Here is a 57,481-nt window from a genome sequence, read left to right on the forward strand (position 1 = left end):
ACTTCGTCGACGCCGACAACGCCACCGGCGTCGTGATGTCGGTGCCGGCGCACTCGCCGGACGACTACGTCGCCCTCGAGGAGGCGAAGGCCGACGACGAGCGGATGGCCGAGTACGGCATCGACCCCGCCGAGGTCGAGGAGATCGAACCGATCCCGATCCTCTCGATCGAGGGCTACGGCGAGGTCCCCGCGAAGACGGCGGTCGAGGAGGCCGGGATCGAATCCAGCACCGACCCCGCGCTCGAAGAGGCCACCAAGGAACTGTACAACAGCGAGTTCCATCGCGGGAGACTGAACGACGAGTACGGCGAGTTCGCCGGCGAGGTCGTCGAGGACGTGCGGGGGAGATTCCGCGACGCCTACCGCGAGGAGGGCGCGTTCGGGACGATGCGGGAGTTCTCCGAGGAGGTCGTCTGCCGCTGCGGCGGCGACGTCGTCGTCGCCGAGCAGGACACGTGGTTCCTCCGCTACAACGACGAGGCGTGGAAGCAGAAGGCCCACGACGTCGTCTCGCGGATGGAGGCGGTCCCGGAGAACACCCGCGGCGAGTACGACCACACGATCGACTGGCTGAACGAGTGGCCCTGCATCCGGAACTACGGGCTGGGCACCCGCCTGCCGTGGGACGACGAGTTCGTCATCGAGCCCCTGTCGGACTCGACGATCTACATGGCGTACTACACGATCGCCCACCGACTGGAGGAGATTCCCCCGGAGGACCTCGATCGGGAGTTCTTCGACGCGCTCTTTTACGGCGCGGACGCCGTCGAAGACCCCGACGAGCGCGCGCTGGAACTCCGCTCGGAGTGGCTCTACTGGTACCCCGTCACCTACCGGTTCTCCGCGAACGACCTCATCTCGAACCACCTGACGTTCTACCTGTTCCACCACGCCGAACTGTTCGACCAGCCGCAGTGGCCCGAGGGGATCGTCATTATGGGGATGGGCCTCTTGGAGGGCGAGAAGATGTCCTCCTCGAAGGGCCACGTCGTCCTCCCCGGGAAGGCCATCGAGGAGTACGGCGCCGACACGGTGCGCTTCTTCCTCCTGAACTCGGCGGAGCCGTGGCAGGACTACGACTGGCGCGCCGAGCAGGTCGCCTCGGTGCGGAATCAGCTCGAACGCTTCTGGAACCGGGCGCAGGACGTCATCGAGAACCCGGGCCCCGAGGAGCGTCCCGAACTCGCGACGGCGGATCGCTGGCTCCTGTCGCGGCTGCAGCGCACCGTCGAGACGGTCACCGAGGCGATGGAGGGCTCGGAGACCAGAACCGCGAGCCAGGCCGCCTTTTACGACTTCGAGGAGGACCTGCGGTGGTATCGCCGCCGGACGGACCGCTCGCGGCCCGCCGCCCGGTGGACGCTGCGGGAGGTCCTCGAGACCCGCCTGCGCCTGCTCGCGCCGTTCGTTCCGTTCCTCACGAACGAACTCCACGAGCGGTTGACGGGCACGCCCGCCGAGGACGCCCCGTGGCCCGAGGTCGACGAGGACCTGCTGGACCGCGGGATCGAGGCCGCCGAGACGCAGGTCGAACGGCTGGTCGACGACATTCAGGGGATCCGGCAGTCGCTGCAGAACGCCGAGGAGGACGTCCCCGAGGCCGACCCCGACCGCATCCGGATCACCGTCGCCGCCGACTGGAAGCGCGACGTCTTCGCGACGGTCGCAGAGCTGGGCGCGGACCAGGGCGCGGTGATGAGCGAGGTGATGCAGGACCCCGACCTCCGCGAGCGCGGGAACGCCGTCAACGACCTCGTGGGCGAACTCGTCGAGTTCGCTCGCGGGCGCGACGACGGCGAACTCTCGGCGCTCGCCGAGGTCGACGAGGGAGACGCCTACGAGCGCGCTGCGGACTTCCTCGCCACGGAGTTCGACGCCGAGATCGTCGTCCAGCGGGAGGGCGACGACGCCGAGGCGCACAAGCAGGCCGTGCCGTTCCGCCCCGCGATCGAACTCGAAGCGGAGTAGGAGGGCAGTTTCTCCCCCGATCGTCGAACAGGCTGCGGCGACCCGATCACAGCGAGATATGCGACGTCGACCCCGGTTCGTCGTCGTCGATCCCGCCCGCGTGCGAGAGCGAGTAGTTGTCGTCGGTCAGGTACACCGAACCGGACTCGACGGCGACCTCCACGCCGGGGAGTTCGGTCCCGGCGGCGGGTCCGTTGTCGCACGCGCCGGAACAGGCGTCGAACATCGAGCCGTGTCGCGGGCAGACGATCTCGCCGTCGCGGATCGCCGCGCCGTCACCCCGGTCGAACCGCTGGCTCTCGTGCGTGCAGGTGTTGCGCCAGGCTTCGACTCCCGGATCGTCCTCGCACCGCACCAGGACGACCTCGGTCTCGTTCGTGAACGCGTCCGCCGCCGTGAAGAGATACGACCCCGATTCGGGGACGTCGGCGACCCCGGTGATCTTCTCGCCGTCCGGCATCGACAGCAGATAGCGGCGATCGCCGCAAAAGCGTGACGTCCGGGGCGGTTACGCGTCCGTAACCCGCTATCAGACCGTTATTCGGCCGTCCGCACCGCCCGGACTCGCGAAGGTTTATGACCGTTCGGCCGCTGGATACGACCTAATGGCAGAGGCAGAACAGGAGAGTCTCGACGACCTCCCGCCGAGCGCGAAACTGGTCTTCAAGGTACTCGAATACAACGGACCGCTGACGCAGAAGGGGATCGTCCAGGAGTCGATGCTGTCGGCTCGGACGGTCCGGTACGCGCTCGAACGGCTCGAAGGCATCGACGTCGTCGACGAGGACGTCTACTTCGCGGACGCGCGGCAGAACCTCTATCAGCTCACCGACGACGCGCCGGAGACCCATCCCGCCGAGGGCGACGCCGACGAGGCCGAAGCCTGCTGCGCGGAGTGACGTTCCGGAACGGGGGATCGCGCGGTCGGTAGTACGGCCGTGTCCGGTTTCGATCCGTGACTGACGGGAACCGTTCGCCGACCGTTCCACGAGAAGTTATCCCGCTCGCGCGCCGAGGACACCTATGTCACTCTCACTCGACTCGACGCAGTTGGACCGGTACTCCAGACACATCATTATGGACGAGGTCGGCCCCGAGGGGCAGTCGAAGCTGCTCGACTCGCGGGTCCTCGTCGTCGGTGCGGGCGGCCTCGGCGCGCCGGTGATCCAGTACCTCGCCGCCGCGGGGGTCGGCAGGCTCGGCGTCGTCGACGACGACGTCGTCGAGCGGAGCAACCTGCAGCGGCAGGTCATCCACGGCGACGACGACGTCGGACGGCCGAAAGTCGAAAGCGCCGCCGCGTTCGTCGAGGATCTGAACCCCGACGTCGACGTCGAGACTTACGAGACACGGCTGACGAAGGAGAACGTCGGAGAGATCGTCCCCGGTCACGACGTCGTCGTCGACGCCTCCGACAACTTCCCGACGCGCTATCTGCTGAACGACTTCTGCCGGCTCCGTGAGATCCCGATCGCCCACGGCGCGATCTACAAGTTCGAGGGGCAGATAACGACGCTCACCCCCGACGGGCCGTGTTACCGGTGTCTGTTCCCCGAAGCGCCCGAGCCGGGGACGGTCCCCGACTGCGCGACGACGGGCGTGCTCGGCGTCCTCCCCGGAACGGTCGGCTGCATCCAGGCGACGGAAGCGGTGAAACTCGTCTTGGACGCCGGCGAGACGCTGACCGGCCGGCTGCTGTTCTACGACGCGATGGAGATGAGCTTCGAGACCGTCCCCTACCAGCGGAACCCCGAGTGCCCGGTCTGCGGCGACGACCCGATCGACTCGGTCGACGAGGTCGAGTACACCGAGGCGTGCACGATCGGTGCGGAGTGAACGGAGGGAACCGTCACGTCCGTCTCCGGGACCGCGTCGACGACCCCCGGGACCGTCACGCCCGACCGTCGGGGGTCGCATCGACGACCCGTCGCAGCACCGTCGCCTCCGCCTTCCTGAGGTGTTCGGCGGCAGTGCCCGCCGAGCAGCCGAGTTCGGCGGCGATGGTATCGACCGTCGTCTCGCGGGTCTCGTTGTAGTAGCCGCACCGGACGGCGACGCGAAGCGCCTCCCGTTGCCGCGGCGTGAGCGCCGCAGTGGGATCCGTGAATCGACCGTCGTACGAGCGGATTCGGCGGACGGTCACCCCGACGTCTGAGGGGAGGCCGTCGATCGCGGTCTCGACCTCGTCGGGGGCCCCGACGATCGAGAGGTCGATGCACCGGTCGTCGCGGTAGACGATCGGAGGCACGACGACGACACCCGTGTTCAGGAACGCCGCGGTCAGTCTGGCGTCGGCGCTGCGCTGGTCCTCGGTGACGACCAGGTGGAACCCGCGGCGCGATTCCTCGGTCGCCACCTCGTACTCCAGAATCGACTCCTGCTCCGCTAAGGCCGCAGCGTACGCGTCGGGGTCGTCGCCGTCGACGAAGAACACGAGGGTGTTTCGCTGGCCGACTGCGGGGTTCCAGTGGCGCAGCCGCGTCGCTCGGAATCCGGACGTCTCCGCGACGAACGCGTGCATCGGGTGAACGTACGGCGACGGCAGATCGAGTCTGAGCTGGACCGATCGCATCGGAACCGGGTGGCACGCGGAAGAATAAATATCCACCTCAGCGGTGAGGCAGTAGTTCCAGGGGTCTCACCGACGAGACGCCACGTATGCAGACGCCGCCCGAGCAGTCGCCGGCGCCCGAGGTCGGCGAGCAGGAACCGTCGACCGTCGACGCTGTGATCGAGTCCCTCGAAGCGCAGTTCCGTATCCGTCGGGAGGCGCACGAGCACGCGCCCGCAGTCGTCGTCCGCCCCGACGAGGTACGGGAAGTCCTCCGGACCCTCCGCGACGAGGCGGGCTTCGACCATCTCTCGTGTGCCACCGCCCAAGAGTATCCGGACCGCTACGAGACGATCTACCACCTGAAACGGTACGACGATCCGACGACGGAAGTGAGCGTGGTCGTTCCGACGCCGGGGACGGAACCGGTCAGCGAGTCCGCAGCGCCCGTCTTTCCGACCGCCGCGTGGCACGAACGCGAGGCCTACGACCTCGTCGGCATCGAGTACGAGGGGCACCCGGACCTCCGTCGGCTGCTCCTCCCGGAGACGTGGCAGGGGCACCCGCTCTCGCGAAACTACGACAAGGACCGGCCGCAGATCGTCACGTACACGGAGAACGTCAACCCGATCGAGGACGACGAGCGCGCCGGCGACACGCTGCTTCTGAACATCGGGCCTCACCATCCGGCGACCCACGGCGTCCTCCACCTGCAGGTCACGCTCGACGGCGAGCAGGTGATCGACGTCGACCCCGACATCGGTTACATCCACCGCTGTGAGGAGCAGATGTGCCAGTCGAAGACATACCGTCACCAGATCATGCCGTATCCCGACCGCTGGGACTGGGGCGGCGCGGGGCTGTTGAACGAGTGGGCCTACGCGCGGACCGCAGAACGGCTCGCGGACATCGACGTGCCGGCGTACGCGCAGGTGATCCGGACGATGGCCGCGGAGCTCTCGCGGATGCTCTCGCACTTTCTCGCGGTCGGCGCGTACGCCCTCGACGTGATCGGCGACTTCACGGCCACGTTCATGTACGCGATCAAGGACCGCGAGCGGGTGCAGAACGTACTCGAGGACCTCACCGGCCAGCGGCTGATGTTCAACTACTTCCGCCTAGGCGGCGTCGTCTGGGACCTCCCCGAGCCCCGCGAGGAGTTCCTCGAGGAGATATACGACCTCGTGGACGACCTGCCCGACCGACTGACCGAGTACCACGATCTGCTCACCGGCAACGAGGTCATCCAGATGCGGACCGTCGACACCGGCGTCCTGCCCGCGGAGACGGCGAAGGCCTACGGCTGCACGGGGCCGGTCGCGCGGGGCTCCAGCGTCGACTACGACCTCCGGCGCGACGACCCCTACGGCTACTACGAGGAACTCGAATGGGACGTCGTCACCGAACCCGACGGGGACAACTTCGCGCGGCTGCTCGTCCGGCTGCGGGAGATCGAACAATCGGCCCGGATCGTCGAGCAGTGCGCGGATCTGCTGGCCGAGTGGCCCGACGACGAGCGGACCGTGCAGTCGAACGTCCCGCGGACGATCAAGCCGGATGCCGATACGGAGGTGTACCGCGCCGTCGAGGCCGCCAAGGGCGAACTCGGCATCTACATCCGCGCCGACGGCACCGACTCGCCCGCGCGGTTCAAGATCCGGGGGCCCTCGTTCTCGCACCTGCAGGCGCTCCCCGAGATGGCCCGCGGCGAGTACATCCCGGACCTGATCGCGACGCTCGGCAGCCTCGACACGATTATGGGGGAGGTCGACCGCTGAGGTCGACGGCGACGCTCTGCGCTCGCCGAAGTCGTCGGCGACGACACCTCTCTCGACCGACAGCGTCGGCATCGCTCTCGGCTGACGTGGCGAACAGCCGGCACCCGCTCGGCGCGGCCGCCAGGCCCTCGCCCGACTGGCGGCCGTGCCCTCGTCCCGCGCCGACGTGCCGGACAACCGCGGCCCGACGCGGGGTCTCGCTTACGTCACGGGGACCCTGGCCGCCCGTTCGTACATAAACCTCCGTCGGGGGAGACGTACGACGTGGGGCAAACGGCCGACGGGCCCCAGACCGCAGCGTTTTATCGCCCAGACGCCCACGTGCGGGTATGACCTCGCAGGGGATCGTCGAGCAGTTTCTCTCTCTGAAGTCCGAGACGGACGCGGACGTGCTGACGATGCAGTGCGGCGACTTCTACGAATTCTTCGCCGACGACGCGGAACTGGTCGCAGCGGAGTTGGACCTGAAGGTCTCACAGAAGTCCTCGCACGGCTCGTCGTACCCGATGGCCGGCGTCCCGGTCGACGACCTCACGCCGTATCTGAAGGCGCTGGTCGAGCGCGGCTACCGCGTCGCCGTCGCCGACCAGTTCGAAGACGAGAGCGGCGACCACTACCGGGAGGTGACGCGCGTCGTCACGCCCGGGACCCTCCTCGAAACCGACGACGCCGACGCGCGCTACATCGCCGCCGTCGTGAGCGGCGGGAGCAGCGGCAGCGGATCGGCCGGTTCGAGCGCCGCAGGCGGGTCGGGCGCCGCAGGCGAGCCGGGCGGGATCGGTCTGGCGTTCGCGGACGCGACGACCGGGCAGTTCCTCGTCACCGTCGCCGACGACGCCGACGACGCGCTCTCGGAGCTGTACCGTTTCTCGCCGGTCGAGATCCTCCCGGGACCGGACGTCCGCGCCGACGACGGACTCACCCGTCGCCTCCGCGAGGAGACCGACGCGTCGGTGTCGCTGTTCGAGGCCGACGCGTTCGCCCCGGGGCGAGCGAAGCACGCGCTCGGGGCGCAGTTCGGGAACGAGACGCTGTCGAGCGTCGGCCTCGACGAGACCCCCGCGATCCGGGCCGCCGGGGCGGTGCTCCGCTACGTCGAGGAGACCGGCGCGGGCGTGCTGCCGTCGATGACGCGGTTGCAGACGTTCGAGACGAGCGAGCACCTCGAACTGGACGCGACGACCCAGCGCAACCTCGAACTCACAGAGACGATGCAGGGCGAGCGGACGGGCACGCTCGTCGACACGATCGACCACACCGTGACGAGCCCCGGGGGTCGGCTCCTCCGGGAGTGGGTGACCCGCCCGCGTCGCGACCGCGAGGAGTTGGACCGACGGCTCGACTGCGTCGACGCGCTCGCGTCGGCCGCGCTCGCCCGCGAACGCGTCCGCGACGCGCTCGACGGCGGTTACGACCTCGAACGCTTGGCCGCGCGCGCGACGTCCGGCAGTGCAGACGCCACGGACCTCCTCGCGGTCCGGGACACGCTCGGGATCCTCCCCGCCGTCGCCGACGCCGTCGAGGGGTCGCCGCTTTCGGAGTCGCCGCTTTCGGACGTCGTGGACCGCCCGGACCGAGAGGCCGCCCGGGAGATCCGCGAGGAACTGGAGTCGGCGCTCGCCGACGACCCGCCGAAGACGGTGACGCAGGGCGGCCTGTTCCGCCGCGGCCACGACGACGAACTCGACGAGTTGCTGACGCGCCACGCCGAGGCGAAAGAGTGGATCGACACGCTCGCCGAGCGCGAGAAGCGACGGCACGGCCTGAGCCACGTCACGGTCGACCGCAACAAGACCGACGGTCACTACATCCAGGTCGGGAAGTCCGTCGCGAGCGAGGTGCCCGAGCACTACAAGGAGATCAAGACGCTGAAGAACTCGAAGCGGTTCGTCACCGACGAACTCGAGGAGCGCGAGCGGGAGATCCTCCGGCTCGAGGAGGCCCGCGGCGACCTGGAGTACGAGCTGTTCTGCGACCTCCGCGATCGGATCGCCGAACGCGCGGCGCTCTTGCAAGACGTCGGCCGCGCGCTCGCGGAGGTGGACGCCCTGGCGTCGCTCGCGACGCACGCCGCCGGCAACGACTGGGTGCGCCCCGGACTGACGGCGTCGGGACCGCTCGACATCGACGCCGGACGACACCCCGTCGTCGAGCAGACGACCGACTTCGTCCCGAACGGGGTCGATATGGGCGGCGATCGGGAGTTCCTGCTCGTCACCGGGCCGAACATGAGCGGCAAGTCGACGTATATGCGCCAGGTCGCGCTCATCACGCTGCTCGCCCAGATCGGAAGCTTCGTGCCGGCGCGCTCTGCGACGGTCGGCATCGTCGACGGGATCTACACGCGCGTCGGCGCGCTCGACGAACTCGCGCAGGGTCGCTCGACCTTCATGGTCGAGATGCAGGAGCTCTCGAACATCCTCCACTCGGCGTCGGAGGAGTCGCTCGTGATCCTCGACGAGGTGGGACGGGGGACGGCGACGTACGACGGCATCTCCATCGCGTGGGCCGCCACGGAGTACCTGCACAACGAGGTGCGCGCGAAGACGCTGTTCGCGACGCACTACCACGAACTCACGTCGCTGGCGGAGCACCTCGAACGCGTGGCGAACGTCCACGTGGCGGTGGACGACGGCGGCGAGAGCGTGACGTTCCTCCGGACGATCGAGGAGGGACCGACCGATCGCTCCTACGGCGTCCACGTCGCGGAGTTGGCCGGCGTCCCCGATCCGGTCGTCTCCCGCGCCGACGAGGTGCTCGCGCGGCTCCGCGCCGACGAGGCGATCGAGGCCCGCGGGAGCGGCGGCGGGGGAAGCGGCGAACCCACCCAGGCGGTGTTCGACCTCTCGGAGGGGAGGTTCGTCGACGGCGAAAGGCCGGGAGAGGTCGCCGCCGGCGACGCGGACGGCACCGACCCGGCCGGCGACGCAGGCGCGACCGACGTCGGCGACTCGAGCGCGGCCGACGGCGGTCGAGCGGACACGGCGGCGACGGCGGACGCGGCAGCCGGTGGCGGGTCGCCGGCGAGCGAGCGCCGACCGGAACTGGAAGCGATCGCCGCCGAGCTCGACGACCTGGATCTGAACGAGACGTCGCCGATCGAGCTGATGGCGACCGTCCAGGAGTGGCAGGAGCAGTTGGACGAGTAGCCGCGAGCGACGCACCCGAAGGCCGCTCGGAGTCGATCGACCCCCAGCCGCCGCACCCGAATTGACGGGTCCACGCTTTTGTACTCGGAGTGTGTTACGTTGGCATATGACGTTCATCGTCGTCGGGTACGGACGAGTCGGCAGGCGGACCGCCCGGATTCTCCACGAAGAGGGGTACCCGGTCGTGGTCGTCGACAACGACCCCGACAGGGCCGACCGCGCCCGCGAGGCCGGCTTCGAGGTCGTCGAGGGCGACGGGAGCAACGAGGCGGTGCTGAAGCGCGCGGGCGTCGAGAACGCCGTCGCGCTCGGCGGGCTCACCGGCGATCCCAACATAAACTTCGCCGCCTGTATGATCGGCAAGGAGTTCGGCTGTCGGGTGGCGATGCGGATCAGCGAGGACTTCCGAGAGGAGATCTACGACCGCTACGAGGAGGACGTCGACGAGGTCATCTACCCCGAGCGACTCGGCGCGGCGGGGGCGAAGACGGCGCTTCTCGGGGGGAGTTTCAACGCGATCGGCGAGCTGACCGAACAGTTGCGGCTCACGACGGTGACGATTCCGGAGGGCGCGCCGGTGATCGGACGGAAGGTCAACGACGTCGACCTCGACGACTTCGGCCGGATCTACGCCCACGGCCGGAAGCGCGAGGCGATGACGATACCCCTGCCCGGGACGGTCATCGAGGCCGGCGATCAGCTCGCGCTCGTCGTCGACGACGAGGACGACGGACTCGAACGGGCGCGGGCGACGCTCCTCGGCGAGTAGTGGCGAGACTCCGATCGAACTCGAACGGGCGAAACCTCTCGGTGCGTCGTCGCGGGGGACGACGACGCGCCGTCGAACCGGGGTGCAACGTCCGCGTGTCGGGCGCGCGGTGGGAGGATGGGAACTGAGGCCGTTATGCGGGACGGGTCGATCGTCCCTGGGAGTGCGCGCCCGCTCGGTTGCTCTCCCGTACCACACTTAAAACCGCGTCAGACGACCGGCAGACTGCGTCCGTGTCAGTCGACGGTTCGGGAAGGAAAAGGCTCAGCTCCGCCAGTAGCCCTGCAGGTACGCGCCGACGAACATCCCGGCGAGCGCCCACAGGATCGTGACGTTACCGATACCGAGGCTGGCGTAGGCCGCACCGGGACAGATGCCCGAGAGCCCCCAGCCGACCCCGAATATCGCGCCGCCGATCAGGACGTTCCTGTCGAACGGTTTCAGCCGCCGTTCGTACCGGTTCCCGGTCAGCGGTGCGCGGTCTCGGAGCCGGGGCAGCACCGCGAAGGCGATCCCGGAGACGATCGCCGCGCCGAACATCACGAACGGCAGTCCGAGGTCCTCGAACTGGAGGAAGTCGAGCACGACCTCCGGCCGCGCCATGTGACTGAATCCGAGTCCGAACCCGAAGATCACCCCGCCGACGAGAATCAGCGGGATGAACAGGGGATGTCGGTCCTCGCTCATCACGGACTCACCCCCAGTGCGGCGACGATCTGCGCGGTCACGATGGCGACGAGCAGGAACGTCCCCACGCCGACGAGCGAGGTCTTCGACGCCGAACCGACGCCGCAGACGCCGTGGCCCGACGTACACCCCTTACCGATCCGGGTTCCGATCCCGACCAGGATGCCGCCGAAGAACAGCCGCCAGGGCTGGACGGCGGTCGTCCAGAACGTCACGCCGGCGACCTCGTACAGTTCGCCGGTCGTGCCGGGTTCGTACAGCGACGTCGTGACGACGCCGGATTGGACCGTCGCCGCGAACGCCATCGCGCCCAGGATGATGCCGAGCGTGAAGACGACGCGCCAGTTCCGCGAGGAGACGTACTTCTGGAACCGCGACTGGTCGGAGACGTACGACAGCGTCGACTCGAGGAACGTGCTCGCGCCGGCGGGAATGCCGGTCCCGATGTAGATGACCGTCACGCCGAGTCCGACGAGGAGGCCCCCGACGGCGTAGCGACTGATCCCGTTGGGGAACAGTTCGGCGACCAACTGCAGTGGAAGTGGATCTGTTACCATTCGTGTGTTGTTGGGTCGTGTGTTGTTGAGTCGTGTGTTTTAGCGTCGTTCGCGTCAGTCACCGGCGAGGGACTCCTGGCTGGCGGCGCAGTTGTTCGGGCCGAGTTCGAGAGTGAACGCCTCCTCGTCGTCGACGGCGTTCTGTCCGAGGTTCGTCGCGATGATCTCCTCGTAGTTCGCCGGCCGCGGCGGCATGTCCGAGAGGATCAACTCCACGAACTCCTCTTCCTCCATCGTCAGCGCGTCCATGTCCGCTTTCAGCTCGCCGATCGGCGCCGTGTACGTCCCGTCTTCGGCGGTCTCTGCCGCGTCGCTGAAGTGCGCGCCGCCGACGAGCGTCTCCTCGGGTAAGGAGAGCACGCGCTCTTGGAGGGACTCATAGAGCATCCGCGCGGCGTCGGGGGCGCCCTCGTCGCCCTCTTCGAGGTCCGGCCGGGCGACGCTCTCGACGAACAGGCCGTCGCCCGTCGCCAGCAGGCTCTCGTCCAGCAGGTACGACGTCATGCCCGTCGTGTGTCCGGGCGTGGCCACGGTCTCGACGGTCGCGTCGCCGACACTGAACGTGTCGCCGTCTTCGGCGGTCGTGAGTTCGTCGGCGTAGGTGACGCCGCGGTCGACGGCCGCAGCGGGGATGACGCCCTCGACGCCTTCGGCGTCGAGATTGCGCACGCCGGAGATGTGGTCGGCGTGGATGTGGGTGTCGAACGCGTAGGTGAGTTCGGCGTCTAACTCGGCAGCGTCGTCGAGGTAGCGGTCGGTGAACGCTCGCAGGGGGTCGACGACGGCGGCCTCGCCGCCGTCGACCAAGAGGTAGCCGAGACAGCCCGAGGAGGGCCGCTGGTACTGATAGAGCGTGCCGGCACCGTCGTAGTCGGTGACCTCGTAGCGCTCGTAGATTTCGGCCCAGCCGTTCATGCCGTTTTCGAGGTGGTCGACGTCGTAGCCGCGGGCTTTGAGGGCGCCGGCGACGAACTCGCTGGCGCCGCCCTTCGCACAGAGGACGGTGACCTCGCGGTCGGCGGGCACTTGCTCGAGGACGTCGTCGTCGATGTCGTCCTCCAGAAAGTGAAAGTACGGGAGGTTGATCGAGGTGACGTTGTCGCCGTCGATGTGCCACTCCTCGTAATCGGACTGCATCCGGGTGTCGAGGAGGGTGACGTCCTCGCCGGCGTCGATCTGCTCTTTCAGCGCTTCGGGGGAGACGGAGTCGACCTCCGCCTCGGGCGTCGGCAGGTCTTCGGGATTCATGTCGTGTACCCGTTCGTACTGGGTGAGCGCACAAAAATATTTGCATAGTAGTTCACTGATTGTACAATACAAGTTCGGTGAGTGCACCCGAGAAAATCGGCTCCGGGCGGATCTGTGAATTGCTACGAGACCCTCGTTGACGGAATCACCCCTCGTTGGTGAAGGTGACGGAAGGGGTGATAGCCGCGCTCGCGTGCGTTCGTTCGCGACTGTCCGACATAGTAGTTCGCTGTCTCCACAAGAATCGACATTCTTTTAATCACCGAACCAATATTGTGCGTTAGCTCCAATACGTAACACGGAGCAGATATCCCATGAGTGTAGAATTCGACATTGCGGAGACGCTCGACGTGAAAGGCGCATCGTGCCCGATGCCGGTTGTCAAGACGAAATCCGCCATCGACGACCTCTCCGAGGGAGAGGTCCTCGAGGTTCTGGCGACCGACCCCGGAAGTATGAGCGACCTCGACGGCTGGGCGGCCGGTACAGACGGCGTCGAGATGCTCGACCAGGAGGAAGGCGACGAGGTGTACAAACACTACGTGCGCAAGACGGAGTGACCACGATGGACAAGATCGGAATAATCGTCGACAGCGACAGTCCGAAGAGCCTCGCGATGGCGATGAACCTCGGACACACCGCCCTCGCCTCCGACACCGAGGTGCTCGTCTACTTCACGTTCGACGGACTGACGCACCTGCTGGAGGGCGAGAAGGACGTCTCGGAGATCCAGGCGCTCCTCGACGAGGGGATGCCGAACCCCTACGACCTGCTCGACGCCTTCGTCGCCGACGGCGGCGACCTCGTCACGACGGTCGCCTGCACGACGACGCTCGATATGCTCGCGTGGGACCAGGAGGCCATCGACGACTCGCTCACCACGAAGTTCGCGGGTGCAGCCACCTTCCTCGAGGCCGTCGAGGACGCGGATCAGGTGTTCAGCTTCTAACGATGAGCACGGACACACCAGACTCGACGGCCGGCGACGCGCCCGACGGCGACGCCGAGGAGGCCCCCTCGCGCGCGGAACTCGCCGCGCGCGTCGAGGAGCTCGAAGCACAGCTCTCGGAGGTCGCCGCCGACGAGGGGACGAAGAAGATGTCCATCGTCGCGACGAAGGGGACCCTCGACATGGCGTATCCCCCGCTCATCCTCGCCAGCACGGCCGCCGCGTTCGGCTACGACGTGACGGTGTTCCACACGTTCTGGGGGCTCGACATCCTCCACGAGGAGCGCTCGAAGAACCTCAAGCTCAGTTCGGTCGGCAACCCCAACATGCCCGTCCCGAACGTCGTCGGCGCGCTCCCCGGGATGGACCGCGTGACGACCTCGATGATGGAAAAGCGGATCGACGACAACGACACCGCGACCATCGAGGAACTCATCGAGACCTCCCTGGACATGGGCGTCGAGTTCCAGGCCTGCCAGATGACGATCGAGCTGATGGACTACGACGAGGACGACTTCTACGACGGCGTCACGACCGGCGTCGGCGCCGCGACGGCCATCCAGGACATGGCCGACGCCGACATCCAGCTCCTCGTTTGAGCCGGAATCGCTGACGCGGAGAGACTTTTCGCTCCGGTGGGCGAAAACCGCGGCAGATCGCAGCTATCGAACCGCCAGGCTTCTTGCGTGCGGCGACGCACGTCGACGTATGCAGTCGTGGAGCGCGCTCTTCGAGCGGGCGGCCGAGTACGACGTCGACGAGACCGCGGTCCGTGAGACGCTCGACGCGGTCAGGGCGTCCGCCGAGCGCGACGGAGACGGATCGGAGTCGACGGCGCCGACGGGCAGCGGAGACGGATCGGACTCGACGGGGTGGGCGGGCGACGAGGCGAACACGGCCGGTGGGGCGGACGCGGCCGGTGCGGAGACGTCGTCGCCCGCCGAGTCCAGCCCCGCGCGGGTCGTCGCCGACGCCGACGTGCTCGCCGCGGACCTGTTCTGTGACGGCGACGCGCGGCGCGCGCTCGATCACCTCAGGAGACACTCCTGGACGACGCTCGTCGCGAGCGGTCCCCTCGTCGACGACGCCGAGACCGCCGTCGCCGAACTCGCCGACGCGGACCTCGCGAGCGCGTGGCGCGAGCGGGTCTCGCAGTGGTGCGAGTTCGTCGCGCACCCGAGCGGCGATCATCCGGCGCTCGCGACCGCCTACCGCGGCGGCGCGATGCATCTGCTCTCCTACGACGAACGCCTGCTCTCGGCGAAGGCGGGAGCGACCCTCGGCAGCCGGCTCTCCGTGAGCGCCCGGCGTCCGGGCGCGTTCGCGACGCTCTTCGACCCCGAGAGCCTATACCGGGAAGTCACGGACGGGGAGTATCCGGGGCCGGATCGGGATCCGCGCGAGTAGACCGAGAACGGGCCAGCGCGGCGGGAGGGGACCGCAACCGATGCGACCGCGGAGCGACCGCGGACCGAAGCGCGTTTCCACGACGCGACGAAGGCACGGTTATGGTGACCGAAACGACGCCCGAGGAGCTGAAGTCGCGCCTCCACGACGGGGACGTCGCAGTCGTCGACATCCGGGACCCCTCGTCGTACGCGGCCGGACACATCGAGGGCGCGGTGAACGTGCCGCCGAACCGCCTGTCGCCGGCGGCGCTCGACGCGCCCTGGGCGGCGGCCGAGGAGGTCGTCGTCTCCTGTTACGTCGGGAAGAGTTCGAAGCGGGTGGCGGCGGTCCTCTCGGAGCGTCTCGACGCCGACGTGTCGAGCCTCCGCGGCGGGTTCGACGCCTGGGACGGCCCCGTCGCCGACGGACACGGAGACGACGGAGGGCCCTCCTCGGAGGGTCCAGGCGGCGTCGGCGACGAGGCCACGTCCGGACACACGGACGCGCCGTTCTGATACGCCACGCGCTGACGTCCGACAGTGTGAACATAGTAGCGTTTGCAACTCATTGCTCATCCGATTGCACGCTGTCGTGCGATCGAGTGAGTGAAGGCTTGCAAGCGCTACTATACCGGCCGACAATCGGGTGAAGGGATCCGACGCCTAGCCCTGCCACCTGAGCCCGCAGTTCTGACACACGTTCGGCCCGTCGGCCTCGGATTCGATGTCTGTGGAGCGGCACTTCGGACACTCGGTTTCGGCTTCGGCTGCCATACGCGGCCAGTCGTGAATCGATCCTAAAAAAGCGTGAGGGTCGTTCTCGCGTTCTTGAATCGACGCGAACAGTCATAGGCACAGTCGAGCGATCTCTCCGGGGCGATCGCTACGGGGTCGAAGAAACGCGAGAACGTGATCCGCGGGGGTTCGTCGGTGCCGTTCCGGTTACTTGCCGCGGCGTCGGTCCGAGGAGATGCTCGGACGGGTGTGCTCGGCGCCCTTCCCGCGGTTCTGGAGACCGCGGTTGGAACGACCGGCGTTGGTCAGACCGCGGAAGGCGCGGCCCTTGTGGTCGTCGCTGCAGATCCAGTTGAGGTCGTCGTCGCTCTGGATCGCGCCGTGCTCGGGATCGACGAGGATCACTTCGTGCCACTTCTGGGAGCCGTCTTCGCCGACCCAGTAGGAGGCCAGGGTGCGGAGGTTCGGGTACTTCCGCGCGGCGCGCTCCTCGGCGATGCGCTGGATGCTCTTGCGGCGGCCGATCCGGTTGACGCCCTGGCGCTTGCTGCGCCGGCCCGCCTTGAACCGCTGCTTGCGGGCGTTGCCCTTGCGGACGGAGACGCGGGCCACGACGATGCCCTGCTTGGCCTTGTAGCCGAGTTCGCGGGCCTTGTCGAGGCGCGTCGGTCGGTCGACGCGGACGATGGCGCCCTGGTCGCGCCACTCCTGTTTTCGCTGCCACTGCAGCTCGGCGAGCTTGCCGTCGCCGGGCTGTTTCCACGCTTCCTTGATGTGAGAGTAGAAGCTTCGTGCCATTGGTTTCACCACGGGCGCTTTCGATTCGGGCGGCGTTCGACGCCGACCCACATTTCGTCCCGATTCCTCGGGTGCCCGCTGGCGTCCCGTTCGACCAGCGAGTTGCCTGCACTTCCCTCGTGGCGTTCTTAACGACTTCGAATGCCGTCGACGGTGGGCGCCGGGAGAGCTTTCCCCCCCGGATCCGTCCGGGTCGCTCCGAGGCGGCGCGGGAACGAACGGCTTTTGACGCCGGGTATCGGAGGCGTACGTATGGCTACGGAAACGCAGAGCGGACTCTCCGATCACCTTCGGGGCGTCACGGTCACCACGCTCGCCTGCCTCGCCGGCGTCGTCGCCGCGCTGGTGTCGGCCAGGTTCGTCGGGACCAGCGTCGCCGCGGCGGCCAGCCAGCAGTCGCTGCTCTACGTCGTGGCGTTCGTGCTCGCCCAGTTCCCGATCCTTCGCGTCGTCGGGATCGACATCTCCGAGTTCGGCGCGAAAGACTACCTCTACGTGGCGTTCATGACGTTCACGCTGTGGTTCATCACGTTCGGCGTGCTCCTGACCGAAGGGGTCGCGCTGTAGACGATGGCGGACGACAGCATCGCGGTCGTGGATCTGGACCGGTGTCAGCCCGACCGCTGCAGTTACGAGTGCGCGAGCTACTGTCCGCCGAACCGAACCGGAAAGGAGTGCATCGTCACCCGCGGGGAGTACTACGAGGAGGACGAGCCCTTCGACGGCGACCCCGACCAGGTCCGGATCTCCGAGGAGGTCTGTCTCGGCGAGTCCTGCGGGATCTGCGTCGAGAAGTGCCCCTTCGACGCGATCGAGATCATCAACCTCCCGACGGAACTCGAAGACGACCCGGTCCACCGCTACGGCGAGAACGCCTTCGCGCTCTACGGGCTCCCGGTCCCCGAATCCGGGAAGGTGACGGGGATTCTCGGGCCGAACGGGATCGGGAAGACGACCGCCGTCCGCGCGCTGGCCGGCGAGATCACGCCGAACCTCGGCACGTACGACGAAGAGCCCTCCTGGGAGGCCGTCCTCGACCGCTTCCGCGGGACCGAGTTACAGACGTACATCGAGCGGGTTCAGGCGGGCGACGTCACCATCGCGCGCAAGCCCCAGTACGTCGATCAGCTCCCCAAGCAGTTCGACGGCACGACGATCGAACTGCTGGAGTCGACCGACGAGCGCGGCGCGCTCGACGACTACATCGATCGGCTGGGCATCCGTCCGGTCGTCGATCAGCCGCTCGACACGCTCTCGGGCGGCGAACTCCAGCGGGTCGCGCTCGCGGCCACGCTCGCCCGCGACCGCGACTTCTACTTCCTCGACGAGATCTCTCCGTACCTGGACATCGGCCAGCGCGTCACGGCGGCGCGGCTGATCCGCGAACTCGCCGAGGAGGAGGACCGCGCGGTGCTCGCGGTCGAACACGACCTCGCCATCCTCGATCTGCTGGCCGACACGCTGCACGTCGCCTACGGTGAACCCGGCGCGTTCGGCGTGATCACCGACCCGAAATCGGTCAGGAACGGCATCAACGAGTACCTCACGGGCTATCTCTCCAACGAGAACATGCGGATCCGCCCCGAGGAGATCGAGTTCCACGAGCACGCCCCGCGTGAGACCTCGAAGGCGACGCCGCTCGTGGAGTACCCCGAACTCTCGAAGTCCTACGGCGAGGGCGAGTTCTCCCTCGACGTCGAGAGCGGCACGATCTACGAGTCGGAGGTGCTGGGCGTCGTCGGCCCCAACGGGATCGGGAAGTCCACCCTCGCGAAACTGTTCACGGGCGCGCTCGAACCCGACGAGGGCGACCTCGACTTCCGACTGGACATCTCGTATAAGCCTCAGTACATCGAGATCGACCAGCCGATGCGCGTCGACGCGTTCCTCTCTTCCATTACGGACGACTTCGGTACCTCCTACTGGAAGACGGAGGTGGCGAACCCGCTCCAGTTGGAGCGGATCATGGAGCGGAACCTCGACGACCTCTCCGGCGGCGAGCGCCAGCGCGTCGCCATCGCGGCGTGTCTCTCCGAGGACGCCGACCTCTACGTGATGGACGAGCCCTCGGCCCACCTGGACGTCGAACAGCGCGTGCAGGCGACGAGCGCGATCCGTAGATACGCGGAGAACCACGACGAGACGGTGCTCGTGATCGATCACGACATCTACATGATCGACCTGCTTGCGGACCGCCTGATGGTGTTCGACGGCGAGCCCTCCGAGTACGGCCACGCCGCGACGCCCCAGGAGATGCGCGCGGGGATGAACGACTTCCTCTCGGACCTCGACATCACGTTCCGACGCGACGAGCGGACCCGACGCCCCCGGATCAACAAGCCGGAGTCCCAACTCGACCGGAAGCAGAAGAAGCAGGGCGAGTACTACTACGCGCCCTGAGCGGGCTTCTCGCCGTTCTCGCCGTTCTGTACGCCGAAAGCGGACTCAGGACGACGGCGTCGGTGCCGACAGCGTCGCTTCCGACCCCTCCGTTCTTCTCTCGATCGACACGTCGTAGCCGAAGGCTCGAACGAGTTCGACGTTCGTACGGACGTGGTCGGTGACCCGGGGGATCCGCACGGTCCCGCCGCCGAGCGCGAGCCACACGACGAGCTGGTCGCCGAGGTGAGCGTCGACCGGCGCGTCCGCCTCGTGCCACCGCTCCAGCGAGTCGACGGCGTCGGCCGCGACGTCCTCGGAGGGGACGCCCCGCTCGCCGTAGGCGGAGAAGCCGGGACGGGGACGCGGCGGCGTGTCGTCCCCCGATCGAGCCGACGCCGTCTCCTCGTCGGCTGCGGGCCCCGCGACGATAGTGACGACCGCGCCGGGCGAGTCGGCCTCGACGTACGCCGTCGTCGCGGACGCGTCGGCGTCGATCCCTCGGTCTCGCAGTTCCTCGACCGCCGTCTCGGCGATCCGGTCTGCGACCTCGGCGTCTTCGAGCGCCTCGGCGGCGACGGCGTGGACGGTGCTTCGAGGCGGTTCGACCGATTCTCGGGAGAGTTCGACCGGCGAGAGCGTCGACGGCCGGATCTCGACGGCGAGTTCGCCGCCGCCGGCGGGGTAGAACCCGCGCCGCTCCACGTCGACCGTCGCGTCGAGGCCGCAGGCTCCGAGCATCGGGAGCTTGACGTATCGGAGGTAATCCGCCGGCGGCGACCACTTCACGTCGGTCCCGCCGACGAGTCGGGCGCTGACAGGGGCGTCCAACCGAACGGCGAGCGGAAGCAGCGTGTCGGCGACGAGCGTGACGCTGCCGGCGGTCCCGACGTCGACCGCGAGGTCCGTCAGATCGGGTGCGGTGTCGTCGGAGGCGTCGAGCGGGACGTCGTCGAACGCCTCGGGCAGGGCGTCGTCGAACGTGTCGCCGGGGTCGAATTCGAGCGTCTCCGATCCGACCTCCGCACCGGAGACGTCGGCGTCGACGAGGGCCGCGAGGAGGTCGACGCAGGCGAGGTGCTGCCGCTTCAGTCCGGGGTTCGGCCGGTCCCCGCGGACGTTCTCCATCCGGAACGGCCGGGCGTCGAGCGCCGAGAGCGTGAGCGCCGTTCGGACGAGTTGTCCCCCGCCGTCCGTGCCGTCGAGTTCGAGCGTCCGGTCGGTCACTTGACGACCGTCACGGGCACGGTCGCGTGCCCGACGAGTCCCTTCGCGACGCTGCCGACCATCCCCTCGACACGACCGGAGAGCCCCCGGTGGCCGACGACGATTCCGTCGACGCCCTCGTCCTCGGCGTAGTCGGCGACGGTGTCGACGGGGTCGCCGTAGAGGAGCGTCGTCTCGACCGCGACGCCCGCTTCTTCGGCCCGGTCGCGGACATCTTCGAGGACCTCCTCGCCGCGCTCCTCGGCGACCTCGATGTCCTCGGTGTAGATCCGCTGTCCGACCTCGGCGTTCGTCGGTGCCTCTTCACCGCCCTCGACGAGGACGCGCGGTTCGACGGCGTACGCGACGACGAGAGACCCACCGGCACGCGTCGCGAGGTCGAGCGCGTACTCGAGTGCCTCGGTGCTCGATTCCGAACCGTCGACGGCGACAAGGTACTTCATCTCCCCTCGGAGTACGTACGGAAGTCGCTTAGTTGTTTGTTCGACTCCTGCGAGTTGAATTGACTGGAAACAAATAGTATCTGAAAGCACTAATAATTCTGTGATGATAATTTTGTATATGTATTTGCTCGTTATTCCCGGTTTACTCATCGAATAATATACTCGTTTATATGAAATTAGACCTTATAAGCCGCTATTAGCGCCTCAAATTCGGGATTTTGATCTCAAGCCGTACTGGACAGGAACGACAGTACAAATAGTAAATATTTTATTTATTTTTTTTCTTAGATAATTTATATTATATTATATTTATGTAGTGTATTGATCAAAAACGCTGCCCCAGTGTCGCGCCGGACGGTCGGGAGTCGCTTGCGGGCGGGTCGCGAGGGAAGGGGCGACCCGGTCTATCGATCGAGTCCCAGTCTGTGTTTCGTCCCCTGCCGGTCGAGTTTCCCGCTCGGCGTCCGATCGATCGCCGTCACGAAGTGATACGCGCGGGGGCGCTCGTGGTCGGCGACGCTCTCGCTGTCCTGCATCCAGGCGTCGAGGATGTCTTCGGTCAGGTCGCCGCTCCCCTCGACGATGGCCGTGACTTTCTGGCCGTACTCCTCGTCGTCGACGCCGACGACGGCCGCGTTCGTGACCTCGGGGTGTCGCTCCAGTTCCTCTTCGATGGGCGCGGGAGTGATCTTCACGCCCCGCGATTTGATCTGGAAGTCGATGCGGCCCTCGATGTAGAGAAAGCCCTCCTCGTCGAGGTAACCCTTGTCGCCGGAGCGCCACCAGCCCTCCTCGAACGCGGCCTCGCCGCGCTCGTCCTCCCACATCCACGCGGGCGCCTGGTAGCTCTTGACGACGATCTCGCCGCTCTCGTTCGGGTCGAGCGTGTCGTCGACCGTCCCGTCCGGATCGACGATTCGCACTTCGGTCCCCGACTGGGGCTTGCCGACGCTCTCGATTCGCTCCTCGGTCAGTTCGTTGTTGTAGAGGACCGTCGAGTGGATCTCCGTCGAGCCGTACGACTGCGTGATGTTCTCACAGATCCGCTCGCGGAGGTCGTTCAGCGTCGTCGGGCTCAGTTTCTCGCCGGTGGAGTTGATCGATCGGAGCGACGCCAGATCGTAGTCCTCGGGACCGCTCTCGAGGATCTCGTTCCACATCGTCGGGACGAGCACGGCCCGCGTGATGTCTCGCTCGTCGACGATCTCCAGCCACCGTTCGGGGTCCCACTCGGGCATATAGTAGGTGCTCTCACACCCGAGCAGCGACCGGGTGAGAAAGCTCGTCCAGATGAGAAAGGAGGGTCGATTGACGACCAGCTGTTTGTCCGAGCGGGTGAAGCCCGAGCGCGTGCCGAGTTCCATCCCCTTGAGGAACATCGTCCGGTTCGTGTGACACCAGCCCTTGGGGTGGCCCGTGCTGCCGGAGGTCCACGCGATCGTCACGACATCGTCCTCCTCGACGAGCACGTCCGGGGCGACCGGTTCCGCGTCGGCGAGTCGCGGCGAGAGCGCCGTCTCGTACGCCTGTTTCGGTTCTCCGGTACTGAACACGGCCGTGAGCCGCTCCAATTGCTCGCTCCCGACCATCGCCGCGAACGACTCGGAGAGCTCGCTGTCGACGACGGCGATCTTCGGTTTCGTCTTGTCGAGACACTGTCGGAACGAGTCGGGCGCGATGCGGTTGTGGAGGTTCGTCGTCACGGCACCGGCCTTCAGCGCCCCGTTGAACAGGATCGCGTGCTCGACCGAGGGCTTCGAGAGGAACGCGATCCGATCGCCCTTGCTCACGTACTCGCCGAAGACGTTCGCCGCCTCGCGACTGCGCTCTTCGAACTCGGCCCAGGTGACCGACTCGTCGGCGTCCTCGAACGCGATCGAGTCGCCGCTCTTGGCCGCGTTGTGCGCCGAGAGGTCCTTCAGCGCCGGGAGTTGGTTGTGAATCCGGTTCATCTCACTGCTCGATGAACTCGGGGAAGAGACGCTTGTGCGGCGGCTCGATGTCGTAGAGATCACAGAAGTTCCCGCCGAGGATCTTGTTCAGTTCGTCCTGCGGGACGTCGTGGTCCATCGCGTACTTGTTGAGCATCCGCAGGGAGGTTCCCCAGTAGTCCGGCTGGTGAGCGGGAACGCCGTCGCTGCTGAACTGCTCCCACCGGATCGACGGGAAGTCCATCGGGCTCTCGGAGTTGTTCGACTTCGCGATCATCGACGCGCCCCAGTCGGTCCCCCAGAGCAGTTGATCGGGGCCGATGTCGGGGTCGTTCATCGGCCGGTTGAGGATGTCGTCCCACCACAGGCCCACTTCGAGGTAGACGTTGTCGTGCTGCTGGGCGACCATACACGCGCGCTCGACGTTGTACCGCCAGTGGCCCTGGATCCCGCCGTGTTCGAAGACGAGGTCGACGTCGGGGTACTCCGCGAGGATGTCGGTCGCGTTGAGCGGGTCGCGCCAGTCCGGGAGCTTGTCCTGCTCTCTGAGCCCGCCCGCCTGATACCCGGAGGCCGCGCCGGGGTGCCAGCGGATCGGCACGTCGTGCTTGGCCGCGACGTCGAAGAACGGCCGGATCCGCTCCTTGCGCTCGCGCCACGTCAGCCGTTCTTCGAGCGTCGGGTCCGAGGGCATGAACTCGCCGATGCCGACCATCCCGTCCCAGGAGAGCACCTCGTCGAGTTCCGCGGCCGCCCGCTCTGCGGTCCACTCCTCCTCGCCACGCATCGCCGCCTTCTTCGTCTGTACGGGGTACGCGCAGGCGACGAACTTCTCGGGGTGCTCGTCGATGATCTGCTTGTTGATCTCGTTCGTCATCCCGAAGGCGGGGAGGAGGAGACACATGTCGACCCCGTAGGAATCCATGTCGTAGACGAGCCGATCGGAGTTGTCGTAGACGATGACGGCGTCGTCGTCGTCCGCCTCGTCGGCCGGCGTCGCCGTGTGCATCAGTTCGCCGAGCCTGGAGTACTCGGCGTCCTCGTCGCTCTGGCTGAACCTGACCGCGTGTCGCTGTCCGTGGACGTGGGTGTCGACGACGAATCGTCCTAATTTCATAGCGCCTGGGTGGAGTGATCGAACGATAATAATCGTTCCGTTGGGACCGGTGTATCGTTCCGTTTCGGTCCGTTCTGTTCCGGTCCGTTCCGTTTCAGTCCGGGGCGTTTCGGTCCGTTTCGTCGGGGCGGAGATCATCTCCCGTCGGCCCGGTGGTGATACCGGAAAGGGTCCGCCCGGTCAGATAGAGAAGTCGGATCGGACGCCTTCGGCCGGACGAGAAAGCCGGACCGGACCGCTCGGGACCGAGCACCGTCCGCGGGTCCTGCTACTCGTCTTCGGTGATCAGGTCCGCCGCCTTCTCCGCGATCGCGAGCGTCGCCGCGTTCGTGTTCCCGCCGACGATCCGCGGCATCACCGAGGCGTCGACGACGCGGAGCCCCGAGACGCCGTGAACCCGGAGCCGTTCGTCCACGACGGCCGTCTCGCCGTCGCCCATCTTGCACGTCCCGACGGGGTGATAGATCGTCTGTGCGTGCTCGCGGACCTGCTCGGCGATCGCCTCGTCGCTCTCGACGTCGCCCCCGGGCCACACCTCCTCGCCGCGGTACTCGTCGAACGGTTCCGCCCGCGCGACCTCCCGGGCGCGTCGGACGCCCTCGACCATCGTGTCCACGTCCTCGCGCTCGGTGAGATACCGCGGGTCGATCGCCGGGTCGTCGAAGGGGTCGTCGGAGGTCAGTTCGATCCGCCCGCGGCTCTCCGGGCGGACCTGCGTCGCCGCGATGTAGAAACCCTGCCCCTCGTCGGGGTTCTCGAACCCGTGCCGCATGAAGTACCCCGGCCCGAAGTGGAACTGGATGTCCGGTCGGTCGAGCGTCGGGTCCGAGCGGACGAACCCGCCGGCCTCGCCGCCGTTGGAGGACAGGCGCCCGGAGCCCTGGACGTGGTACTCGACGACGTCGTCGAGCGTCCCCGTGTCGTCGCGGGTGGTCGTCCCCGTACAGGAGTAGTTGACGGCGACGAGGAGGTGGTCCTGCAGGTTGCGACCCACCCCCGGAAGGTCGACCGCGACGTCGACGCCGTGGGACCGGAGGTGGTCGGCGGGGCCGATCCCCGACAGCAGCAGCAACTGCGGCGTGTTGATCGCGCCCGCCGACAGGATCACCTCCTCCTCGGCACGGACGGTCTGTCGACCGGTACCGTCGTCGTACTCCACGCCGACGACGCGGTCGCCGTCGAACAGGAGCTCTGTGACCTGCGCGCCGGTCCGCGCCGTCAGGTTCGACCGCTCTAAGAGCGCCGGCTTGAGGTACGCGTCGGCGGCGCTGTGGCGCTCGCCGTCCTTCTGCGTCACCTGATACAGCCCCACGCCGGCCTGCTCGCCCCCGTTGAAGTCGTAGTTCCGGGAGTACCCGGCCGCGATTCCGGCGTCGACGAACACCTGCGAGAGGTGGTACGGCGACTCCAGTTCGGTGACGTTCAGCGGGCCGCCGACGCCGTGGTACGCCGTTCTGCGTGCCCGGCAGTTCTCGCTGCGCTTGAAGTACGGGAGCAGTTCCTCGTAGCTCCAGCCGTCGTTGCCCATCTCGGCCCACTCGTCGAAGTCGCCGGGGTGGCCGCGGATATGAATCATCGCGTTGATCGAACTCGACCCGCCGAGGGTCTTCCCGCGCGGCCAGTAGAGTTCGCGGTCGTGCATCTCCGCCTGCGGCTCGGTGTAGTACTCCCAGTCGACGGAACTCTTGAACAGGTTGCCGACCTCCGCGGGGACGTGGATCGAGCGGTCGTGGTCGGGTTCGCCGGCCTCCAAGACGAGGACGCTCCGATCGGAGTCCGCGGATAATCGGGTCGAAACGGCACAGCCTGCGGTTCCAGCGCCCACGACGACGTAGTCGTACGAGTCCGGTTGTCCGGGCATAGCTCAGAGTACTGCCGGACGGTAATCAATCTACGCCCGGGAGGTGATCACTCTACGTCCGGGCGGTAAGCATCCGCACGGCGGCGTAAACAGGGGCGCATCGACCGACGACTGCGACCGGTCAGCGGCGCGCCGAGGAACGCGGCCGCCCTGTCGGGGGCGTCCCCCCGAGGTCAGTTCCCGACTGTGGTCGCCCGTTCGACGACGTCCGCGCCGTACGTCTCTTCGAGGTCTTCGTGCTGGTCGGGACGGTGTTCGTAGACGTCCTGAAACAGCGTGATCGGGGTCTGGGCGGCCTGATACGTCGCCTCGTCCCACATCCGATCCTTGCTGACGTCGACGCTGACGCCGTCGATCACGAGCGTCGTCGCCTGCGTCATCGCGATGGCGCCGCGGCCGGCCTCCTTGGCCGCCTCGAACTCCTCCATCGAGTCGACGATGTCGTCCAGGCTCGGGACGTAGGCGGTCATATCCAGCAGTCTCTCCTCCAGTTCGTCCTCGTCGAGGACGCGCTCGTCGCCGCCGACGCGGAGGGCGTACTCGCCGTCGCCGACCACGTCGAGGCCCACCTCGTCGCCGTCGTAGACCTGCTCGTCGCCGTCGGCGTCGAGGGCGACTTCCTCCCCGCCGACCTCCAGCAGCCACCGGCCGCTCTCGGGGGGGAGCGGCGCCTTGTTCGCCTCGACGACCTGGCCGGGCGTCAGCGACCAGATTCCGGTCATCCCCTTCGCGCGGTTGTCCTCCATCCGCTCGCGGTAGCCCGCGACGTCGCGGATGTCGTCGTAGGGGCCGTCGACCGCGATCAGCCCCGCGGCGCTGGCCCCGCGGGAGGTGTTGTGCCGGAGTTCGGGCCACGGCGGCAGCTCACCCGTCGGCGTCATCGCGCGCATGTCCTTGGTGTAGTCGACCTCGCCGTCGACGAGCAGGAACAGCCGTTCGAGGTTGTTCGAGGGCTTGCCCATCTCCGTGCGGAGGTCGCCCATCGCCAGTTCGGCCTCGCCGGACTCGACGATCACGGACATCGAGAGGCTTCCCACCGCGAGTCCGCACTCCTCTTCGACGATGGTGAAGAACTCGTCGGCCTTCTTCCAGTCGTCGACGTCGCCGACCTCGGGAATGACGAACCCGTCGATATGCTCGATCGCGCCCGTATCGGAGCGCGCGACCCGCAACATCTGTTGGAACCCCTGGTAGCGGGTCGCCGGATCCTCGCGGTGCCAGACGACGCGCGGGTGGATCTCGCCCGGGAAGTCCGCGCCGTGCTCGGCGACGACCTCGATGATGTTCTCGATCCCCTCCTCGCGCATCGACGGCGCGGTGGCGTCCTCGTTGTCCGGCACCCAGACGTCCGGGGCCTGCATCCCCCGCAACTGCGCCGCGCTCCGGAGCATCTTCGCGGAGTCGTCTTCGCCCTGCACGGCCGTCGGCGACGTGAAGAACGTCCGCACGAACTCGCGGGCGTAGTGTCGATCTGTACTCATAGTTACGTTTTCAGACCTCCGTCGGGGCGGTATTAAAATTACCGCGGAAGGCCCCGTTCTCGCGGGTGAGCACGGCGAGCGAGCGGAGCGAACGCGGCAGTCACTGGCGGTTCGGGCGTCCGTGGCGTTCTGCAATGTGAAACAGACTGTACGCCGGTTATGCCGACCAAACGGAGAGAGACAGGGAAGATACCACACTTCGTCGGCGACGGCGCGATCAACGTCGGGTCAGACTCCGGTACCGAATCAGAATCCGGCATAGCGTTATCCGATACTAAACGTTGATGTGGGTCCGGCCCCGAGAGGGAACCGATGACCGCCCCCGCGAACCACCCGATCAAATCCCTGGAGAAGACGGTCGAGATCATCGACCTCCTCAAACGGCGTCGGTCGGCGCACCTCGGGGAGGTGGCCGAGGAACTGGACCTGAACAAGAGCACCGTCCACAACCACCTGAGTACGCTCCGAGAACACGAGTACGTGGTGAAAGACGGCGAGGAGTACCGGCTGAGTCTGCAGTTCCTCCACATCGGCGGCGTGCTCCGGAACGAGATCGACCTCTACGAGGCGGCGAAGCCCAAACTCGATCGGCTCGCCGAGGATACCGGAGCGCTCGTGACGCTGGCGACGCACGAGCGGGGCCTGGGTACCGTGCTCTACCGCGCGAAAGGAGCGGACGCCGTCGAGATCGACACGCACGTCGGCAGTCAGCTCACGCTGCACAACTCGGCGCTCGGGAAAGCGATACTCGGACACCTCCCACGGTCCCGCGTCGAGGAGATCGTCGACGAACGGGGGCTGCCGGCGGCGACGGAGAGCACGATCACCGACGAAGCGGAACTGTACGACGAACTCGACGAGGTCCGAGAGCGCGGGTGGGCGTTCGACGACGAGGAGAACTGGCGCGGACTGCGCTGTGTGGGTGCACCCATACTCACCGACGAGGGCGTCGTGAAGGGCGCAATCAGCATCTCCGTCCCGAAGAGTCAGCTCGCGACGGACGGAGACCGACAGGGGTACGTCGACGAGATCAAGAGCACGGCGAACCTGATCGAACTCCGCCTGGCGTACGCCTGATACTGATTACGCTCGTCTCTCACCGCCGAGCGCCACCACCGTTGCCGGCGCTCGGCGGGAAAAGCGAGAGTAATCAGTATGAGGGCGAACGCGTATCGGTGTACACGGCCCCGTGGCCACCATTACGGGGAAGGGGTGACGGTACTCTCGCGGCCGGGACGGATCGCGTTACGACTCTCTCGGACGAACAATAATCCAATAACATACGTACGTCTGTGATATTTCTGGAGATTCGCCGCCAATGTCCGATATGAGCGGAAGTATCTCGCCTACGGGTCCGCTCTATCGGTCCGGCCCCGGACGGCGTTCGTCTCGGACACGCCACTCGACGACGCCGTTCGGTGCCCGGCGTTTGACAATATGGAATCGGGAGCGGCGCTAGCGGGGCGCGTCGCCGAGTGCGTGGTCGAGCAGTTCGATCGGGTGCGGGGGGTTCTCCGAGACGAGCGCACTGTCGCCGATCTGGCTCCGACAGGAGCCGCCGGGCGCGACCACCCGCGTGGCCTCGCTCGCCCGGATCTTCTCGAACAGGAGTTCGCCGATCGACTTCGAGACGTCGTAGTGTTCGGCCTCGTAGCCGAAGGAGCCCGCCATCCCGCAGCAGCCGGAATCGAGCGGGTCGACGTCGTACCCCACCCGGCGCAGGACGCCGACGGCGTGGTGGTCTTTCCCCGCCGCGTGCTGGTGGCAGTGGCCGTGGTAGGCGATCGACTCACCGAGGGCGTCCTCCGAGACCGGCAGCGACTCGACGAGTCGGTGAACGTCGAGGTACTCGCAGACGCCGTAGGCGTGGTTGGCGACCCGTTCGGCCGCCTCCGTGGCCAGCAGATCCGTGTACTCGTCTTGGAAGACCACGGCGTCGCTGGGTTCGACGGCGACGACCTCCCAGCCGTCGTCGAGGTATTCGGTGAAGGCGTCGACGTTCGTCCGCGCGCGGTCGGCCGCGCGGTCGAGGAGACCGACCGAGTACGCCGCCCGCCCGCTGGGAGCGAGGTCCGTCGGGATGTGCACGTGGACGCCCGCGGCCTCGAGGACCCGGACCGCGGCCTTCCCGGGCTCGGGGTAGCTGTAGTTCGTGTACGTGTCCGGGAACAGGAGGACCTTCCGGTCGGCCTCCGCCGCCGAGACGGCCGGTTCGCGCCGCCGGAACCACTCGACGAGCGACTCCTCGGCGAACGGCGGGAGCGACCGCTCGGGGGCGATCCCGAAGACCTTCTCCATCACGACGTCCGAACCGGGAACCTCCATCGCCCAGTTCGAGAGCGGCGCGAGCCGCGAGCCCCACTTCGACGCCGCGTCGATGTTGCCGAAGAGCTTCGAGCGCAGGCTCGACCCCTCCGCCTCGTGGTACTGGTGTTTGAGTTCGGACTTGAGCTTCGCCATATCGACGCCGGTCGGACAGTCCGACTTACAGCCCTTGCAGCCGACACAGAGGTCCAGGACGTCTTCCTGGAAGTCCGCGGACCGCAGCCGCTCTTCGGGGATCTCGCCGCTTATCGCGGCCCGGAGCATGTTCGCGCGTCCCCGCGTCGTCGCCAGTTCGTCGTCGGTCGCCCGGTACGTCGGACACATCACGTCGGCGTCCTGCTGGCGACACGTCCCGCAGCCGTTGCAGAGTTCGACGAGGTGGGAGAAGCCGCCCTCCTCGGAGAAGTCGAGTTTCGTCTGTGGTTCGATCGAGGCGTACGATGCACCGTAGCGCAGGTGCTCGCGCATGTCCGTCGGGTCGTCCTCGCGGTAGACGACCTTCCCCGGGTTCATCCGCCAGTCGGGATCGAACGCCGTCTTGAGGTCCTGAAAGGCCGTCCAGAGGTCCTCGCCGTACATCTTCGGGTTGAACTCCGTCCGCGCGAGGCCGTCGCCGTGCTCCCCGGAGAACGCACCGTGGTGTTCGACGACGATGTCGGTGACGTCGTCGGCGATCGAGCGCATCTTTTCGATTCCGTCCTCCTCCTTCAGCGAGAGGATCGGCCGGATGTGGAGCGTGCCGCTGCCGGCGTGGGCGAAGTACGCCGCGGAGGTCCCGTGGTCGTCGAGGATGTCCATGAACTTCTGCGTGTACTCGGCGAGCTCTTCGGGCGGGACGGTCGCGTCCTCGATGAACGGGTACGGTTTCGGGTCCCCTTCGAGGCTCATCAGGAGCGGAATCGCCGCCTTCCGGAGCTTCCAGAGGTCCGCCTGCGACTCCTGGGTGTAGGCCTCGATGGCGTCGAAGGCGTCCCCGGCGTCGACGAACCGCTCGTTGACCTCGGCGACGGCCGCCTCGAAGTCGTCGACGAGTTCGGAGTCGAACTCGATCATCAGCGCCGCGGCCGTCCCCTCCGGAATCGGCTCCTCGTAGCGGGCGTACTGCTCGGACTCCCTGGCGAGTCGGAACACCTCCGCGTCCATCAGTTCGACCGCGCTCACCTCGTGTTCGAGCGCCCTGGGCACGGCTTCGAGCGCGTCGATCAGGTCCTCGAAGCAGTACAGCGCCAGCGCCGTCTCTTCGGGCTTCGTAACGAGCGACAGTTCGGCCTCGACGACGACGCCGAGGGTCGACTCCGCCCCGACGAACAGCTTCGAGAGGTTGATGACGTCGTCGCCGGCGTCGTTCTCGTAGATCGCCTTGTTCAGGTTGTACCCCGAGACGTTGCGCTTCAGGTCGGGGTAGCGAGCGTCGATCTCCTCGGCGTTCTCCTCGACGAGCCGTCGAACGGTGCGGTGCAGTTCCGCCTCGCGGGAGTCTCTCGCCATCAGTTCCTCCCACTCCGGACCGTCGAGGACGATCTCTCTCGTTTCGATCAGGCTGCCGTCCGCGAGCACCACTTTCAGGCGCTCGGTGTAGGCGTCCGTGATGCCGTATCTGACCGAGTGCGCGCCCGTGGAGTTGTTGCCGATCCCGCCGCCGACGGTCGCCCGGTTCGAGGAGGCCGGATCGGGCGCGAACTTCAGCCCGTCTTCGGCCAGCCGCGCGTCGAGGTGGTCCTGAACGACGCCGGGCTGGACGGCCGCCCGCTTCTCCTCCGGGCGGATTTCGAGAATGTCGTCCATGTGCGTCGAGACGTCGAGGACGAGACAGCCCGGGCCGACCGCCTGCCCGCCCAGCGAGGAGCCGGTCCCCCGGGCGATGACCGGCACGTCGTGGTCGGCGGCGACGGCGACCGCTGCCCTGACGTCCCCGACGCCTTTCGGCTCGACGACGCCGGCGGGGCGGGCCTGGTAGATGCTGCCGTCGGTGGCGTAGAGGATCTGGGCGTACTCGTCGAACCGCACCGCGCCGTCGACCTCCGTCCGGAGGTCAGCGGCCAACGCCGCGTACTCCGCCGCCTCGTCCCTCGGCGACGCGGGGGAGACTGCTCCCTCCGCTTCCGGGACGGTCTTTTGTGACATACGTGGGGCGTTGCCGATGAAGCGATGTAAATCTGCGGGATGGGGCGACCGGCGCGTCGGCGCGAGCGGACGGTCGATCACGGGTGCCGACGGCGTGAGATCCCAACGGGTCCGACAGCGAGAGGTCCGCGGCGTCGCGGGTCACCCGAAGGCGGTGATGAGCAACACGCCCGCGACGACGACCCCGGCGGCGGTGAAGAGCCCCCACGTGACGCGCTCCAGCCGTTCGGTCATAATCAACGCCGCGAGGACGACGACGAACAGCGTGTTCGTCACGACGATCGGACTCACGACGTTGACCGGTGCGATCGAGAGCGCGACGTAGTACCCGAGCAGAAACGCCGTGTTCAGGAGGCCGGCCAGCACGAACCACCGCGCGTTCGTCCCGCGGAGCACTGATCGGCCGGGGAGGTCGTCGTCCCACCGGAGGTACAGGCCGAACCCGAGGGTCGCGGCGACCGACTTCACGGCGAGGCCGACGAGCGGCGGCGTTCCCTCGGCGAAGCCGACGTTCGCGAAGATCGGTTCCCAGCCGACGGCGACCGCGGCGCCGAACGGGACCAGGAGACCGACGAGCAGTTCGCGCCGCGAGAGGCCCTCGGGGTTGTGGTTGCTCGTCAGCCACGCGATGACGGCGACGCCGACGACGACGAGGACGATCCCGACGCCGTGGACGATAGAGAGCGTCTCGCCGAGGAAGACGACGCCGAGGACGGTCGAGATGAGCGCCCACGAGGCGACGATCGGGGCTGTCCGACTGGCGCCGATCTTTTCGATACTGACGAAGTTCAACGCCCGACCGATCAGCGTCCCGAGGATGCCGGCGACGGCGAACGAGACGAACGAGACTCCCGTCAGACCGTAGTTCGGATAGTATCTGACGGCCGCGACCGGGAGCAGGACGGCGACGTTGACGACAGAGACCACGAAGATGGCGTCCTTGGTCGTGCCGCTGTCGGTACCGCGCCTGACGCACAGGTTCGAGGAGGCCGAGGACAGGGCGGCGCCGGCGGCTAGCCCGACCGCGAGTAGATGTGACGCCTCGACCATTGCCGTACACGTCCCCGCCGGGTATAAATACTCTTTCGCAACGCCGTGACGGATGCGCCGGTACGCGCCGAGCGGACATATATTGTTTTATTAGCCCCCTGCTCCGAATGCTCCCCTATGCAGCAACCACCGGATACCGATCCACTCAATCCGCCGCAACGGACGCTCATGGGCCCCGGGCCGAGCGAGGTCCACCCGCGCGTCCTCCGAATCATGAGCGCGCCGCTCATCGGCCACCTCGACTCGGCGTTCATCGAGATCATGGACGAGGTCCAGGAACTCCTCCGGTACACGTTCCAGACGGACAACCGCTGGACGATCCCGGTGAGCGGAACCGGGTCCGCGTCGATGGAGACCGCGTTCGGGAACCTCGTCGAACCGGGCGACACCGTGCTCGTGCCGACGAACGGCTACTTCGGCGACCGGATGGAGTCGATGGCGGAGCGCGCGGGCGGCGAGGTCGTCCACGTCGACGCGCCGTGGGGCGAGCCGCTCGACCCCGACGACGTGGCCGCGGCGTTCGACGAACACGACCCCGACGTGTTCGGGTTCGTCCACGCAGAGACGAGCACGGGCGTCCTCCAGCCGCAGGTGCCGGAGCTCACGAGCATCGCCCACGAGCACGACGCGTACGTGATCGCCGACTGCGTGACCTCGCTGGGCGGCGTGGAACTCCGCGTCGACGAGTGGGGGATCGACGTCGCCTACTCGGGCGGCCAGAAGTGCCTCTCCTGCCCGCCGGGCGCGAGCCCGCTCACGCTCAACGACCGGGCGATGGAGAAGGTACTGAGCCGCGACACCGACGTCCGCTCGTGGTACCTCGACCTCTCGCTGCTGGAGGGCTACTGGGGCGAGGAGCGCTCGTATCACCACACGGCCCCGATCACGAACGTCTACGCGCTGCGCGAGGCGCTCCAGTTGGTCGCCGAAGAGGGGCTGGAAGCGCGCTGGGAGCGCCACCGGGAGATGGCCACCGAACTCAAGGAGGGGCTCGAAGAGATGGGGTTGGAGATGAACCCCGACGACGAGTTCTGGCTCCCGTCTCTGAACGCGGTTCGCGTCCCCGACGGGGTCGACGACGGGAAACTCCTCGCGGAACTGCAGGAGGAACACGACCTGGAGATCGCGAGCGGTCTGGGCGATCTCGAGGGCGAGATCCTCCGGATCGGCTGTATGGGCTACTCAGCGCGGACGCCGAACATCCAGTTCGTCCTCTCCGCGCTCGAAGAGGCGCTGGCGAACCAGGGCTACGAAGCGTAGCGCGTCAGCGGTGCGGAGTTCCTAACGAAGCGTAACGCGTCAGCGGCGCGGAACGCACTCGCGAAACGAGGCGACGAAACGAAGTTCGATACTGAGTACGCTCACTTTGTGCCGCCGAGCACCACTTCCCTTGCCGGCGCTCGGCGGTGGGAGACGAGAGTAACCATCACGAGACGGCGGCGGCCGCGACTACTCCTGTTCGACCCGCACGTCCAACACGGACGGGGTGCCGCTCTCGACCGCGTCGAGGCCCGCCCGGAGCGCGGGTCCGAGGGAGTCGACCGAGTCGACGACGGCCGTGTGCGCGTCGACCACGTGCGCGGCGTGAGAGAGGTCGAGGGTCGGCTCGAATCGGCTCTCGGGGACGCCCGCCGCCGCGGCGCTCGCGTCGGGGTGTTGATCGAGCGTCGAGGTCCGGACGGCGTTCCACCGCGAGTTGTTGTACACCACCGTCAGCGACGGCGCGTCGTGGGCGGCCGCCATCCACGCCGACGCCGTGGGGTTGCCGAAGACGTAGGAACCGTCGCCGACCAGCGAGATCACGGTGTGGTCCGGTGTGGCCAGTTTGACCCCCGTCGCCGCGCCGGGCGCCCAGCCGAGCCCGGAGCCGTACGGCGAGCGGTAGCTCCCCGGCCGTTCGAGGTCCAGGTGCTCCAGGACGGTGCGCTTGTTCGTCGTCGTCTCGTTGAGGACGACGGTCGACTCGTCGACGACGTCGTCGATCGCGTCCGTCAGCACCTCGGGCGTCAGCAGCCCGTCGCGGTACTGCGCCTCCAGCGACTCGGCACGCGCTCGGAGCCGCGCTTCGTGTTCGCCGCGCCAGGGCTCTCGACCGGGCTCTGCGGCCCGCGATTCGAGCCGGTCGGCGACGGCGGCGAGGGTCGCGCCGGGGTCGGCCCGGACGGCGAGGTCGGTCTCGAAGTCCCAGAGGGGGTACTGCGGCTTCTCCGGGTCGACGTCGAGGTGCACGATCGGCACGTCGTCGTCGACCGGCCGCGACGACGGCGGTTCCCAGGGGACGTCGGCGTCGGCGAGGACGACGAGGTCCGCCCGCGCCATCGCCGCCTTCGGATCGAAACCGACGTGGAGGTCGTGCGTCCGCGGGAAGTTCAGCGCCGTCGGACGTTGTTCGACGACGCCCGCGCCCGCGGCTTCGGCGAAGCGTCGGAGCCGTTCGACCGATTGCTCTCCCTGATTCGCCCCGAGCTTGCTGGTCACGACGAGCGGGGCGTCCGCCTCGCGGACCGTCGACGCGAGCCGATCGACCGACTCGGCGTCCGCGCCGACTGGCCGAGCGTCCGTGAGGGAGTGGGAACCGGGCGTCGAGTCGACGGTCGTTTCGAGGGCCTCGCGGGTCGCCGTGAGGTAGCTCGGCCCCCGCCGCGGCGTCGACGCGAGTTCCAGGCCCCGGGCGACGAACTCGTCGGGGTCGGCGGGCGGGCGGTACTCGCCCGTCCACCGGCAGTACTGTTCGACGACCGCGTCCTGGTCGTAGACGTCCTGAATGTACTGGATGCCGCTGGAGCGCGCGCCCGGTTCGTCGCCGTGGGTGATCGGGGCCAGTCCGGCGAAGATGAACACCGGGACGTCTCCGCGGTGGGCGTTGTGGACCATCGCCCCGAGGTTCTGCGTGCCGACGTCGACGTGGACGAACACCGCCTGCGGCCGGCCGGTCACCGCCGCGTAGCCGTCCGCCGCGCTCAGCGCCCCCGACTCGTGGGGACAGGTCACGAACTCCGGAATCGAATCGGGATCGTCTTCCCGAATTCGCGCCGCCGCCTCCAGGAGCGGCGTGTGATCGGTCCCGAAGTTGCCGAAGACGTACTCGACGCCGTACTCGCGCAGCGACCGAAGTATCACGTCGGCCGCGGTCGATTCGCTCTCGCCCGTGCTCTCCGCTCCGGGATCGTCCATCTCGTCGGGACTGTTCAGGGCGACAGTATATATCGATTCGCTCTGGCCGGGCAGAGTCGGCGGTGGACCGGTCCGTGCTCCGAACCGGGTCCGTGCTCCGAACCGGGTCAATCCTCGAACCGGCGGACGTCCTCGCGGACGGCGTCGTACGCCTCGCGGAGACGCGCCGACTCCCACTCGTCGAGGTCCCACTCGATCGTCCGATCGATTCCGCCCTCGGCCAGGGTCACGGGAACGCTCAGACACGCGTCGGTGAACCCGTACTCGCCGTCGAGCGGCACGGAGAGACAGAGCGGGTCGGTGGCCCCCGGCGAGGAGAGCCCTCGGAGCACCCGGAGCAATCCCGCACCCGACACCCAGCGCGAGGAGTCCGCGATCCCGCGCTTTTCGGCGATCTCGAACGGGATCTCCAGAACTTCGTCGACGATCTCGTCGCGTTCCGCCGGGGTGAACGGGACCGCCTCCCCCGCGACCGTCGCCCGGGAGAACACCGGGACCACGCGCTCGCCGTGTTCGCCCATCGTCGGGCACGAGACGCGCGTCGGGTGGACACCGTGGCGCCGGGCGATGGCGTCGGCGACGCGGGCGGTCTCGGCGAGGGAGAACCCCATCACCTTCGATCGGGGCCAGCCGAGCCGGCTCCAGAGCCGGTAGACGATGCGGTCGACGGGGTTGGTCACGACGACGGTCGGCACCGGATCGATCGCGTCGAGGGAGTCCGCGATGCCGTCGATGAGCGGGAGGTTGGCGTCCAGTTCCCGAGTTCGCGCGCCGCGCGAGCCCCGCTGAGTGTCGTCCGCGCTCGGCGGAACCCGAGCGGTGACGACGACGGCGTCGAGGTCGTACTCGCCGATATCCTCCGTGGGGGCGTACGTCACCTCGCCGGGGGCGGCTTCCGCCGCCGAGCGCGGCCCGCCGGCCAGGTGGTAGCTCGCGTGCCGCAGATCAGTCGCGTGGCCCCACGCGGCGTCCAGCGCCGCCTCGAACAGCGTAACGGAGTTGTGCGGGTCGTCACAGACGAGGCCGTAGGCCAGCGTCGATCCGATCGTGCTCGCGCCGCCGATGATACCGACGTGCATACCCGCACCGACGCCTCTCGACGGTATATTTTTATAGGATGTTTCGGCGGACGGGGCCGGCGGCGACTCGTCGAGACGAGACGGCGGCGGTTCCGACCCCTCGGACGAAACGAGACCCTCGTCGAATCGATCGGACGAAACGCATCGATCCCGACTCCACCGGCCGAAACGGCGTCACGCCGGGACCGGCCGGACGAAACGACCGCCGTCGTCACAGAATCGGTGGGCGAAACGAGCGGCCCCGTCTCGAAACCGCCCGGGGTGAAACAGCCGTTTCTCGTGGGCGCCAGGGTGAAACGGACGCCGTCGTCCCGAGTCCGCAGGCGTCCGAACTTGCCCGGCAGCGGAGCCGAGAGACCCTATCGCACGGCACCGACCGACAAGGTAATATACGAATGTGTTCAACCCGAGGAGTACCTATGCGAATGGGAAGATTCGTTATCGATACCCACGTTCACGGCCAGCGGGTCGCCGTGAACTTCGAGAACAGAGAGGAGAAACCGGACTACGCCACGCTCAGTAAACTGATGTGGCAGGCCGAGGACGCCGACCAGGCGGACGACGACGCCGAGATCGTCACCTACCGCAACACGGACCGGCTCCTGTACGATATGGACCTCTACGGCGTCGACATGGTCTGTCTCCAGCCCGGGTTCGGGTTCAGCGACCGGCTCCACGGGAAGATGGTCGAGGAGCACCCCGACAAGTTCGTCGCGTTCGCGCACCCCTACGAGACGAACCGGAAGGCGGTCGCCGGCGAGGAGGAGTGGGACATCGACCGCGCCTGCGAGGAGATGGACGAGCGACTCAGCCAGGACGGCTTCGTCGGCATCGGCGAGATGCTGCCGTTCGACCCGACGATCACCGAGCGCGCCGAGCGGATCCCGTGGGAGGAGCGCCACGATCAACTGCGGAAGATCTACGACGTGGCCGCGAAACACGACGTGCCGGTGCGCTGGCACCCCGGTTCGGTGAACGGCGGCTACGAGCGCGACCCCGGAACGCTCCTGCCGGATCGCCGCGACATCAAGTACGCGATCGACCTGCACCTGGAGTACCCGGAAGTGCCGATCATCATCGACCACGGCGGCGTCCAGGGCAACTGGCGGAAGAACGTCGAGGAGTCCTGCAACGTCGCGGCGACGTACGACAACGTCTACATCGAGATCGGCAACTACTGGTCGGACCTGATCAAGCGGCCGATGAACGACCCGAACATCGGCCCCGAGCAGCTGATCTGGGGGACCGACTGGGGCGCGTCGTGGATCGCGACGAACAACCCGGCGAACCGGTCGACCGGCGAGTACGACTACCCGCCGCAGCGGTGGACGCAGATCAAGAGCCGCGGCCTGCAGGCCCACCAGGCCGACGCGTGGGGCACCTCGATGCGGCAGATCGACAAGTACGCCCGCGAGGTCGACCTCCCCGCGGACGACCTCAACCTCATTATGGGCGGGAACGTCTGCCGGCTGCTCGACATCGACCCGCCGCACAAGCGACTCTTCCCCGAGTACATCTGACGCAGCCGCCATGCAGGTACCATCCAGAGTGGAGTTGCCCGCGGTCCGGGAGCTATCGAGCATCGCCGCCGAGAACAATCCCGACCGGGTCGCCTACGGGAACGGCGTTTCGGGTCGCGAGATAACGTGGGCGGAGTTCGACGCCGAGAGCAACCGCGCGGCGAACGCCCTCAGATCGCACGTGAGACAGGGCGACCGGATCGCGTACCTCACCGAGGCGAGCGTCGAGCAGACGATACTCTGGAACGCCGGACTGAAAGCGGGCTGTATCGTCTCGAACCTCCACATTCGCGACTCGCCGGAGCGGGTCAGGACCTGCCTGGACGCGCTCCGACCCCGCGTGCTCGTCGTCGACGAGGAGCGCTCTGCGTTCGTCGAGGAGCACGTTTACGACGAGGCCTCGACCGCGATCGACGCGGTCGTCACGACGGGCGAACCGCAGACGGCGTACGAGCGGTCGATGGACTCGTTCGTCGGCGGGCAACCGGCGGTCGAACCGGACGTGAACGTCGATCCCGACGACATCGCCGTGGTGATGTGGACGTCGGGCACGACGGGGGAACCGAAGGGGTGGTCACACACCAACCGCGGGCTGGTCCACCGGGCGATGAAGCTCGCGCACAAGAAGGGGACCACGCGGCTGACCCGCGTGTCGAACTTCTTCACCCCCTCCTTCGCCGCGTGGTACTCGACGACGCTGCCGACGATGCTCGCGAACGGGGCCTCCTACTACGTCAAGCAGTGGAGTCCGGAGGCGTACGTCGAACTCGTCGAGGAGCGGGAGATCACCAGTTCGAACCTGGTTCCGACGATGTGGCGCGAGGTGCTCCGGCTCGACGACCTCGACGACTACGACCTGAGCAGCCTCGTGACGGTCGAATCAGGCGGGGAGACGCTGAACACGACGACGCTCGAAGGGCTGCAGGAGCACGTGTCGCCGTCGGTGTCGCAGTCCTACGCCGCGACCGAGGTCTGCGGGACGTACATCGACGCCGACGAGATGCGCGGCGAGCGTATCGACAGCGTCGGAAAGCCGCTGCTCGGCGTGCAGGTCCGCGTGGTCGAACACGGCGGGTCGCCCGAGGACGTACTGGAACCGGGCGAGGTCGGCGAGATCATCGTCAAGTCCAGCGACGCCGCCGTCTGGGTCTGGGGCGACACCGAAAAGACACGGGAGTCCTTCGAGGACGGCTGGTGGTACTCCGGCGACCTCGGGTACAAGGACGAGGAGGGCTACCTCTTCATCGAGGGCCGCGACGACGACATGATCCTCTCGAAGGGGATCAAGGTCTTCCCCGCGCCGGTCGAGGAACGACTGAACGAGCACCCCGACGTCGTCGAGTCCGCGGTGTTCGGCGTGGAGGACGACGAGTACGGCGAACGGGTGACCGCGGCCGTCCAGACGACGGCCGGGGGCCTCGACGCAGAGGACCTCGACGAGTGGTGTCTGGAGAGCGAGAAGCTCTCGCGGTTCGAGCGCCCGCGGGAGTATCACTTCTACGCGGAGACGCTCCCGCGGACGGCCAGCGACAAACTGGACCGCGCGGCGATCAAGGAGCGCTCGATCGACGAGCGTTAGGACGGTGTTACACTGTTACGGACAGTGTTTACAGGCTCGGACTACCACAGACCGACGAGAAATCGCCGCGTACGGGCGTCTCGCGGTGTTTTTCGAGCCGGGTACCAAAACACTTAAATTGTAATAATTATATCTGACCGAGTATGGCAAACGATACCAGAGGCAACGGTAGCTCTAGCAGCGCACGTCGTCGCGGCTTCCTGAAGAAGGCCGGACTCCTCGGAACGGTCGGTCTCGCAGGGTGTATGGGCGGCGGAGACGGCGGGGGTAGCGGTGACTCCTCCGGCGACGGCGGTGACAACGGCGGCGACTCCGGCGGCGATTCGGGCGGCGACGGCGGCGGCGAAGAGACGACCTCCGGCGGCGGGGGAGGCGGCGAGGAGACGCTGGTTATGGGTACGGCCTCGGAGGTCAGCGCGAACTTCGCGATGATGTCCGGACTCGGCGGCGTCGTGAACGAGAACACCGACGAGGTGTACCTGGACGTCCGTCCGAGCGCCTCGATGGCCGCGAACATCGGCCGAATGGCCAGAGACGAGATCGACATCGGACTGATCGAGAGCACGACGGCACACGACGTGAACGTGGGCAACGAGCCCTTCGGCGACGTCGCCGTCGACCTCCGACAGATCGTCCACGGCTCCACCTCGGACTGGTTCCTCTTCGCGGAGGACGACCAGTACTCGACCATCGACGACATCGGGCCGGACACCTACGTCGCGCCCGGTCCGTCCGGATCGCGCGTGACGGACATGGTCCGGCGGGTCCTCGAACTCGCGGGCGTCGAGTACCAGGAGCGGACGACCGGGTACGGCGATATGGGCGCGGCGGTCGCCGAAGGGCGCATCGACGTCGGTCTCGGCGCGTTCACGAACGTCCAAGTCGGAACCGTCACGCCGGGGTGGGTCCAGGAGATCAAGGGGACGGTCGACGCCCGACTGCTCGGTCTCCCCGCGGAACTCCAGAGCGGGATAAACGAGGAGGGCTGGGGGAACTCCTTCGAGTTCGAGGTCGACCCCGAGGGCTGGGCGCACGTTCCCGACACCCCCCGTTCGATGTCGCAGGTGACGTGGCTCTACGGGACCGCGGAGACGTCGACGGACGCGGTCTACAACGTGCTCGAGGCGATGTACGAGAACCGGGATTCGATGGGCGACTACCACGAGCTGCTCTCGTTCTACACGAACGACGACCACTGGACGCGTGAACCCCACCCGGGCTTTTCCCTCCACCAGGGGACCCAGGACTTCCTCGACGAGTACGGCCTGAACTAGACCCGCACCCTTTAGAACGAAATAATGAGCACGTATCTGAGACGGGAACGGCTCCAACGGCTCGGCGACTGGAGCGTCTACATTTCCGGGCTAGCTCTGGGCCTGCTGTTGCTGTACTACGCCGAGACGTTCTACGGGGCCAGGGTCCGCCACACGAACCTGGTCCTCGGGCTGTGTCTGGCCATCTTCTATCTGGGTCTCTTCCGGGACGCGTTGGGGCCGATCGAGGAGAAGGCGGGAACGTACCTGCGTCACCTCTCCGAGCGGATCGATCGGGGCTACGTCCGGTTCGTCAGGCCGACGATGTTCCTCGGGCTGGCCGCCCTCTCGATGGTCATTATGGTCTACATCGACATCCATCACGTGCGGCTGATGGAGGAGGGGCCGATCGTCGGGTACCGGACTGCGGACTACGTGATCGGGGCGATCATCGTGTATCTCTGTACCGACGTCACGGTTCGCTCCTTCGGGAAGCTCATGGCGTCGATCGTCCCGCTCGGGTTCCTGTACGGGTACCTCGGGCCGTACCTGCCCGGGGCGCTCTACCACAGCGGGATGGGCACCGAGCAGTTGCTCCGCCTGACGGTCCTCGGGATGCAGGGCGTCTACGGTTTCATCCTCCAGGTCGGTGCGACGTGGGTCGCGATATTCCTGCTGCTCGCCGGCCTCACCAAGGCGTACGGTATTCTGGACTACCTGATGGACGTCAGCAAGGAGTTGAGCAAGCTGTTCAGATCCGGCATCGTCCACGCGGCCGTGTTGGCGAGTCTGGCCTTCGGGTCGATCACCGGCGCGTCGGCGGCGAACACGGCGACGACCGGGAGCTTCACCATCCCGCTGATGAAGAATCAGGGCGTCGACAAGGGATACGCGGGCGGGATCGAAACGGTCGCCTCGATCGGGGGCCAACTCGTTCCGCCGATCATGGGCATCGCGGCGTTCATCATGGCCGATCTCCTGGGGCTCTCCTACGTCAGGATCATCCAGGCGGGACTCATTCCGGCGGTGCTGTTTTACTTCAGCGTCGTCGTCTCGGTGCAGCTCCTGATCTACAAGTTCGGCTGGCAGACCACCCGGAACGTGAAGGACATCGAATACGGCGTGTTTCTGGAGATCCTCTGGTACGTCGCTCCGTTCGTCGTGCTGATCTACTACCTGGCCGTGCTGCAGTACACGCCGCTGACGTCGGGCTACTACGCGACGCTGACGCTGATCGGCATCGTCGCGGTGAAGTACGTGGTCGAACAGCGCTCCGTCGGCGTGAAAAGCGCCGTCAAAGACACCGCCGAAGGGCTGAAAGTCGGCTCCGAGGAGATGGCACCGCTGCTCGTGATCCTCGGTGCGATCGGGATCATCATCGCGGTGTTCACCCAGACGGGGTTCGCCCAGCGGCTGAACACGCTGATGATCAGCCTCGCCGGCGGGAGCGTGCTGCTCCTCTTGCTCCTGGCGATGGGCGTGAGCCTCATCTTCGGGCTCGGGATGCCGGCGCCGGCGGCGTACGTGCTCGTCGCCTCGCTCGCGGGCGCGGCGATGGTCCGGTTCGGGCTCCAGGAACTCGTCGCGCACATGTTCGTCTTCTACTTCGCGATGTACTCCTCGCTCACGCCGCCGGTCGGGCCGTCGACGATCGTCGCCGCGAAGATCGCCGACGCGGAGTACATCGACACGGCGATCAAGTCCTCGAAGCTCGCGTTGCCGGGGTTCGTCATCCCCTTCATATTCGTCGCGAACGACGTGCTCATCTACTGGGACTTCCTCTCGACGGTCCTCGTGACGTTCGCGGTGCTGGCGGGCATCGTCGGCCTCTCGATGACCATCTTCGCGTACGACGGGAGCAGCCGACTCTCGACCGTCGGCCGCTCGATCTACGGGACGCTGGCCGTCCTGACGTTCTTCGGAACGTACCTGGGACTCTTCGGGCTCACCACGCAGGTGGCGATCGGCGCAGCGATCATCGTGCTCGTGGTCGCAACGTCCGTGGTGGAGGTGCCCGGCGTCTCGCGGATGTACGCGCAGTACCTCACGAAGCCGTCGCCGGTGGCCGAATCGAGCAACTGATAGATCGTCGTAGCCAACCGGCGATCCACAGATCTTCGGTTGGCCGAACGAACCCGGAGACCGTTTTTCCGTCGGGTTTTTACAGATCGCCGGGGAATCGCGGGTATGCGACTCGCACGGATGCAGACCCCGGAGGGACCGATCGCGGGGCGGTACGAGGACGGCACCGTCGTCGCCGACGACGGGCGGTACGTCGTCGGTCGCGACGGCGTCCTCACGTATCCCTGCTCGCCCTCGGCGCTGTACTGCGTCGGCCGCAACTACGCCGAGACGCTCGATCAGATGGACTACGACCGCCCCGAGGAGCCCGACTTCTTCATCAAGCCGCCGGCGTCCCTCGTCGGCCCGGAGGAACCGATCCGATACCCTCGGTGGACTGACGAACTGACCTACGCGGGCGAACTGGCCGCCGTCGTCGACGAGCGGTGTCGCGACGTCGACCCCGAGGACGTCCCGGACGTGATCCGCGGCTACACGATTCTGAACGACGTCGACGCGCTCGATCAACAGGGACGGACCGCGCGGAAGGCGTTCGATACGTCCGGACCGCTGGGGCCGTGGATCGAGACCGAGGTCACCCCCTACGACCTGGACGTCCGGACCGAGATCAACGGCGAGGTGCGCCAGGACGCCAACACCGAGTTGATGCTGTTCGATCCCTACGAGGTCGTCTCGTTCCTCTCACGGCGGTTCACGTTCCGGCCCGGCGACGTGATCGCGTTCGGCAGTCCGGCGAACCCGGGGACGATCGACCCCGGCGACGAGGTCGAGATCACCTACGAGGGCGTCGGCACCCTGAAAAACACCGTCGTCGGGTGAACTATCAACTGTACGTCTGTGAAGAGTTTCGCGACGGCGGGTCGCGAACGTTCCGGAACGGGTGCGGCCGACAGTTCCGATCGCGCTACTCCGCGTCGGCGGCGTCGGATCCCGAGGGGGCGTCGGTTCCGGAGGGGGCGTCGGCACTCGCTTCCGGGTCGAGATCGCCCCGCCGCTGCAGGTACTCGCGCCCCTCCTCGGTCTCGGAGATCAGGTCGTCGAAGATCGCCGCGTCCGTCTTGAACTTGTGGAGGTTGTGGACGGATGTCGTCTCGAACTCGTCGATGACCTCGCCGTGGTCCTCGAAGAACGACGTCACCCACTCGTCCATCTGCTCGGTGCTCCGGAACTGGGTGATCAGCTGCCAGCGGTACTTGTGATCGGCGTTGAAGAACATCAGCACGTGAGGGTCCTCGACGAGCGCGTCGTAGCAGTCCTCCCAGTGATCCCTGAAGTTCGGATAGTGGAACGCGATTCGGAACACGTAGTGTTTGAACAGCGTCCGTCGGGGGACGACGGTCTTCCGAAAGAGCCCGTCGGTCTCCATCTCGCGCAGGAGCGTGTTCACGTGGTTGTGAGACAGCGAGATCCCGTACTCGTCTTTGAGGATCTCGCTGAGTTCTCGACTCGACGCGGTCGGGTTCGCGATTCGGGCCTGGAGGAGGATGAGATCCCGGGCGCCGATGTCGGCGAGTGTGTCATCGGACATAGTGTTTCTTGAGCCTTTTCGGGGAGCCCTCAAAAGGACTGCGAGAACGGGCTCGGCGGTCTCACGAGCGGTCGCACCGCTGCTCGCGACGCCTGTCGCCGCCTCGCATCGGCGATCGCAGTCGGGGCGTCCGGTCACCGGGACGCGGGCAGCGAGTCCTGATACTGAGTACTCTCGTCTCGTACCGCCGAGCGCCGGCAACGGGGGGACACTCGGCGGTGAAGACCGAGAGTGACCAGTATCAGCGGGCCCTCTCGTCGAATTCGACGACGCTTCGGATCACCTCCCCGGCGTCGAGCGCGGCGAACGCCTCGTCGAGTTCGTCGAGGTCGTACCGACGCGTGAGGACCGCGTCGAGATCCAGATCGCCGTTCAGATACATCCTGGCGTACCGCGGGATGTCGACCCTGGGCTGCGTGAAGCCGACGATGTTACCCACGACGGAGATCCCCTTCGTGAACCGGCCGAGGTCGATCTCCGCGGGCGGCGTGCTGCTCGTGCCAGTGATCGCCGCCGTCCCGCCGGGGGCCAGCGACGCGATCGCCTGCTGGACCGTCTGCGGCGTGCCGATGCACTCGAAGGCGTAGTCGACGCCGCCGGTCAGCGCCTCGATCTCGTCGACGGGATCGGTTTCGCCGGCGTTCACGGTGTGCGTCGCGCCGATCTCGGCCATCGTTTCGAGCGTGTCCGCGTCGAGGTCGACCGCGACGATCGTCCCCGCACTGACGGCCTTCGCCGCGAGGACGGCCCCCGCACCGACGCCGCCGCAGCCGAACACCGCGACCGACTCGCCGCCGTCGACCTCGGTGACGTTCGAGACCGCGCCGAGGCCGGTCGTGACGCCGCAGCCGAGGAGCGCCCCGGTCTCGAAGGGTACCTCGTCGGGGACGGGCACCACCTGGCGCTCGGGGACGACGGCCATGCTCGCGAACGACGACTGCGCGTAGAAGTGATCGATCGGCTCGCCGCCTCGGCTGAGACGGCGCGTCCCGTCCATCATCCGGCCGCGCGTCTCGCGTCGGGCCTGACAGAGATACGGACGACCGCTCCGGCAGCGTTCGCAGTCGCCGCAGGAGGGCAGCACCCAGAGCACGACGCGGTCTCCCGGTTCGACGGTCGCGACGCCGTCGCCGACGGCCTCGACGACGCCGGCGCCCTCGTGGCCGAGAACGATCGGGAAGTCCGTGTCCTCGCTCGTGTAGGCGTGGTAATCGGTGTGACAGACGCCCGTCGCGCGCACGTCCACGAGTACCTCGCCCGGTTCGGGATCCTCGAGCGTGACCGTCTCCACCGCGTGTTCACCGGGACTGCGGACGACGGCCGCTTCGATCTCACGCATCTCGATCACCGTCCGCGTGACCGCACGGGACGACAACAGCGGTGGGCGCGGCTACCGAGTCCCCGTCGCCCGAATTCGGTGTCGGCCGGTTCATTGCCTTCCCATATGAACCGGAGCGTAATATAATTTTGGCCTTCTAGAATACAATAGAGTATTTTGATCCCGATAGAAATTACAAATACATCTATTCGCGGAATATTTAAGTATCTACACACTGAACCAAGAGGCGTAAGTATGGCAGCAGGTGACAAACCCAGCGCGACGGAACGAGCCCTCCAGGACGCTCGCGACTCGCTCGACGAGGGGTTCTTTCCGCTCGAGTTCTTCCACGACGAGGACCTCCACGACCTGGAGATGGAGCGCATCATCGGACAGTCGTGGGTGTTCATCGGTCACGAATCGGAGATCCCGGAGCCGGGCGACTACGCCCGTCGGTACATCGGCGACGACACGTTCATCTTCGTACGCGACGAGAGCGGCGAGGTGAACCTGCTGTTCGATAGCTGTCGTCACCGCGGCGCGCAGGTCTGCCGCGCGGAGCAGGGCAACACGTCGCACTTCCGGTGTCCGTATCACGGCTGGACGTACAAGAACGACGGCGAGGCCGCCGGCATCCCCCAGAAATCGAAGGCCTTCAAGAACCTCGACCGCTCGGAGTACGGGCTGGCGCACGTGCCCCGGTTGGAGAGTTACGAGGGCCTCGTGTTCGCCTCACTCGCCGAGGAGGGCCCGTCGCTCGACGAGTGGCTCGGCGACTTCAAGTGGTACTTCGACGTCCACATGAAGCTCCCCGAGGGCGGGATGGAGGTCATCGGCGAACCGCACCGTTGGGTCATCGACGCGAACTGGAAGACCATCGCGGACAACTTCAACGGCGACAGTTACCACACCGCGTGGGCCCACGGCTCGGTGCTCGACCTCGAACTCGGCGGCGAGGAGACGGTCGGTCACGCGGGCACCGGCGACAGCCTCGACCGGCACATCCACTGCGACGGCCACACGACGAGTATGCGCGGCTTCGAGGGCGAGGACGTCTTCCTCACGTACCCCGACGAGGTCGTCGAGGACCTGTTCACCAGAGAGGGCCTCTCCGATGCGCAGTGGCAACTGGCCCGGCAGGCGCTGTCGTTCACCGGCGCGATCTTCCCGAACTTCGGGTTCCTCCACTTCGGCGACACTACCGACGATCCCGAGAAGGACGTCGCGCCCTTCTTCACCATCCGGAAGTGGCGGCCGCTCGGCCCCGATCAGATGGAGCTGTGGAGCTGGGGGCTGGCCCCGAAGAACGCCCCCGAGGAGTTCAAACAGCGGATGTACAAGATGTACACCGCGAACTTCGGCCCGACGGGGAACTTCGAGCAGGACGACGTGCCCATCTGGAAGGGCATCACCGACTCCGCCAGCGGGCAGTTCGCCAGCAGTCAGAACCTCCAGTTGAACTACCAGATGGGCCTCGAGTGGATGAGCGAGATGGACATCGACGAGGAGTGGCTCGGCCCCGGCTTCGCCTACTCGGAGAACCTCGAGGAGGGCGGGATGCGCCTGTTCCACGAGCAGTGGTACGAGATGCTCGCGGGCAACGACCGGACCGACGCGACCGGGACGCCGATAAACCTCCAGGAGGACCGGTGATGTTGGCCGAACGCGAATCGCAACTGGAAGCCCTGCTCGTCGAGCGCGAGGTCGAGCAGTTCCTCTACGAGGAGGCGGAACTGCTCGACAACCGCGAGCTCCACGAGTGGTTCGACCACGTCGCCGACGACGTCAACTACCGGATGCCGCGGCGGCTGATGCGCGAGAACACCAGCAGCGTGTTCAGCGAACAGGGGTACTACTTCAACGAGGACTACGGCTCGCTGAAGGCCCGCGTCGAGCGCTTCGACTCCGAGTACGCGTGGGCGGAGCGCCCCCCGACGCGAACGCGCCGCTACGTCACCAACGTGCGCGTCACCCGCGAGACGGAGGATCTCACAGAGGACGAACTGTTCGTGGAGAGCAACCTCCTCGTGTACCTCAGCCGCGGCGACAGCGACGAGCACACGTTCTACTCGGCGCGGCGCGAGGACGTCCTCCGGCGGCGCGGGGACACCTTCGAGATCGCAGACCGAGAGATCCGACTGGATCAGACGGTCTTGAGCACCGACAACGTCTCGATATTCCTATGACCGACGGCACCGACGCGGAACACTACATCGAGGTCGCCGAAGAGACCGAGATCGGCGGCGACGACGCGACGGCGACCGTCCGGCGGATCAGGACCCCGAAGGGCGAGCGCCTGGAGGTCCGCGCCGGCGACGACGTCCTCCGAGCGGACGCGCTCGGCCTCGAGAGCCTCTCGTGGCAGGACCTGGAGGTCTTCGAGGACTTCCTCGGCCACGAGTACGACCTCGCGGCCCGCTCGGAGTCGGCGGCCGACGACGAGATCGACTGCGAGTTCACGCTGAGCAACGAGTACGCCGACATCGTCGTCCGCAGCGTGGAGTCGCCGGACGGGGACCGGCTCGTGATCGAGGCGCCGAAGAAACACTTCAGCGTCCGGGTCGACGCCGAGGGGCTCGCCGGCCTCGCCGCGCAGGACACGAGCATCTTCTCGGAGTTCCTCGAGACGCCGCACGGCCCCGGTGGGCACGCACATTGAGCGGACCGGTCCCGGCGGACATCGTCGCGGGCCTCCGGGTCGACGCAGCACGGACAAACACGCGAACGAAAGAGATGCGAACCGAAGAGATGCGAACCGAAGAGACGCGAACCGAAGCGATGCGAACGACTGGCACGCGAACCACACACGGACCACCGACACAATGACAGGGCAGTCATCACGAGCGACGGCGGTAGAGGCGAGGGACTTCTCGATCGACGCGGACTGGAACGGCCTGTACGTCGACGGCGAGTGGCGGTCGGCCGACGGCGGGGAGACGATCCCCGTCGAGAACCCCGCCACGCGCGAGGTCGTGAGCGAGGTTCCCGCGGGCACCGTCGCCGACGTCGACGCGGCGTTCGAGGCGGCCGCGGAGGCCCAAGAGGAGTGGCGGGACGTCCTCCCGCAGGAGCGCGGCGAGATCGTCCGCGAGGTCCAGCACCTCGTGGAGACGTACCACGAGGAGCTGACGGAACTGCTGGCGATCGAGTCCGGGAGCGCCCGGCCGAAGGCGTCCCGGGAGTTCACCTCGACGGGCGAGATGATGCACGACGTCGCCACCTACCCCTTCCGGATGACGGGGAGCCACAGCCGATCGAAGATCGAGGGGAAAGAGAACATCGTCAAGCGCGAACCGGTCGGCGTCGTCAGCGTCATCTCGCCGTGGAACTTCCCGTTTCAGCTCTCGCTGCGTGCGGTCGCGCCGGCGATCGCGCTCGGCAACAGCGTCGTGCTCAAGCCCGCCACCGAGACGCCCATCACCGGCGGCCTCCTCATCGCGCGGCTGTTCGAGGCCGCGGGGTTGCCCGAGGGCGTCCTGAACGTCGTCACCGGTCACGGCTCGGAGATCGGAGATCGGGCCGCCTCCCACCCGGAGATGTCGGCCGTGGCGTTCACCGGCTCCACGTCCGTCGGGCGGCGCGTCGCCCGCAACGCGGCCGGCGCGTTCGCGCTCCCGGCGATGGAACTCGGCGGCAACAACCCCCACGTCGTCCTCGACGACGCGGACGTCGAGCGCGCGGTCGACGCGGGCGTCTTCGGTTCGTTCATGCACCAGGGACAGATCTGCATCTCGATCAACCGCCACCTCGTCCACGAGGACGTCTACGACGAGTACGTCGACCGCCTCGTCGACCGCGCCGCGGAACTGCCGGTCGGTGACCCCCTCGACGAGGAGACGGTCGTCGGCCCGATCATCAGCGAGTCCGAACGCGACGACGTCCTCGCGTACGTCGAGCGGTCCGTCGAACAGGGCGCGACGCTCGAACTCGGCGGCGACGCCGAGGGTCTGCTGGTCGAACCGACGGTTCTCTCGGACATGGAGAACGACATGGCCGCCGCCTGCAACGAGCACTTCGGTCCCGTCGCGCCGGTCGTGCCGTTCGGCGACGACGACGAGGCGGTCGAACTCGCGAACGACACCGAGTACGGCCTGGCCGCGTCGGTCCACTCCGAGCGGATCTCGCGCGCCCGCGACGTCGCCGACCGGATCGACGCCGGGATGGTCCACGTCAACGACCAGCCGATCAACAACGAGCCGCACGTCCCGTTCGGCGGGACGAAGGCCTCGGGGATGGGACGGTACAACGGCGAGTGGATCATCGACGAACTCACCGAGACGAAGTGGACGTCGATCCAGCACCAGCCGCGGGACTACCCGTTCTGAATCCCGTGGCCTGATGGTTTCAGCGCCGTTCGAGAACGGGCGGCGAGTGCGGTAGGGACGCGAGCTATTCTACGGAGTCGGTGACGGAGCGCTTGGCCCGCCCGAACACCAGTTCGCCGTGTTCGAGGCCGTCGATCAGGACCTCCGGGAGGCCGTACTCGTCGATCTTCGCCTGGGTCTCCTCTCTGGGATACTCGACGCGGTGGAGGTCGACGGTTCCCGATTCGACGTCGAGGACGGCGTACCCGGCGCGCCAGTCCCCGTCGCGGGGGAGCCCGACGCTGCCCGGGTTGACGACGGTTCCCTCGTCGAACTCGGATTTCGCCTGGACGTGCGTGTGCCCGACGACGAGCACGGACTCCTCCCCGAGGAGATCCGCGGAGAAGTCCTCCGGGTAGGTGTAGGTGTTCGGCTTGCCGGGCGCGCCGTGGGCGACCTTGACCGCCCCCTCGTACAGGTCGCGCTCGATCGGCAGCGACTCGAGGTACGCGAGTTCGTCTTCGGTCAGGCGCTCGGTGGTCCACTCGGCTGCCGACTTCGGGATCTCGTGGAAGTTGTCGTGGAAGTCGCCCAGCACCCCGCGGTCGTGGTTGCCCTGGATCGAGACGATGTCGTGCTCCCGAAACGTCTCGATGACCGCACTGGGGAACGGGCCGTAGCCGACCACGTCGCCGGCGTGGACGACGGCGTCGACGTCGGGCATCGCGTCGAGGACGGCGTCGAGGGCGGGTCGGTTGGCGTGTACGTCACTGATGAGTCCGACTTGCATAGACGTGTATAGTAATTATAGTGTAATCAATCTACTCCTTTATACAACCGTATTCTCTTCTGAATACCAGATAAAGAATACAATAATTTCTATACTTCGATTAATAGATTACAAATTAAAGACACCTTCGTTAATTATAAATAGTTGAGCCACGCTGTCTATTCACATGGGATCAGACCAGGGGACACCCACGACGGCCGAAGAAGCCCCTCGCGACGCGGGAGCGTCCCGCGAGCGGTTTCCGCACGCCGGTGAACTAGAACTGCCCGCGGAGCTGGACGGCTGGGAGGAGATGTACCCCGAGTACTTCCAGTTCGAACTCACGGACGATCGGACCGACTACGAGCGGGGCCGGTTCTGGTTCTGGGACAAGAAGGACACCACCGAACCGGTGATGCCGTGGGACATGACGATCAGCGCACAGGCGTGGCAGATCGCGATGGCGCAGAACACGAGCCGGGTGTTCGCAATCCCGCCGTCGATGTCGGTCGACATCCGCGTCGTCGCCGGCTACGTGTACTTCACCGGGATCAACGTCGACGACGAGGAACTCTTGCAGGAACGCGCTCAGATCTTCGCCGAGCGCAGCGAGTACTACTACGAGAACTACGACGCGCTGTACAACGGCACCTGGCTCCCGGCCGTCAAGGAGATCGGCAACGAGATCGACTCCCTCGAAGTACCCGAAAAGCTCCCCGAGTACGTCCCCGAGGACGTCATCACCGAGGGGAAGGGTCAGAGCCAGTCGACGCTCGACGTCATCCGGAACTACAACCGGCTCACCGAACTCGCGCTCGAGGGCTGGCAGCGCCACTTCGAGTTCCTGTACCTCGCGTACCTGGCGTATATGCAGTTCACCGAGACGAGCCGAGAACTGTTCCCCGACATCTCCGACGACGCGATCGGGAAGATGGTCTCGGCAGTCGAGGCCGACGTCTTCCGACCGGACCAGGAGCTGAACGGACTGGCCGAACTCGCCGTCGACCTCGGCGACGACGTCACCGACGTCCTGACTTCCGACGCGTCTCCCGAGACGAAGATGGAACGCCTCCGGGAGACCGATGCCGGGCGGGAGTTCATAGATCGGTTCGACGAGATCAAAGATCCGTGGTTCTACATGACCTACGGCGACGGGTTCCACAGCTACAAGGGCTCGTGGATCGAGGACCTCGAAGCGCCGTTCGATCACCTCGAATCCAAGGTCGGACGCCTGCAGGACGGCGAGGAGCTGGGCCGGGACTTCGAGGCGCTGCAGGACGAGCGCGACGAGATCGTCGAGGAGTACCGGCGGTACCTCGACGCGGAGGAGCGCGAGGAGTTCGACCACGCCTACGAGACGTGTATGACGGTGTACGAGTACGCCGAGAACCACCAGTTCTGGATCGAGAACTGGCTGCACACGATCGTCTTCCGCAAGATGCGGGAGTTCGGCCGGCTACTCGTCAACCACGGGCTGCTGGAGGACGCCGAGGACGTCTTCCTCTTCAACCGCTTCGAGGTCGCGGAACTCCTCGAAGAGGCCTGCGAGACGTGGGCGCTCGGAAGGGGCGCGTTCGTCTCCGAGCGCTGGCAGGACCGCGCCGCGGAGCGCCGGCGGACGTTCGAGGCGGCCAAGGAGTGGGACCCCTCGCCCGCGCTCGGCGAGCCGCCGGAGGAGGTCACCGATCCGCTGATGCAGATGCTGTGGGGTATCACCACCGAGAAGGTCAACGACTGGCTCGACGTCGAGTCCGACACGGGCGACGAGTCGCACCTGGAGGGGTTCGGCGCGTCGTCCGGCCGGGTCGAGGGACCGGCACGCGTGATCGAGGACTCCGCCGACATCGACACGCTCGAGGAGGGCGAGGTGCTCGTCGCGCCCCTGACGAACCCCGCGTGGGCGCCGGTGTTCCCGCGGGCCGAGGGGGCCGTGACCGACGACGGCGGCATCACGAGCCACGCGGCGATCGTGTGCCGCGAGTACGGGCTGCCGGCCGTCACCGGCACCGGTCACGCCACGTCGTTCATCGAGACCGGCGACCAGATTCGTCTCGACGGGGAGACGGGCGAAGTCGAGATCCTCGAGAAGACAGAGTAACCCTCAATAGCGATCACTCATTAACGAACTGATATGAACGGGCAAACGTACACGCTACACTTCGACTCACCGGACTGCACCAAAGCGAATATCGACCTCGTCGGCGGGAAGAACGCCTCCCTCGGCGAGTTGATGGAGGTCGGCGAGGACGTTCAGGTCCCGCCGGGCTTCGCGGTCACGACCGACTTCTACGAGGCGTTCCTCGAAGAGGAGTCCCTCGGCGAGTACATCGGAGAGCGGCTGTCGACCGTCGATATGGACGACGACAACGCCGTCGCCGCCGCGAGCGAGGACATCCGCGAACACGTCGAGAGCGCGGAGTTCCCCGACTTCCTCGCCGACGAACTCGAATCCTCGTGGGAGCGCCTCCAGGCCGAGACGGACACCGACGAGTTGCAGGTCGCCGTTCGGTCCTCGGCCACGGCGGAGGACCTCCCCGACGCCAGTTTCGCCGGCCAGCAGGACACCTACCTCAACGTCACCGACTTCGAGACGGTCGCCCAGCGCACCAAGGAGTGTATGGCCAGCCTGTTCACGGCGCGGGCGATCACCTACCGCGAGGAGAACGGCTTCGACCGCGACGAGGTACTCATCAGCGTCGGCATCCAGAAGATGGTCGAGGCGCGGACCTCCGGCGTGATGTTCACGCTCAACCCCTCGAACGGCGACCAATCGAAGGTCCGCATCGAGGCGAACTGGGGGCTCGGCGAGGCGGTCGTCAGCGGCGCGGTCACCCCGGACAGTTTCCTCGTCGACAAGCCCGTCTACAAGATCGTCGACCGCAACGTCCAGGAGAAGAACGTGATGACGGTCCCGACCGACGCCGGGACCGAAGAGGTCGAAGTCGACGACGACAAGCGGGACGTGCCCGCGATCACGGCCGACGAGATCGTCAAGCTGACCGACCTCGCGAAGGCCATCGAGCAGTACTACGACGAACCGCAGGACATCGAGTGGGCGATCGAAGAGGAGGGCGACGACAAACGCTTCTACATCCTCCAGAGCCGTCCGGAAACGACGTGGAACGAGGACGACGAGACAACCACCACCACGACCTCGTCGTCGAGCACGGCCGAGCGGATCCTCGATCGGCTGTAGGCGACGCGGGGGGTTTTCGACGTTCCACGCTCTTCTACCCCGGGATTCTGACTGTTCTATCTGCGCGGAGCCCCGGTTCGCCGGTTCAATCGACAGTCGGATCGGCCGACGCCTCCGTCCGTCCGCCCACGGCCTCGGCGTCCAGCACGCCGCGTTCGTCGAGGTGCGGGACGATCTCGAAGAAGTTCTGTTCGTCGGTGGCGACGTCGGGGACGTCGCGGACGGCGGGCTTCGGATCCATCGCGATCGAGAAGCCGGCGCGCTCGAACAGGGGGACGTCGTGGGGCCCGTCGCCGACGGCGATGACCTGCTCGTGGTCGATGCCGAGCGCCTCGACGAGGTCGTCGAGAACGGGGCCCTTCCCCCGGTCGACGATGTCGCCGCGGAGTTCGCCCGTGAGGACGCCGTCCTCGACGACCGGGTCGTTCGCGCGCTTCCAGTCGAAACCCAGTTCGGTCGCGATCCGATCGGCGAGCGGCGTCAGCGCCGTGAATATCGCGGTCCGGCAGGTGACGTTGCCGGCGACCGCCCGCGCTCCGGGGGCGAACGAAAGCGACCGAACGAGCCGGTCGAGTTCCGCCGCCGAGACCCCCTCGAAGAGCGGGAAGATCTGCTCGGAGAGCGCCTCCATCGCGTCGAGGTCGTGCTCCCAGACGTCGGTCTTCACCCGCTGGAACTCGTCTTCGACGCCGGCGTGCGCGGCGACCGACTCGACGATGTCGCCGTCGATGAGCGTCTCGTCGCCGTCGAAGACGACGAGTTCGTACGTCGTGTCGTGCATCCGTATTCACGTACGCCGGAGGTCGATATAATACGCCGGTATTTCGGCTCGCGTAGACGCTTCGCTCGCTCCGACGCGTCCCACGGCCGTCCGTCCCACGACCGTCCGCCCCGCGTCGTTTCGGAATTTATATTCCGCTCATCGACGCTGGTCTATGCATGGGTATCTCAGACCTGTTCGATCCGTCCGGCATCGCGGTGATCGGCGCGTCGGCGACGCCCGGCAAACTGGGCAACGACGCGATGGCGAACGCCAAGGAGTTCGACGGTCCCGTCTACCCGGTCAATCCGAAGGGGGAGGGCGAGGTCTACGGCTACGAGTTCGTCGACTCCGTCGCGGACACCGACGCGGACCTCGCGCTCTGTTGTGTCCCGGCGCCCGCCACGCCCGGCGTCATCGAGGACTGCGGGGAGGCCGGCGTCGGTGCCGCGGTCGTCTTCGCCGGCGGGTTCGCCGAGGCCGGCGAGGACGGCGAAGAGCGCCAAGAGGAGATCCGTCGGACCGCCGAGGAGTACGACATCGCCGTGCTCGGCCCCAACACGGCCGGGCACATCATCCCGCACAAGAGTATCTTCAGCTCGTTCGTCCCCGGCTTCGACGAGATCGAGACGGGCGAGGTCGCGATCGTCGCCCAGAGCGGCGGGATCGGCGTGACGTCGACGTTCCAGCTCGAACGAGAGGGCTACGGCATCTCGGGGATGTACGGCCTCGGCAACCGCGTGAACACGGACTTCGACGACGTCATCCCGATGCTCGACGACGACCCCCAGACGGAGGCGATCGGCCTCCACATCGAGGGGACCGCCGAGATCGACCAGTTCGAGGCCGTCGTCGAGGATGCCGACACGCCCATCGTCGCGCTCAAGTCGGGCAACCGGATGCACGAGTTCGTCAAGTCGCACACGGCCGCGCCGAACCAGGACTACGAGCGCTACGAGGAGATCCTCACGAACAACGGCGGCGTGATGGCCGACTCCGTGACGGAACTGCTCGACGCGAGCCGCGTCCTCGGGAAGTCGCCCGTCCCCGACGGCCCGAACGTCGGCCTCGTCACGGCGCAGGCCGGCCCCGGCATCATGATGGCGGACTACCTCGCAGACCGCGGCGCCGAATTCCCCGAACTGACCGACGAGACCCACGAGCGCCTCGACGACCTGCTCCTCGGGTTCACCTACGACGAGAACCCCGTCGACACGGGGCGTCCGATGCCCGAGTTCGGCCAGGTCATCGACGCCGTCGCCCGCGACGACAACGTCGACATCGTCCTGGTCTACGAGATCTTCGAGCACTCGCTGGGTTACCCGATCGAGGAACTCGAACAGCTGTCGGAAGATCTCGACAAGCCGATCGTCTTCACGGTCGCCGGGCCGTACGACGCGCTCGAACCGGACCGCGAGCGGATGGAGGAACTCGGAATCTCGACGTTCGACGCCCCCGAGCGCGGCGCGTACGCCACGTCGGCGCTCATCGACTCGATCCGCTAACCCGGCGCGTCGCGTTCTCGCTCGCTCAGGTCTGGCGCCGTTTTCGTCCGCTCAGGTCTGGTTAGCGTTCTCGCCCGATCAGGCGTGGTCGTCGCCGTAGCCGCCAGCGAACGCCCCGTCTTCGAACTCGATCGGCGAGGGCTCCGCGACGACGCGGAGGTCCTCGCGCGAGCGGGCCTCCTCGACCAGCGCCGGCGACGCCCGCAGCCGATGGAGGCGCATCGTGTCCGGGGCGCGCAGGACGCGGACGGTGTCGGTGTCGACGACGCCGATCGTCGAGAGCGCGGCGACGAGCCCCGCCCGGTCGGTCTCGACGACCGGCGGGAGGCGGACGCCGCGGATGGTGCTCGCGGTGAGCGCGTTGATGAGCGTGGTCGGGGCGTCCAGTTCGGCGACGATGTCCTCGTGGATCACGTCCGCGGAGCCGACGCCCATCGCGTTCCCGTGGGTCGTCTCCGTGAGGCCCCGGACGTAGATCCGCTTGATCCGCGGGCTCTCGGGCTCGGGCTCGTTGATCGCGAACGGCCGCCGCCCGATGACGTTCGTGTCCAGCCCCTGGCCGCTGACGTCCTTGCCCTGTCGGTCGAAGACGGCGACGTCGACCGCCTCGAAGGGGATCTTCGGCATGATCTCGTAGGCGGTTTCGAGCAGTTCGGCCTCGCGGTCGAGGAAACCGCTCGGGGGGACGCCCTCCAGAATCGACGTGTCGTCGTGCTGGTCTTCGACGATGGCGACGCCGCCGACGACCGGGAGTTCCGAGAGCAGTTGTTCGGTGATCTCGGGGATCATCTCCCGGAACGACCAGTCGACCGCCCACTCGTGGGCGATCTTCGCGCCGCGCTGTTTGCCCATCCCGATGACGAGCATCTTCGAGAGGCCGCTCTCGACGACGCCGTC

48 protein-coding genes (2 of these 48 only partly in view) are annotated in these 57,481 nt (G+C 67.0%); 27 read left to right on the forward strand and 21 right to left on the reverse strand.

Features of this window, described 5'->3' with window-relative positions; genetic code table 11:
- Positions 1–1,970, forward strand: the 3' portion of a protein-coding gene (gene leuS / locus DV707_RS13885; RefSeq protein WP_103992890.1) for a leucine--tRNA ligase. Its footprint begins 970 nt before the window's first position; only the last 1,970 of its 2,940 coding nucleotides appear in the window; the start codon falls outside the window, past its left edge; it ends in the stop codon at positions 1,968–1,970.
- A gap of 46 nt (positions 1,971–2,016) precedes the next feature.
- On the opposite strand, the gene DV707_RS13890 is transcribed toward leuS, so the two are convergent.
- On the reverse strand, positions 2,017–2,430 hold the full coding sequence (locus DV707_RS13890) for a Rieske (2Fe-2S) protein (protein WP_103992891.1): 414 nt from the start codon (positions 2,428–2,430) through the stop codon (positions 2,017–2,019).
- A gap of 145 nt (positions 2,431–2,575) precedes the next feature.
- Here DV707_RS13890 and DV707_RS13895 point away from each other — a divergent pair, with 145 nt between their 5' ends.
- Positions 2,576–2,869 carry a MarR family transcriptional regulator gene (locus DV707_RS13895; RefSeq protein WP_103992892.1) on the forward strand — a complete coding sequence of 98 codons (294 nt, stop codon included), beginning with the start codon at positions 2,576–2,578 and terminating at the stop codon, positions 2,867–2,869.
- Between the two features lie 124 nt (positions 2,870–2,993).
- Positions 2,994–3,806 (forward strand): SAMP-activating enzyme E1, encoded by an 813-nt coding sequence (ubaA, locus tag DV707_RS13900; protein WP_103992893.1) that lies wholly within the window; start codon positions 2,994–2,996, stop codon positions 3,804–3,806.
- A gap of 55 nt (positions 3,807–3,861) precedes the next feature.
- Here the strand turns inward: ubaA and DV707_RS13905 are convergent, their stop codons facing one another.
- Positions 3,862–4,542 (reverse strand): helix-turn-helix domain-containing protein, encoded by a 681-nt coding sequence (locus DV707_RS13905; RefSeq protein WP_235010842.1) that lies wholly within the window; start codon positions 4,540–4,542, stop codon positions 3,862–3,864.
- Positions 4,543–4,628: 86 nt separating this feature from the next.
- On the opposite strand from DV707_RS13905, the gene DV707_RS13910 reads away from it, so the two are divergent.
- The 3 genes from DV707_RS13910 (at position 4,629) to DV707_RS13920 (ending at position 10,217) form a co-directional block, all read left to right on the forward strand.
- A complete protein-coding gene (locus DV707_RS13910) occupies positions 4,629–6,299 on the forward strand; it encodes an NADH-quinone oxidoreductase subunit D (protein WP_103992894.1) in 1,671 nt (556 codons plus the stop codon).
- A 329-nt stretch (positions 6,300–6,628) separates the two neighbouring features.
- Positions 6,629–9,448: a DNA mismatch repair protein MutS gene (mutS, locus tag DV707_RS13915; RefSeq protein WP_103992895.1), complete on the forward strand. Its 2,820-nt coding sequence runs from the start codon at positions 6,629–6,631 to the stop codon at positions 9,446–9,448.
- A 106-nt stretch (positions 9,449–9,554) separates the two neighbouring features.
- Positions 9,555–10,217 carry a potassium channel family protein gene (locus tag DV707_RS13920; protein WP_103992896.1) on the forward strand — a complete coding sequence of 221 codons (663 nt, stop codon included), beginning with the start codon at positions 9,555–9,557 and terminating at the stop codon, positions 10,215–10,217.
- A 264-nt stretch (positions 10,218–10,481) separates the two neighbouring features.
- Here DV707_RS13920 and DV707_RS13925 read toward each other — a convergent pair whose 3' ends face one another.
- The 3 genes from DV707_RS13925 to DV707_RS13935 are packed head-to-tail and all read right to left on the reverse strand — an operon-like array spanning position 10,482 to position 12,709.
- A complete protein-coding gene (locus DV707_RS13925; protein ID WP_103992897.1) occupies positions 10,482–10,904 on the reverse strand; it encodes a YeeE/YedE family protein in 423 nt (140 codons plus the stop codon).
- A complete protein-coding gene (locus DV707_RS13930; RefSeq protein WP_103992898.1) occupies positions 10,904–11,461 on the reverse strand; it encodes a YeeE/YedE family protein in 558 nt (185 codons plus the stop codon). The genes DV707_RS13925 and DV707_RS13930 overlap by 1 nt, the downstream gene beginning before the upstream one ends.
- Positions 11,462–11,515: 54 nt before the next feature.
- A complete protein-coding gene (locus tag DV707_RS13935) occupies positions 11,516–12,709 on the reverse strand; it encodes an MBL fold metallo-hydrolase (protein ID WP_136361887.1) in 1,194 nt (397 codons plus the stop codon).
- Positions 12,710–13,023: 314 nt separating this feature from the next.
- On the opposite strand from DV707_RS13935, the gene DV707_RS13940 reads away from it, so the two are divergent.
- The 5 genes from DV707_RS13940 (at position 13,024) to DV707_RS13960 (ending at position 15,562) form a co-directional block, all read left to right on the forward strand.
- Positions 13,024–13,269 carry a sulfurtransferase TusA family protein gene (locus DV707_RS13940; protein WP_103993165.1) on the forward strand — a complete coding sequence of 82 codons (246 nt, stop codon included), beginning with the start codon at positions 13,024–13,026 and terminating at the stop codon, positions 13,267–13,269.
- Between the two features lie 5 nt (positions 13,270–13,274).
- On the forward strand, positions 13,275–13,658 hold the full coding sequence (locus tag DV707_RS13945; RefSeq protein ID WP_103993164.1) for a DsrE family protein: 384 nt from the start codon (positions 13,275–13,277) through the stop codon (positions 13,656–13,658).
- Positions 13,659–13,660: 2 nt separating this feature from the next.
- Positions 13,661–14,257 carry a DsrE/DsrF/DrsH-like family protein gene (locus DV707_RS13950; RefSeq protein ID WP_103993163.1) on the forward strand — a complete coding sequence of 199 codons (597 nt, stop codon included), beginning with the start codon at positions 13,661–13,663 and terminating at the stop codon, positions 14,255–14,257.
- Positions 14,258–14,636: 379 nt separating this feature from the next.
- Positions 14,637–15,065, forward strand: a complete 429-nt coding sequence (locus DV707_RS19330; protein WP_103993180.1) for a DUF7384 family protein — start codon at positions 14,637–14,639, stop codon at positions 15,063–15,065.
- A 101-nt stretch (positions 15,066–15,166) separates the two neighbouring features.
- On the forward strand, positions 15,167–15,562 hold the full coding sequence (locus DV707_RS13960) for a rhodanese-like domain-containing protein (protein ID WP_103993162.1): 396 nt from the start codon (positions 15,167–15,169) through the stop codon (positions 15,560–15,562).
- A 426-nt stretch (positions 15,563–15,988) separates the two neighbouring features.
- Here DV707_RS13960 and DV707_RS13965 read toward each other — a convergent pair whose 3' ends face one another.
- Complete coding sequence (locus DV707_RS13965; RefSeq protein ID WP_103993161.1) at positions 15,989–16,579, reverse strand: 50S ribosomal protein L15e; 591 nt, start codon at positions 16,577–16,579, stop codon at positions 15,989–15,991.
- 252 nt (positions 16,580–16,831) lie between these two features.
- Between DV707_RS13965 and DV707_RS13970 the strand changes: the two genes are divergently transcribed.
- Positions 16,832–17,146 carry an EMC6-like membrane protein gene (locus DV707_RS13970; RefSeq protein ID WP_103993160.1) on the forward strand — a complete coding sequence of 105 codons (315 nt, stop codon included), beginning with the start codon at positions 16,832–16,834 and terminating at the stop codon, positions 17,144–17,146.
- Between the two features lie 3 nt (positions 17,147–17,149).
- The gene (locus tag DV707_RS13975; protein ID WP_103993159.1) at positions 17,150–18,979 is read left to right on the forward strand and encodes a ribosome biogenesis/translation initiation ATPase RLI; all 1,830 of its coding nucleotides are present in this window, start codon (positions 17,150–17,152) and stop codon (positions 18,977–18,979) included.
- A gap of 45 nt (positions 18,980–19,024) precedes the next feature.
- Here DV707_RS13975 and rtcA read toward each other — a convergent pair whose 3' ends face one another.
- The 6 genes from rtcA to aceB form a co-directional block, all read right to left on the reverse strand.
- Positions 19,025–20,185, reverse strand: coding sequence for an RNA 3'-terminal phosphate cyclase (gene rtcA, locus DV707_RS13980; protein ID WP_103993158.1), 1,161 nt, complete (start codon positions 20,183–20,185; stop codon positions 19,025–19,027).
- Positions 20,182–20,628, reverse strand: coding sequence for a universal stress protein (locus DV707_RS13985; RefSeq protein WP_103993157.1), 447 nt, complete (start codon positions 20,626–20,628; stop codon positions 20,182–20,184). Before DV707_RS13985 ends, rtcA begins: the two co-directional genes overlap by 4 nt.
- Before the next feature lie 404 nt (positions 20,629–21,032).
- Complete coding sequence (locus DV707_RS13990; protein ID WP_103993156.1) at positions 21,033–22,580, reverse strand: class I adenylate-forming enzyme family protein; 1,548 nt, start codon at positions 22,578–22,580, stop codon at positions 21,033–21,035.
- Between the two features lies 1 nt (position 22,581).
- Entirely contained in the window at positions 22,582–23,676 is a 1,095-nt protein-coding gene (locus DV707_RS13995; protein WP_160113979.1) for an amidohydrolase family protein, read from the reverse strand.
- Positions 23,677–23,944: 268 nt separating this feature from the next.
- On the reverse strand, positions 23,945–25,537 hold the full coding sequence (locus DV707_RS14000; protein WP_103993154.1) for a GMC family oxidoreductase: 1,593 nt from the start codon (positions 25,535–25,537) through the stop codon (positions 23,945–23,947).
- Between the two features lie 173 nt (positions 25,538–25,710).
- On the reverse strand, positions 25,711–27,018 hold the full coding sequence (gene aceB, locus DV707_RS14005) for a malate synthase AceB (protein ID WP_103993153.1): 1,308 nt from the start codon (positions 27,016–27,018) through the stop codon (positions 25,711–25,713).
- Positions 27,019–27,330: 312 nt separating this feature from the next.
- Between aceB and DV707_RS14010 the strand changes: the two genes are divergently transcribed.
- Positions 27,331–28,095: an IclR family transcriptional regulator gene (locus DV707_RS14010; RefSeq protein ID WP_103993152.1), complete on the forward strand. Its 765-nt coding sequence runs from the start codon at positions 27,331–27,333 to the stop codon at positions 28,093–28,095.
- A 378-nt stretch (positions 28,096–28,473) separates the two neighbouring features.
- Here DV707_RS14010 and DV707_RS14015 read toward each other — a convergent pair whose 3' ends face one another.
- Entirely contained in the window at positions 28,474–31,467 is a 2,994-nt protein-coding gene (locus DV707_RS14015; protein ID WP_103993151.1) for an FAD-binding and (Fe-S)-binding domain-containing protein, read from the reverse strand.
- Positions 31,468–31,608: 141 nt separating this feature from the next.
- Positions 31,609–32,517 (reverse strand): EamA family transporter, encoded by a 909-nt coding sequence (locus DV707_RS14020; RefSeq protein ID WP_103993150.1) that lies wholly within the window; start codon positions 32,515–32,517, stop codon positions 31,609–31,611.
- A gap of 117 nt (positions 32,518–32,634) precedes the next feature.
- Between DV707_RS14020 and DV707_RS14025 the strand changes: the two genes are divergently transcribed.
- Positions 32,635–33,777 (forward strand): pyridoxal-phosphate-dependent aminotransferase family protein, encoded by a 1,143-nt coding sequence (locus DV707_RS14025; protein ID WP_103993149.1) that lies wholly within the window; start codon positions 32,635–32,637, stop codon positions 33,775–33,777.
- Between the two features lie 189 nt (positions 33,778–33,966).
- Here DV707_RS14025 and DV707_RS14030 read toward each other — a convergent pair whose 3' ends face one another.
- A complete protein-coding gene (locus DV707_RS14030) occupies positions 33,967–35,691 on the reverse strand; it encodes a thiamine pyrophosphate-requiring protein (protein WP_103993148.1) in 1,725 nt (574 codons plus the stop codon).
- Between the two features lie 107 nt (positions 35,692–35,798).
- Positions 35,799–36,770 (reverse strand): malate dehydrogenase, encoded by a 972-nt coding sequence (locus DV707_RS14035; RefSeq protein WP_103993147.1) that lies wholly within the window; start codon positions 36,768–36,770, stop codon positions 35,799–35,801.
- Positions 36,771–37,195: 425 nt separating this feature from the next.
- On the opposite strand from DV707_RS14035, the gene DV707_RS14040 reads away from it, so the two are divergent.
- From DV707_RS14040 to DV707_RS14060, 5 genes are all read left to right on the forward strand, one after another.
- Entirely contained in the window at positions 37,196–38,290 is a 1,095-nt protein-coding gene (locus tag DV707_RS14040; RefSeq protein WP_160113978.1) for an amidohydrolase family protein, read from the forward strand.
- A gap of 10 nt (positions 38,291–38,300) precedes the next feature.
- The gene (locus DV707_RS14045; protein ID WP_103993145.1) at positions 38,301–39,869 is read left to right on the forward strand and encodes a class I adenylate-forming enzyme family protein; all 1,569 of its coding nucleotides are present in this window, start codon (positions 38,301–38,303) and stop codon (positions 39,867–39,869) included.
- A 143-nt stretch (positions 39,870–40,012) separates the two neighbouring features.
- Positions 40,013–41,143, forward strand: a complete 1,131-nt coding sequence (locus tag DV707_RS14050; protein ID WP_103993144.1) for a TAXI family TRAP transporter solute-binding subunit — start codon at positions 40,013–40,015, stop codon at positions 41,141–41,143.
- A gap of 24 nt (positions 41,144–41,167) precedes the next feature.
- Positions 41,168–43,204: a TRAP transporter permease gene (locus DV707_RS14055; protein WP_103993143.1), complete on the forward strand. Its 2,037-nt coding sequence runs from the start codon at positions 41,168–41,170 to the stop codon at positions 43,202–43,204.
- Positions 43,205–43,309: 105 nt separating this feature from the next.
- Positions 43,310–44,023, forward strand: a complete 714-nt coding sequence (locus DV707_RS14060) for a fumarylacetoacetate hydrolase family protein (RefSeq protein WP_103993142.1) — start codon at positions 43,310–43,312, stop codon at positions 44,021–44,023.
- 85 nt (positions 44,024–44,108) lie between these two features.
- Here DV707_RS14060 and DV707_RS14065 read toward each other — a convergent pair whose 3' ends face one another.
- Both DV707_RS14065 and DV707_RS14070 read right to left on the reverse strand, forming a co-directional pair.
- Positions 44,109–44,732 (reverse strand): helix-turn-helix domain-containing protein, encoded by a 624-nt coding sequence (locus tag DV707_RS14065; RefSeq protein WP_200820973.1) that lies wholly within the window; start codon positions 44,730–44,732, stop codon positions 44,109–44,111.
- 241 nt (positions 44,733–44,973) lie between these two features.
- Positions 44,974–46,071, reverse strand: a complete 1,098-nt coding sequence (locus DV707_RS14070) for an alcohol dehydrogenase catalytic domain-containing protein (protein WP_103993179.1) — start codon at positions 46,069–46,071, stop codon at positions 44,974–44,976.
- Positions 46,072–46,305: 234 nt separating this feature from the next.
- Between DV707_RS14070 and DV707_RS14075 the strand changes: the two genes are divergently transcribed.
- The 4 genes from DV707_RS14075 (at position 46,306) to DV707_RS14090 (ending at position 50,375) form a co-directional block, all read left to right on the forward strand.
- Complete coding sequence (locus DV707_RS14075) at positions 46,306–47,703, forward strand: aromatic ring-hydroxylating oxygenase subunit alpha (RefSeq protein WP_103993141.1); 1,398 nt, start codon at positions 46,306–46,308, stop codon at positions 47,701–47,703.
- Positions 47,703–48,236 carry an aromatic-ring-hydroxylating dioxygenase subunit beta gene (locus tag DV707_RS14080; RefSeq protein WP_103993140.1) on the forward strand — a complete coding sequence of 178 codons (534 nt, stop codon included), beginning with the start codon at positions 47,703–47,705 and terminating at the stop codon, positions 48,234–48,236. The genes DV707_RS14075 and DV707_RS14080 overlap by 1 nt, the downstream gene beginning before the upstream one ends.
- Positions 48,233–48,709, forward strand: coding sequence for a hypothetical protein (locus DV707_RS14085; RefSeq protein WP_103993139.1), 477 nt, complete (start codon positions 48,233–48,235; stop codon positions 48,707–48,709). The genes DV707_RS14080 and DV707_RS14085 overlap by 4 nt, the downstream gene beginning before the upstream one ends.
- Positions 48,710–48,872: 163 nt before the next feature.
- A complete protein-coding gene (locus DV707_RS14090; protein ID WP_103993138.1) occupies positions 48,873–50,375 on the forward strand; it encodes an aldehyde dehydrogenase family protein in 1,503 nt (500 codons plus the stop codon).
- A 64-nt stretch (positions 50,376–50,439) separates the two neighbouring features.
- On the opposite strand, the gene DV707_RS14095 is transcribed toward DV707_RS14090, so the two are convergent.
- Positions 50,440–51,144, reverse strand: a complete 705-nt coding sequence (locus DV707_RS14095) for a metallophosphoesterase family protein (RefSeq protein ID WP_103993137.1) — start codon at positions 51,142–51,144, stop codon at positions 50,440–50,442.
- Positions 51,145–51,310: 166 nt separating this feature from the next.
- Here DV707_RS14095 and DV707_RS14100 point away from each other — a divergent pair, with 166 nt between their 5' ends.
- Together DV707_RS14100 and DV707_RS14105 are read left to right on the forward strand one after the other, a co-directional pair.
- The gene (locus DV707_RS14100) at positions 51,311–53,221 is read left to right on the forward strand and encodes a PEP-utilizing enzyme (protein ID WP_103993136.1); all 1,911 of its coding nucleotides are present in this window, start codon (positions 51,311–51,313) and stop codon (positions 53,219–53,221) included.
- Positions 53,222–53,254: 33 nt separating this feature from the next.
- On the forward strand, positions 53,255–54,319 hold the full coding sequence (locus DV707_RS14105) for a PEP/pyruvate-binding domain-containing protein (protein ID WP_103993135.1): 1,065 nt from the start codon (positions 53,255–53,257) through the stop codon (positions 54,317–54,319).
- 85 nt (positions 54,320–54,404) lie between these two features.
- Here DV707_RS14105 and DV707_RS14110 read toward each other — a convergent pair whose 3' ends face one another.
- Positions 54,405–55,100: an HAD family hydrolase gene (locus tag DV707_RS14110; RefSeq protein ID WP_103993134.1), complete on the reverse strand. Its 696-nt coding sequence runs from the start codon at positions 55,098–55,100 to the stop codon at positions 54,405–54,407.
- Positions 55,101–55,258: 158 nt separating this feature from the next.
- Here DV707_RS14110 and DV707_RS14115 point away from each other — a divergent pair, with 158 nt between their 5' ends.
- Entirely contained in the window at positions 55,259–56,584 is a 1,326-nt protein-coding gene (locus DV707_RS14115) for a CoA-binding protein (RefSeq protein ID WP_103993133.1), read from the forward strand.
- A gap of 78 nt (positions 56,585–56,662) precedes the next feature.
- Here DV707_RS14115 and DV707_RS14120 read toward each other — a convergent pair whose 3' ends face one another.
- A protein-coding gene (locus DV707_RS14120) for a nickel pincer cofactor-dependent isomerase, group 22 (protein WP_103993132.1) crosses the window boundary here: on the reverse strand, positions 56,663–57,481 show its 3' portion. The gene runs 528 nt beyond the window's last position; 819 of the gene's 1,347 nt are visible here — the last part of the coding sequence; its start codon lies off the right edge, out of view; the stop codon is at positions 56,663–56,665.

The organism is Halobellus limi (assembly GCF_004799685.1).
Classification (GTDB): Archaea; Halobacteriota; Halobacteria; order Halobacteriales; family Haloferacaceae; genus Haloquadratum; species Haloquadratum limi.

Coding starts and splice junctions, on each gene's coding strand:
- DV707_RS13940 (WP_103993165.1), top strand. CDS start 13,024: ATGAGTGTAGAATTCGACATTGCGGAGACGCTCGACGTGAAAGGCGCA.
- DV707_RS14035 (WP_103993147.1), bottom strand. CDS start 36,770: ATGCACGTCGGTATCATCGGCGGCGCGAGCACGATCGGATCGACGCTG.
- DV707_RS13985 (WP_103993157.1), bottom strand. CDS start 20,628: ATGAAGTACCTTGTCGCCGTCGACGGTTCGGAATCGAGCACCGAGGCA.
- DV707_RS13920 (WP_103992896.1), top strand. CDS start 9,555: ATGACGTTCATCGTCGTCGGGTACGGACGAGTCGGCAGGCGGACCGCC.
- DV707_RS14050 (WP_103993144.1), top strand. CDS start 40,013: ATGGCAAACGATACCAGAGGCAACGGTAGCTCTAGCAGCGCACGTCGT.
- DV707_RS14080 (WP_103993140.1), top strand. CDS start 47,703: ATGTTGGCCGAACGCGAATCGCAACTGGAAGCCCTGCTCGTCGAGCGC.
- ubaA (WP_103992893.1), top strand. CDS start 2,994: ATGTCACTCTCACTCGACTCGACGCAGTTGGACCGGTACTCCAGACAC.
- DV707_RS14015 (WP_103993151.1), bottom strand. CDS start 31,467: ATGTCACAAAAGACCGTCCCGGAAGCGGAGGGAGCAGTCTCCCCCGCG.
- DV707_RS13895 (WP_103992892.1), top strand. CDS start 2,576: ATGGCAGAGGCAGAACAGGAGAGTCTCGACGACCTCCCGCCGAGCGCG.
- DV707_RS13910 (WP_103992894.1), top strand. CDS start 4,629: ATGCAGACGCCGCCCGAGCAGTCGCCGGCGCCCGAGGTCGGCGAGCAG.
- DV707_RS14020 (WP_103993150.1), bottom strand. CDS start 32,517: ATGGTCGAGGCGTCACATCTACTCGCGGTCGGGCTAGCCGCCGGCGCC.
- DV707_RS13925 (WP_103992897.1), bottom strand. CDS start 10,904: ATGAGCGAGGACCGACATCCCCTGTTCATCCCGCTGATTCTCGTCGGC.
- DV707_RS14085 (WP_103993139.1), top strand. CDS start 48,233: ATGACCGACGGCACCGACGCGGAACACTACATCGAGGTCGCCGAAGAG.
- DV707_RS13935 (WP_136361887.1), bottom strand. CDS start 12,709: ATGAATCCCGAAGACCTGCCGACGCCCGAGGCGGAGGTCGACTCCGTC.
- DV707_RS14095 (WP_103993137.1), bottom strand. CDS start 51,144: ATGCAAGTCGGACTCATCAGTGACGTACACGCCAACCGACCCGCCCTC.
- DV707_RS14090 (WP_103993138.1), top strand. CDS start 48,873: ATGACAGGGCAGTCATCACGAGCGACGGCGGTAGAGGCGAGGGACTTC.
- DV707_RS13965 (WP_103993161.1), bottom strand. CDS start 16,579: ATGGCACGAAGCTTCTACTCTCACATCAAGGAAGCGTGGAAACAGCCC.
- DV707_RS14060 (WP_103993142.1), top strand. CDS start 43,310: ATGCGACTCGCACGGATGCAGACCCCGGAGGGACCGATCGCGGGGCGG.
- DV707_RS13905 (WP_235010842.1), bottom strand. CDS start 4,542: ATGCGATCGGTCCAGCTCAGACTCGATCTGCCGTCGCCGTACGTTCAC.
- DV707_RS14105 (WP_103993135.1), top strand. CDS start 53,255: ATGAACGGGCAAACGTACACGCTACACTTCGACTCACCGGACTGCACC.
- DV707_RS14045 (WP_103993145.1), top strand. CDS start 38,301: ATGCAGGTACCATCCAGAGTGGAGTTGCCCGCGGTCCGGGAGCTATCG.
- DV707_RS14040 (WP_160113978.1), top strand. CDS start 37,196: ATGGGAAGATTCGTTATCGATACCCACGTTCACGGCCAGCGGGTCGCC.
- DV707_RS13975 (WP_103993159.1), top strand. CDS start 17,150: ATGGCGGACGACAGCATCGCGGTCGTGGATCTGGACCGGTGTCAGCCC.
- DV707_RS13990 (WP_103993156.1), bottom strand. CDS start 22,580: ATGAACCGGATTCACAACCAACTCCCGGCGCTGAAGGACCTCTCGGCG.
- DV707_RS13995 (WP_160113979.1), bottom strand. CDS start 23,676: ATGAAATTAGGACGATTCGTCGTCGACACCCACGTCCACGGACAGCGA.
- DV707_RS13945 (WP_103993164.1), top strand. CDS start 13,275: ATGGACAAGATCGGAATAATCGTCGACAGCGACAGTCCGAAGAGCCTC.
- DV707_RS13930 (WP_103992898.1), bottom strand. CDS start 11,461: ATGGTAACAGATCCACTTCCACTGCAGTTGGTCGCCGAACTGTTCCCC.
- DV707_RS14025 (WP_103993149.1), top strand. CDS start 32,635: ATGCAGCAACCACCGGATACCGATCCACTCAATCCGCCGCAACGGACG.
- DV707_RS14110 (WP_103993134.1), bottom strand. CDS start 55,100: ATGCACGACACGACGTACGAACTCGTCGTCTTCGACGGCGACGAGACG.
- DV707_RS14070 (WP_103993179.1), bottom strand. CDS start 46,071: ATGCGTGAGATCGAAGCGGCCGTCGTCCGCAGTCCCGGTGAACACGCG.
- DV707_RS13950 (WP_103993163.1), top strand. CDS start 13,661: ATGAGCACGGACACACCAGACTCGACGGCCGGCGACGCGCCCGACGGC.
- DV707_RS13890 (WP_103992891.1), bottom strand. CDS start 2,430: ATGCCGGACGGCGAGAAGATCACCGGGGTCGCCGACGTCCCCGAATCG.
- mutS (WP_103992895.1), top strand. CDS start 6,629: ATGACCTCGCAGGGGATCGTCGAGCAGTTTCTCTCTCTGAAGTCCGAG.
- aceB (WP_103993153.1), bottom strand. CDS start 27,018: ATGAGTACAGATCGACACTACGCCCGCGAGTTCGTGCGGACGTTCTTC.
- DV707_RS14055 (WP_103993143.1), top strand. CDS start 41,168: ATGAGCACGTATCTGAGACGGGAACGGCTCCAACGGCTCGGCGACTGG.
- DV707_RS14115 (WP_103993133.1), top strand. CDS start 55,259: ATGGGTATCTCAGACCTGTTCGATCCGTCCGGCATCGCGGTGATCGGC.
- DV707_RS13960 (WP_103993162.1), top strand. CDS start 15,167: ATGGTGACCGAAACGACGCCCGAGGAGCTGAAGTCGCGCCTCCACGAC.
- DV707_RS14065 (WP_200820973.1), bottom strand. CDS start 44,732: ATGTCCGATGACACACTCGCCGACATCGGCGCCCGGGATCTCATCCTC.
- DV707_RS13970 (WP_103993160.1), top strand. CDS start 16,832: ATGGCTACGGAAACGCAGAGCGGACTCTCCGATCACCTTCGGGGCGTC.
- DV707_RS14010 (WP_103993152.1), top strand. CDS start 27,331: ATGACCGCCCCCGCGAACCACCCGATCAAATCCCTGGAGAAGACGGTC.
- DV707_RS14100 (WP_103993136.1), top strand. CDS start 51,311: ATGGGATCAGACCAGGGGACACCCACGACGGCCGAAGAAGCCCCTCGC.
- DV707_RS14000 (WP_103993154.1), bottom strand. CDS start 25,537: ATGCCCGGACAACCGGACTCGTACGACTACGTCGTCGTGGGCGCTGGA.
- DV707_RS14075 (WP_103993141.1), top strand. CDS start 46,306: ATGGCAGCAGGTGACAAACCCAGCGCGACGGAACGAGCCCTCCAGGAC.
- DV707_RS14030 (WP_103993148.1), bottom strand. CDS start 35,691: ATGGACGATCCCGGAGCGGAGAGCACGGGCGAGAGCGAATCGACCGCG.